Consider the following 51,881-nt stretch of genomic DNA (forward strand, 5'->3'; position numbering starts at 1 on the left):
ACTCCAATTTCAAACGCCACAATCGCTTTCTTCTGCAACACATTCGGCAATTCTTCCATAAAACGGCGATAGAAATCTAATCCGTCTTCACCACCAACAAGTGCTCTCTTCGGCTCATGCTCTTTCACAACAGGAGAAAGACCACGCCAATCCTCTTCCGGTATATATGGAGGATTTGAAACAACAACATCTAGCTTTTGACCCGTTTTATGAAATGGTGACAATAAATCACCGTGATAGAACGTTACTTCTGCACCTAAAGCTTTTGCATTTTCTTTTGCAACTTCAATCGACTCTTGTGCAATATCTACTGTATAAACATGAAGATTTTCATTTTCTAAAGCAAGCGTAATAGAAATCGCTCCACTACCTGTACCTATATCTGCTACATGTAGTTTCTCATCACCAAAATGGCGCTCGATTCTTTCTAATACTCCCACTATAAGCTCTTCTGTTTCCGGTCTTGGTATTAATACTTCTTCATTCACAAAGAAAGACCGTCCATAAAACATTTCATAACCAATCATATATTGAATAGGAATACCTTCTACATGCTTGTGGATAAACTCCGTAAAGCTTTTCTCTTGATCCTCAGTTATTTCTTCACGCATATTCATAAGTAATCCTGTTCTGTTCACCTTTAATACATGACAAAGGACAATTTCTCCCGCATTTTCATCTCGTCCATTTTCCTGTAAAAAAGAAGAAGCCCATTTCAGGGCTTCATAGACACGCATTACTCAGCTGCCTCCATCTTTTGAGCCTGATCTTCCATCACTAAGGCATTGATGAAATCATCTAACTTACCTTGTAAGATTTGATCTAGCTTTTGAATCGTTAAACCGATTCGATGGTCTGTAACACGGTTTTGCGGGAAGTTATACGTACGAATACGCTCTGAACGATCTCCCGTACCAACAGCTTGTTTACGGTTTTGATCATACTCAGCTTGCGCTTCTTGTCTAAACTTATCATAAACACGTGCGCGTAATACTTTCATCGCTTTTTCTTTATTCTTGATCTGTGATTTCTCATCCTGACAAGATACAACTACACCAGTCGGTAAATGCGTTAAACGCACCGCTGACATCGTTGTATTAACGCTCTGTCCACCAGGTCCACTAGAAGCGAATGTATCAACACGAACATCTTTCTCATGAATATCAATTTCTACTTCTTCTGCCTCTGGTAATACAGCTACAGTTGCTGTAGATGTATGAATACGTCCACCAGATTCCGTTTCAGGAACACGTTGTACACGGTGAGCACCATTCTCGAATTTCAGCTTCGCGAAAGCACCTTTACCATTAATCATAAAGATAATCTCTTTATATCCACCTAACTCTGTATAGCTAGCCTCAATAATCTCCGTTTTCCAGCCCTGTACCTCAGCGTAACGGCTATACATACGGTATAAGTCACCAGCAAATAAAGCTGCCTCATCTCCACCAGCAGCTCCACGAACCTCAACGATAACGTTCTTATCATCATTAGGGTCTTTTGGAACAAGTAAAATTTTCAGACGCTCTGATAATGTTTTATCTTGTGATTCTAACTCAGAAACTTCTTCTTTTACCATTTCACGCATTTCTGCGTCTAACTTATCTTCTAACATTGCTTTCGCATCTTTTAATTGCTCACGAACATCCTTATACTCACGATACACCTCTACCGTTTCCTGTATATCAGACTGTTCCTTTGAATATTCACGAAGCTTATTTGAATCACTAATAATCGCTGGATCACTTAACAATTCATTTAACTTCTCATAACGATTTTCTACAGCTTGCAAACGATCTAACACATCATTCACCTCTACATCCTAGTATCTAATACAAATAGTATATGGTACTTACTCAAAAAAACGCAAATTATATTTAAAAGTGGCGGTGGCTCTTTCAGCTCTGACCAGCTAAGGTTCTTTCGACCTAAAGGTGCTTTTTACCTTTCGGGCGGAAGGTTCTTAGATGCAAAGAGCTAGCCACCAGAACTAGATATATTTAAAAGCGTAAGCGGATCACACCGCTCATTCTCTCTATTTTGAAAAAAACCCGCCTTGCGCAGCGAGTTTTACTTATCTTTGTTTGCAGGTACTGCATGACAATGACGACAACGCGGTTCATACGATTCTGAAGCTCCAACTAAAATAATTGGATCATCAAATGCCGCTGGTTCTCCATCAATTAATCGTTGTGTACGACTTGCTGGAGATCCACATACAGAACATACTGCTTGTAGTTTTGTCACATGTTCAGCAATCGCCATCAGCTGAGGAACTTGTCCAAATGGTAGACCACGGAAATCTTGGTCTAAACCAGCTACAATGACACGATAGCCACGATTTGCCAATACTTGCACCACTTCCACAATGTCCCCATCAAAAAATTGCACCTCATCGATTGCAATAACATCCAGCTCTTCTGTAATATGTTCAAATATATCCTTTGAAGCTGAAACAGGAACTGCTTTTACCTTTAATCCGTTATGTGATACTACATCTTCTTCACTATATCGATTATCAATACATGGTTTAAATACAATTGCATGTTGTTTTGCAAATTGCGTACGGCGCACACGGCGGATTAGCTCTTCTGACTTGCCAGAAAACATACTACCGCAAATCACTTCAATCCAGCCATTTTGATTTATTAAGTACATGAAGCTCTCCTTTCATCTACTTTTCAGTTAAAAGTAGGGTAAAGGTATAATATTTTCGCAAAAAAAACAGACAAGCGAATACATACACTTGCCTGTTTTATGTTTTTATTACTTAAGACCGTATTTCTTATTGAAGCGGTCAACGCGTCCGTCTGCAGTAGCAAACTTCTGACGTCCAGTGTAGAATGGGTGAGAATCAGAACTGATCTCAACTTTTAGTAATGGATAAGTGTTACCATCTTCCCACTCAACAGTTTCGTTAGATCCTTTAGTAGATCCGCTTAAGAATTTGAAGCCTGTGTTTGTGTCCATGAATACAACTTTCTTGTAATCTGGGTGAATTCCTGCTTTCATTCTTTTCATCTCCTTCCGCCCTGAATCATTTTCGAAACAGAGTTTTTCATCTTCAGCTGCATACACAACTATATTGATGAAACACATATGATGAAATTATAACAAGGCTAACTTCATTTTGCAACTACCTGTTTTTGTCTTTTTAATTTTAAAAGCGCACGCGGCTCTTTCAGAATGGGAGGGGGATGGAGCTTCTGACGTAGAGGCGCTTTTTGCCTCGTAGGAAGACGCGAAGCCACCGACCATTCTAGCCGCTGGAGCTGGATATTAAATTTAAAGTGGAGGTGGCTCGCTCAGCTCTGACCAGTTAAGGTTCTTTCGCCCTAAAGGTGCTTTTTACCTTTCGGGCGGAAGGTTCTTAGATGCGAAGAGCTAGCCACCGGAACTGGATATTATCTTAAAGTGGAGACGGCTCGTTCAAAATCGCAGGGCATTGGAGCTCTCTCGCATGAAGCGCTTTTTGCTTCATGCGAGAGAGCAAAATGACCGGAGATTTTAGCCGCTGGAGCTCGATATCACCTTAAAGCGCACGCGGCTCGTTCAGAATGGGAGGGGGATGGAGCTTCTGACGTAGAGGTGCTTTTTACCTCGTAGGAAGACGCGAAGCCACCGGAGCTGGATATTATCTTAAAGTGGAGACGGCTCGTTTAGCTCTGACTGGCTAAGGTTCTCTCACTTATCTCTCTCTTTAATATCACCTAAACAGCATAAAAAACTCGCTTACTATAAAATAAGCGAGTCCTGATTTTTCCCTTTACTTAGTTGTTACATACCTTTTTGAGTCTGCAACAATGTTTTGTAAAAACTCTTCATTTGTCTTAGTTTGACGAAGCTTACGTAAGAAACTTTCAACGAAGTCTGGTGTATCACGCATTGTTTTACGAATGCCCCATAACTTGTCTAAATGTTCTTTTGGAATTAATAGATCTTCTTTACGTGTACCAGAACGGCGAATATCGATCGCCGGGAAGATACGACGTTCAGCTAATGAACGATCTAAGTGAAGTTCCATATTTCCAGTTCCTTTAAATTCCTCGTAAATAACATCGTCCATACGGGATCCTGTATCAACAAGGGCTGTTGCTAAAATTGTTAAGCTACCGCCTTCTTCAATATTACGCGCAGCTCCAAAGAAACGCTTCGGTCTATGGAAGGCAGCTGGATCGATACCACCTGATAATGTTCTACCACTTGGTGGAATAACGAGGTTGTAAGCTCGAGCTAAACGGGTAATACTATCCATTAAAATGATAACATCTTTCTTGTGCTCTACAAGACGCATCGCACGTTCTAACACAAGCTCAGCTACTTTAATATGATTTTCTGGTACTTCATCAAAAGTAGAACTTACAACATCTCCTTTAACAGAACGTTCAATGTCTGTTACTTCCTCTGGACGCTCATCAATTAAAAGTACAATTAATTCTGCTTCCGGATGATTTGTTGTAACACTATGCGCGATTTCTTTTAATAGACTTGTTTTACCAGCCTTTGGAGGCGCAACAATTAAACCACGTTGTCCAAATCCAACTGGTGCGATTAAATCCATGATGCGTGTCGGTAACTTTTTCGGTTCCGTTTCCAATTTCATTTGGCGATCTGGGTATAATGGTGTTAATGCAGGGAAATGCACACGCTCTTTTGCTGAATCTGGATCATCTCCGTTTACAGCTTCAACTTGTAATAACCCAAAATAGCGTTCATTTTCTTTCGGAGGTCGTACTTTACCAGAAACCTTGTCTCCATTACGTAAATCGAAACGACGAATTTGCGAAGCTGAGATATAAATATCTTCTGAGCTTGGAGAATAGTTGATAGGACGTAGGAATCCAAATCCTTCTGATTGAATAATTTCTAATACGCCTTCCATGAAAAAGAAACCTTCTTTTTCTGCTCGAGCTTTCAAAATAGAAAAAATTAACTCTTTTTTCGTTAACTTGCTATAATACGAAATCTTAAATTCTTTCGCAAGCTCGTATAACTCTTTTAATTTCATGTTTTCTAATGCTGCAATTGACAAATTCATTCAGACACCACACTTTAACGTTATTCTCTTTTTTCATGGGTAAAGGGAAAAAATACGGAAGGCAAATAATTAATAATGAAAGGCAATAAGTTCAAGTAGGGTAATATTCACTATTGTAACCCTTTTATCTAGTTTTAATCAATACGTTGGAACACAAATACAAGAAGCGAAGACAAGAAAATTTGTCTTCGCTTCTTATTTAATTTAGTTCCAGCTCCGATAGTTAGAAAAGTCGACCATTTTAACCTTTCTGAGCGAGCCGCTTGCACTTTTTATTTAATCCAGCTTCAGCAGCTAGAATGGTCGGTGGCTTCACTTCTTCCTGCGAGGCAAAAAGCGCCTCTTCGTCAGAAGCTCCATCCCCCTCCCATTCTGAACAAGCTGCTTACGCTTTTTACTTAATCCAGTTCCAGCGGCTAGAATCTCCGGTCATTTCACTCTCTCACTCGAAGCAAAGAGCGCTTCAAGGTCGAGAGCTCCAATGCCCTGCGATTCTGAACGAGCCGCTTGCACTTTTTATTTAATAACTAAGTTCGGTTTTTTATTTAAGCTATGACGACCATCTACGAAGCGAACTGTGCCTGATTTTGCGCGCATAACAAGGGATTGCGTTGTTCCTACGCTACCTTTAAATTGAACACCGCGTAATAGTTCTCCATCTGTTACGCCTGTTGCTGCAAAGATTGCATCGTCACCTTTTACTAAGTCCTCCATACGAAGGATACGATTAATGTCTTCTATGCCCATTTTTTTACAACGTGCTAATTCAGCTTCGTTTTGTGGCAATAGTTTTCCGTGAATTTCTCCACCTAAACATTTTAAAGCAACTGCTGCTAATACACCTTCAGGTGCTCCACCAGATCCAAATAAAATATCTACACCTGTACGATCAAACGCTGTATTAATCGCTCCAGCTACATCTCCATCATTAATCAATTTAATGCGAGCACCAGCTTTACGAATTTCTTCGATAATTTCTTGATGACGTGGACGATTTAAAACTGTCGCTACAACATCTTCAATATCTTTATTTTTCGCTTTCGCAACTGCACGTAAGTTATCAATAATAGGCGCATCAATATCGACCGCCCCAACTGCTTCCGGGCCAACCGCGATTTTATCCATGTACATGTCAGGGGCATGTAACAAATTACCGTGGTCTGCAATTGCAATAACAGCAAGAGCATTCCAGCCACCAGCTGCTACGATGTTTGTCCCTTCTAAAGGATCAACCGCAACGTCTACACGTGGTCCATATCCTGTACCCAATTTCTCTCCGATATATAGCATTGGTGCTTCATCCATCTCACCTTCACCAATTACAACTGTACCCTTCATCGGAATTGTATCAAATACATCACGCATAGCTGATGTTGCTGCACCGTCTGCCTCATCCTTTTTCCCGCGCCCCATCCAACGCGCTGATGATAAAGCTGCAGCCTCTGTTACACGTACTAACTCCATAGATAAACTTCTTTCCACGATAATCCCTCTCCTTTAAGTCTTTATATTTCTGCCGTATTTTGTGAACCGTGTTTTTCTATAAAGTGTACTTCCGCAAGTAGTGATGCTTCGCTTCCCCCTTGCGGAAGTATCACTTATGCGTTCTTCATTTCTTCAATTTCTTGCTTTGTCATTTGTTCTCGCCAAATGTTTGCTCCAAGCCCTTTAAGCTTGTCCACTATATTCTCATAACCTCGATCAATATGCTCAAGTCCTGTTACTTCTGTAATTCCATCTGCCATTAAACCTGCAATAACAAGTGCCGCTCCTGCTCGTAAATCACTCGCCTTCACTTTTGCACCTTGCAGTAACACAGGACCAGTTACAATTGCCGAACGACCCTCTACTTTAATTTGAGCATTCATACGACGTAATTCATCAATGTGTTTGAAACGGGCACCGTAAATTGTATCTGTTACAACTCCCGTCCCGTGCGCCTTTGTTAAAAGCGTCGTAAACGGCTGTTGTAAATCCGTTGGAAAGCCTGGATATACAAGCGTTTTGATATCAACTACTTTTAACTTTCTATTACCGTTCACCGTAATTTGATCATCGTTCGTTTCAACTTGAACACCAGCTTCTCTTAGCTTTGCAGTAACTGATTCTAAATGCTGAGGAATAACATTATCAACCGTTACTTCTCCTCCTGATGCAGCTCCTAGAATCATATACGTACCAGCTTCAATACGATCTGGGATGATAGTATGGTGACAACCATGTAAAGAGTCCACACCATCTATTCGGATTACATCTGTACCAGCACCTTTAATACGTGCCCCCATGCTTGTTAACAATGTAGCTACATCAATAATCTCGGGCTCTTTCGCTGCATTTTCAATAACAGTTCTACCTTTTGCTCGTACAGCTGCTAGCATAATATTAATCGTAGCTCCTACACTAACAACATCTAAATAAATACGTGCCCCGCGTAGCTCATCTGCTCTTAAATAGATGGCACCTTGTTCATTCGTAACATGTGCACCTAGCGCTTCAAACCCTTTAATATGCTGATCAATCGGCCTCGGTCCTAAATGACATCCACCCGGAAGCCCAATAACAGCTTTTTTAAAACGGCCAAGCATTGCACCCATTAAATAATAAGAAGCGCGCAATTTTTTCACTTTTCCATTTGGCAAAGGCATTGCAACCATGTTAGAAGGATCGACTACCATCTCCTCCTCCTGTCCATAAGTTACTTTCCCTCCAATTTCCTCTAGTAAGTCTCCTAACATTTTCACGTCCGAAATATTAGGGACACCACCAATAGTTACTGGAGTATCTGCTAAAATTGTCGCTGGAATTAATGCAACGGCACTGTTCTTTGCACCACTTACTCGAATTGTTCCATTTAAAGCTCTTCCGCCTTCAATTAGCAATTTTTCCATATTGAGCTCCCTTCTTGTGAATGTATTTACTTTCTATCTTTTTATAGAAAGCTCCCCTTAAGAATCTCAATTACTCTTTCCATCCCAAAACTCAATAAATAGGAAACCATTATCTTCATTTCTCCTGTAGCACGAATAGATAAAGATCAACTATTCATCGAATTCACTTTATCAATTTAGATACGTTATCACATTTATTAATAGGACTATGCACATTATTTTCTATTTAAAAACAAAAATGATAAAATCTTTAGACTTGTTCACGCTTTCATTATACAACGAAAGGAAACCGTCTAAAAGACTAGACGGTTTCCAAAACGGAATTTTATTCTTACGCTTTACCGTTAGAACCGAATTCGCGAATTTTACCAATAACAGTTGCTTTGATAGCGTCGCGGCCAGGTCCGATAAATTTACGAGGATCGTAAACTTCTTGGTCTTTGTTTAATACTTCACGAACAGCTTTTGTAAACTCGATTTGGTTCTCAGTGTTTACGTTGATTTTTGAAGTACCTAAAGAGATAGCTTTTTCGATATCAGCAGTTGGGATACCAGTACCACCATGTAATACTAAAGGTACGCCAGTGAAGTCACGAACTTGTTCCATTTCAGCGAATCCTAAGTTAGGCTCACCTTTGTAAGGACCGTGTACAGAACCTAAAGCTGGAGCTAGGCAATCGATACCTGTTGCTTCAACAAGGTGCTTACACTCTGCTGGGTCAGCGTAAATTACGCCTTCAGCGATTACGTCGTCTTCTTGTCCGCCAACTGTTCCAAGCTCAGCTTCAACAGATACGTTACGAGCGTGTGCGTATTCTACTACTTGTTTAGTAGTTTCAACGTTTTCTTCGAATGGGTGGTGAGAAGCGTCGATCATTACAGATGTGAAACCTGCATCGATTGCTTCTTTACATTTTTCGAAGCTTGAACCATGATCAAGGTGAATCGCTACAGGAACAGTGATGTTCATTTCTTCGATTAAAGCTTTAACCATAGCTACAACTGTTTTGAAACCAGTCATATGACGAGCTGCACCCTCAGATACACCTAGGATTACAGGAGATTTTTCTTCTTCCGCAGCAGCTAAGATAGCTTGAGTCCACTCTAAGTTGTTCATGTTGAATTGACCAACTGCGTATTTTCCTTCTAGTGCTTTGTTTAGCATTTCTTTCATAGAAACTAAAGGCATGGTGAATCCTCCTAAAAAACGTTTTTTGTATCCGATAAGTTCTTATCGCTGGTAGTATGACCAGAATAAGGTAAAATATGTATATATACATACCGGACTTTTTTCTACACTCAATAGGATAACAACTTGTACTCAAAAACTCAACCGTATTCACCTGCACAATAGTCCATGTAAACGCTTTTTTCCATATTTTTTATAAAAAATTCATTTTTACGCCTCTACAGCGAGCTCATTTCTCACAGCTTGACGAATTTCATCAATATCAAATGGTTTAGCAAAATGCATTAAAGCACCTAAATCTTTTGCTTCTTGGATCATATCAAGCTCTCCATAAGCAGTCATTAAAATTACTTTAATACTCTCATCAATTTCTTTTACATGCTTTAAAATCTCTATACCATCCATGCCTGGAATTTTCATATCTAACACTACTAAATCTGGATTATCTTTTTTCACGATATCTAAAGCTTGAAATCCATTTGCTGCTTGGAATGTCTGATAACCTTCTTTTTGGAACACTTCATGTAATAACACACGAATCCCATATTGATCATCAACGATTAAAATTTTACCTTCCATAATTCCCAACCTTTCTGTGTAAGTACAAGATTTAAAGCTTCTTATATCTTAACGATTTATTTTCGCTATTCTTTGGCAAATTCCTTCCTATTCTTTCTTATTTTACCGTTTCCTATTTTGTTATGCTACCCTACGATTTCACCTTTCTAAAAAAATAAACTATAATGAAAGCCGGCAAACACGTACGAAGGGAGTAACATTATGTTAAAAATTTTTTCAACTCAATTAAGTGGTTATTTCTCCAGAGTTTCTCAAAAAGAAGAAATGAATATAGAAGATAGCGCTCGTTTACTTGCTCAAGCACTAGTTGGCGATGGTTTCATTTATTTACATGGTACAAATGAAATGGAGGGCGTTGTTGCCGAGGCACTATTCGGTGCTGAACCAATGAAGCAAGCAAAACGCTTATTTGAAAATGGTAAAGAAGCAGAAGTAACCTCTGCCGATCGTGTACTTCTTATTAGCCGTTTTTCAACAGATGAAGCGGTTGTAGAAATTGCAAAAAAACTACAAGAAGAGGGACACTCTATTGTCGGCATTTCTGCTCTTCAAGAAGGTACGGAATCACTCGAACGATATACAGACGTACATATTGATACAAAACTGTTAAAAGGTCTTATTCCAGATGATGAAGGTAATCGCTACGGATTCCCAAGTTTAATAGTAGCTTTATTTGCTTATCACGGAATCAAATTCACAATCGATGAAATGTTAAATGAATATTAAAAAAAGCGCCTTATTTCAGGCGCTTTTTTTATTACTTGCTCTCTTTATTCGTAATAGAAGCTCTTACGAAGTCATGGAACAATGGTTGTGGACGGTTTGGACGAGAAACAAGTTCTGGGTGGAACTGTGCTGCCACGAACCAAGGATGGTCTTTTAATTCAATGATTTCAACTAGACGGCCGTCTGGGCTTGTACCAGAGAATACAAATCCTTCTTTTTCCATATCCGGACGGAACTGGTTGTTGAACTCATAACGATGACGATGACGCTCATATACAACCGGCTCATTATAAGCATTGTAAGCATTGGTTTCTTCAGCAAGCTTACATGGGTATAGACCAAGACGAAGTGTACCACCTAGGTCCTCTACATCTTTTTGTTCTGGTAATAAGTCGATGATTGCATATGGTGTGTCAGGGTTGATTTCAGAAGAGTTAGCACCTTCTAAACCTAATACATTACGTGCGAATTCGATTGATGCAAGTTGCATACCTAAGCAAATTCCTAAGAATGGAACTTTGTTTTCACGAGCATATTGAATCGCAACGATTTTACCTTCTACACCACGATCGCCGAAGCCACCTGGTACAAGGATACCATCTGTATCGCCAACTAATTCTTTTACGTTTTCTGCTGTTACGTGCTCAGCATTTACCCATTTTACTTCTACATCTGTGTCGAATGAGTAACCAGCATGACGAAGTGCTTCTACAACAGAAATATAAGCATCTTGAAGTTCTACATATTTACCAACAAGAGCGATTTTTGTTTTCTTAGAAAGATTACGCACTTTGTTAACTAGCGCAGTCCACTCTGTCATATCTGCAGCTTGATTGTCTAATTTTAAGTGGTCACAAACGATTTGGTCCATGTTTTGTTCTTGAAGAGATAATGGAACCGCATATAAAGTATCTGCATCGCGAGCTTCGATAACTGCTTTTGTATCAATGTCACAGAATAATGCAAGCTTGTCTTTCATATCTTGAGAAACAGGCATTTCTGTACGAACAACGATAATGTTTGGCTGAATACCTAAGCTACGAAGTTCTTTAACACTATGTTGTGTTGGTTTTGTCTTCATTTCACCCGCTGCTTTTAAGTACGGGATTAACGTACAGTGAATGTACATTACATTGTCACGACCGATGTCGCTCTTAATTTGACGGATTGCTTCTAAGAATGGTAGAGACTCGATATCACCAACTGTTCCACCGATTTCTGTAATAACAACATCCGCATTTGTTTCACGGCCAGAACGATATACGCGCTCTTTAATTTCGTTAGTAATGTGAGGAATAACTTGAACTGTTCCTCCTAAATATTCACCGCGACGCTCTTTTTGAAGAACTGAAGAGTAAATTTTACCTGTTGTTACGTTGCTGTATTTGTTTAAGTTAATGTCGATGAAACGCTCATAGTGACCAAGGTCTAAGTCAGTTTCTGCGCCATCATCTGTTACGAATACCTCACCGTGTTGATATGGGCTCATAGTCCCTGGGTCTACGTTAATGTATGGATCAAACTTTTGAATCGTTACGTTTAAACCACGATTTTTTAAAAGTCTTCCAAGAGATGCTGCTGTAATACCTTTTCCTAAAGACGATACTACACCGCCTGTTACAAAAATATACTTAGTCATGAAAAAGCTCCCTTCTATTTTGCTGTTATATAATCACCGTTGCAAAGCGCAACGTATGTAGATAACACTGTATCCATCTTATTGTTAGACTCTTTTTATTTTCTAAACAAAAAACAAAAAAGAAAATTGCTCCCCTCATCACAAAAAGTAATAAGTAGGGAGCAATTTTCTTTTATATTTACACTTTAAAAGTATTATCGTCCTTTTTTAAAGAGCCCAAAAATGATTCTACATGGACGATAATGAAAAGTCAAGAACTACAGTTCTTCCTCTTCTTCTTCTTCAGTTTCATCATACTCAAGTTCTTCTTCAGCGAAGTCGTCGTCATCTTCGTCTAAATCATCAAGATCGTCGTCATCTCCGTCTTCTTCTTCAAGAACTTTGTCCAAATCTTCTACATCGTCTTCTTCTTCAATTACGTCTGCATCGTCGAAGTCATCTTCGTCTTCTTCAATGTAGTCGTCAAAACCGTCTTCTTCAACTTTACGTTTCTTCTTCGGTTTTGGTTGAGGCAAGATTTCTTCATCAATTTGCTCATATGGGTACCAGCTGCGTAGTCCCCAACGATTTTCTCCTAAATTAATGAAACGTCCATCGATGTTTAAGTCTGTATAAAATTGTGCGATTTTCGCATTAACTTGCTCTTGAGATAGTCCCAGCACTTGAGCGATTTCTTGAACCAACTCGTTGAATGTCGTTGCTTGTTTTTTATCCCCTAAAACGCTATGTACAACTTCAATCATTGAACATTCTTTTAGCTCTTCTGGTGAATATTGCTTAAAATCCACTTATGCGGCACTTCCTTTCATCAAATATAACCTTATATATAACGGCCTGCTTAAAAAAATCCATACTATTCATTATAAACAAAAGTCGCACAAATATGCTACAAAAAAAACGGGAAACTTTTATAGGGTAGTAAAATTATAATTTGTCTGTTCCTTATTTCGGAAGCATATGGGCCCCTTGCAATACATACCTAATTTGCATTTCTGTATATTCTTCGAGCGTATACAGTTTTTGCAGCGCCCAGCGTCTAAATCCCCACATCTGTCCTTGTATAAAAATATTATGCGCAAGAAGCTGTATTTCTTTTTTATTTAATGTAAATGTTCCATTTTCCGTACACTGTTCTAAAATATTCTCGAACATTCCTACCATTTGAAACTCCTTTTCTAATACATACGGAAGTGATTCTTTCGGTAAAAAGCGTACCTCTTGATACATTATCAATACTTCTTCCTGTAATTCGTCCATCACTTTAAAGTAATTCGTTATTGCTATCTTTAAACTTTCTATACTCCCTTTTTCTGTACACACTACTTCCTCTAATCTTTCTTTTACATGTTCATATATACTATCACAAACTAAATATAAAACATCATCTTTGGTACGAATGTACTCATAAAGTGTCCCTATACTAAACCCAGCCGCTTTTGCAATCTCTCTCGTTGTTGTACGCGGAAATCCTTTTTGTTTAAACAGTTGCACCGCACCTTTAATCATTTGTTCACGTCTTAACGCAACTAATTTTTCATCTTTCACCGATGCATGCACATTATGTTTAACCATTCCCTTCACCTCTCTATTATTTTTTGGAAGGAAAAAGCGTAGGAAAATACCTACGCTTTCGTTCCTACTTCGTTAACATACGAGAAATTACAAGCCTCTGAATCTCTTGTGTTCCTTCATATATTTGTGTAATCTTTGCATCTCGCATATAACGCTCTACTGGATAATCTTTCGTATAACCGTAACCACCAAATACTTGCACCGCTTCAGTCGTCACCTTCATCGCTGTATCTCCTGCAAATACTTTTGACATCGCTGATTCTTTTCCATACGGAAGCCCTTCTGATTCAAGCCAAGCCGCTTGATATGTTAAGAGGCGTGCCGCTTCTACATCTGTTGCCATATCCGCAAGTTTAAAGCCAATCCCTTGCTGCGCCGCAATTGGTTTTCCAAATTGATGGCGCTCCCTTGCATATTCTACAGAAGCATCTAAAGCCCCTTGTGCAATACCAACAGCTTGCGCCGCAATACCGTTACGACCTCCATCTAATGTTTGCATCGCAACTTTAAACCCTTGCCCCTCTTCTCCAAGTAGATTCTCTACAGGAATACGGCAATCTTCAAACATAATTTCAGTCGTTGGTGAAGAGCGAATCCCTAGCTTGCTCTCCTTCTTCCCAACTGAAAATCCCGGTGTATCACTTTCTACAATAAATGCACTCGTACCGCGCTGCTTCGATTCAGGATCAGTTAGCGCAAAAACAACATAAATATCAGCAATACCGCCATTTGTAATGAAAATTTTTGATCCATTTAAAATATAATGATCGCCATCTCTCTTTGCGATTGTCTTCATTCCACCAGCATCCGATCCAGATCCTGGCTCCGTTAAGCCATATGCACCAATTTTCTTCCCTTCAGCCATCGGTCGTAAAAACTTTTGCTTTTGCTCTTCCGTCCCAAATTTAAAAATTGGCCATCCCGCAAGTGAAGTATGCGCGGACAGTGTTACACCTGTTGAAGCACAAACGCGAGATAATTCTTCAATAGCGATTACGTACGCTAAGTAATCGCTTCCAATTCCGCCGTACTCTTCAGGCCATGGAATACCAGTTAAACCAAGCTCTGCCATTTGATCAAATAACTCTCGATCAAATCTCTCTTCTTCATCACGCTCAGCTGCTGTTGGTGCCACTTCATTTTTAGCAAAATCTCGAACCATTTTTCTTATCATTTCATGTTCTTCTGACAATTTAAAATGCATCTCCGTCTCCCCCTCGCCCTTTTATAAAGCACGGCTAATAACAAGTTTCTGTATTTCACTTGTTCCTTCATATATTTGCGTGATTTTCGCATCACGGAAAAATCGTTCTACTGGATAGTCTTTCGTATAACCGTAACCACCAAATACTTGCACCGCCTCAATCGCGACTTCAACCGCTGTCTTAGAAGCAAATAATTTCGCAATAGATGCTTCTTTACCGCATGGTAATCCTTGTGCCCTAAGAGATGCCGCTCTATATACGAGTAACCTTGCTGCCTCGACACTTGTTGCCATATCTGCAAGCTTGAAGCCAATTCCTTGCTGCGCCGCAATGGGCTTCCCGAATTGCTCCCTTTCTTTTGCATAATCAATTGCACAGCCAAGCGCCGCTTCAGCAATTCCTAACGCCTGCGCACCGATTCCAATTCGCCCAACATCTAAATTCGCCATCGCCACCTTGAATCCTTGTCCTTCTTCCCCAAGTAAATTCTCAGCTGGCACTTTCATATCTTCAAAAGTAAGTTGTACTGTACGAGAACCGAGAAGTCCCATCTTATGTTCATCTTTTCCAATGATTAAACCAGATGTATCTTTCTCTACTATAAATGCAGAAATACCACTTTTTCCTGCCTCTGGATTTGTAGAAGCGAATACAATGTATGTACTTGCTTCACCACCATTTGTAATAAACACTTTCGATCCATTAATAATATAATGATCACCTTTTTTCACAGCTCTTGATTTTAAACTCCCTGCATCTGATCCTGCATTTGGCTCTGTTAAAGCAAATGCACCTAAATATTCCCCGGTTGCAAGTTTAGAAACATATTTTTTCTTCTGTTCTTCTGTTCCGAAATATAAAATCGGATTCATTCCAACTGACGTATGTACAGCTAAAATTACACCAACTGTTGCACTTACCTTTGAGATTTCCTCAATTGCTAGAATGTAAGAAATAAAGTCCATTTCTGCCCCGCCGTATTTTGCAGGCGCTGGAATACCCATTAATCCAAGCTCACCCATCTTTTGCAAAATCTCTTTCGGGAACACCCCTTGTTCCATACTAGGAACAAAGGGGGCTATTTCCTTCTGTGCAAAATCCCGAACCATTTTCCTCATCATTTGCTGCTCTTCATTAAAACGAAAGTTCATATATTCCGCCTCCATTTGCTATATATCCTTTAAATAATTTGGTAAGACCACTATGTTGTAACAAAGGGGGCATTTATTCGTAAACGTAGAATCCACGACCTGTTTTACGCCCTAACCATCCTGCATTCACATACTTACGTAATAATGGACATGGGCGATATTTACTATCTCCTAATCCTTCATGCAGCACTTCCATAATGTATAAACACGTATCTAAACCGATAAAATCAGCGAGTGTCAAAGGCCCCATCGGATGGTTCATACCAAGCTTCATGACTTCATCAATTGCTTCTTTCGTCGCTACACCTTCATATAACGTATAAATTGCTTCGTTAATCATCGGTAGTAAAATGCGGTTTGATACAAAACCTGGGAAATCATTCACTTCAACTGGTACTTTCCCAATTTTTTTCGTAATATCTTCAATTGCTTCATATACCGCATCATCGGTAGCCAAACCACGAATAATCTCAACAAGCTTCATAACTGGAACTGGATTCATAAAGTGCATACCGATTACTTTTTCCGGACGCTTCGTTACCGCTGCAATTTCTGTAATTGGCAGAGATGACGTATTCGTCGCTAAAATTGCGTGTTCTGGAGCAATTTCATCTAGATTCGCAAAGATTTTCTTTTTAATATCCATTTTCTCAACAGCTGCTTCAATAATAAGATCCGCTTCTTTCACACAATCTAAATCAAGCGTTACTGTAAGACGATTTAATGTCGCTTCCTTCTCTTCTTCCTTCATGCGTCCTTTTTCTACTTGGCGGGCTAAGTTTTTCGTAATGATAGCCAATCCTCTATCTAATTGCTCTTGCTTTAAATCTTGTACCTTCACGTCATATCCTGCCATTGCACATACTTGTGCAATTCCTGACCCCATTTGCCCTGCACCAATTACAACAATGTTTTGTACACCCATTTTTTCTTCCCCCTTAATTGTTAATAAATTTTATACCCTCGAACTTTAATTAGTGAACTTCAATCATCACTGCGTCCCCTTGACCGCCACCGCTACAAATCGAAGCAATTCCAATTCCGCCGCCGCGCTGCTTAAGTGCATGGATTAGTGTAACGATAATGCGCGCTCCGCTTGCTCCAATTGGATGCCCCATCGCTACCGCGCCGCCATTTACATTCAATTTTTCCGGATCAATTCCTGCGATTTCTGTACTTGCAATTGCTACCGCTGCAAATGCTTCATTAATCTCGAATAAATCGATGTCTTCAATTTTCTTGCCTGTTTTTTCAAGCAATGCGTTAATTGCATAACCTGGCGTTCTTGGGAAATCTTTAGATTCCACTGCAATTGCTGTATGCGCCAAAATTGTCGCTAATGGCTTTCTTCCTTCTTGCTTCGCTCTGTCTTCGCTCATTAATACAAGTGCGGCACCACCATCATTTAGTCCCGGCGCATTACCAGCTGTCACCGTCGCTGTCTTATCAAATACAGGTTTTAACTTTGCTAACTTTTCAATCGTTGTATCTTCACGTGGCGCCTCATCCTTTGCAACGACAATAGGATCGCCTTTTCTTTGCGGAATCGTTACTGGCACGATTTCCTCTTCAAAACGCCCTTCTTTATGCGCTGAAACCGCACGCTGATGGCTACGATATGCCCATTCATCTTGCGCTTCGCGAGAAATTCCATCTTCCTTCGCAACTTCTCCACCATAAACGCCCATGTGTGTACCTGAAAATGCGCATGTTAAACCGTCAGCAACGTTTAAATCAACAACTTCGTTATTGCCCATTCTGTATCCCCATCTTGCTCCGCGTAAAATGTAAGGACTGTTACTCATCGACTCCATACCGCCAGCTACAACCAGTGATTGATCGCCAGTACGAATAATCTGATCCGCTAACGTAACCGCACGAAGCCCTGATGCACAAACTTTATTCACTGTTTCCGTCTGCACTTCCCAAGGGATTCCAGCAGCCCTCGCAGCTTGGCGCGATGGAATTTGTCCCTGCCCACCTTGAATAACCGTTCCAAATATAACTTCTTCAACATCACTAGCCGCAACATTTGCTCTTTCAAGCGCTGCTTTAATTGCAATTCCTCCAAGTTCCGTCGCTTTTACATCTTTTAAAGATCCTCCAAATTTTCCAACTGGTGTTCTTGCAGCACTTAAAATAACTGTTTTACTCATGTTTCTTTCCCCCATTTCATTTTTTAACACTGAGCGCTCGCTCGGTATCCCTACGTTGAGAAGAGGTGCAATCATTGCACCTCTTTCTAAAGTTGTATACATTCTTACAAACTACATCGCTTCTTTTTTCTGTCCGATAACAGATCGTTCTAAAATCTCTGTCACATCAAGAGTTTGAACCTTCTCTTCTACCTCTTTCGCTTTCGTTCCATCACTGATCATCGTTAAGCAATATGGACAACCTGTACCGATAATGGATGGCTGTACAGCTAATGCTTGTTCTGTACGAGCAACGTTAATACGTGAACCTGTTGTTTCTTCCATCCACATTAAGCCACCACCTGCGCCACAGCACATTCCCGTTTCACGGTTACGTGCCATTTCTACAAGATTCACTCCAGGAATCGCTTTCAAAATGTCACGTGGCGCTTCATACACTTCGTTGTATCTTCCTAAATAACAGGAATCATGGTACGTAACTGTTTCTTCAATAGCGTGAACAGGCTTTAAGCGCCCTTCTTTCACCCACTGAGCTAACAATTCTGTATGATGATAGACTTCTGCTTGCAAGCCAAAGTCCGGATACTCATTTTTAAATGTGTTATAAGCATGAGGATCAATCGTAACGATTTTCTTCACTCCTGCCTTTTCAAATTCTTCGATATTCTTTGTCGCCATCTCTTGGAATACAAATTCATTTCCAAGGCGGCGTGGTGTATCTCCAGAATTCTTTTCTTTATTACCGAGAATTGCGAATGAAATGCCTGCTTCGTTCATTAACTTCGCAAACGATATCGCAATCTTCTGACTACGATTGTCGTATGATCCCATTGAACCAACCCAGAATAAATACTCGAATTCCTCCCCAGCTTTTGATTTTTCTTTTACAGTTGGAACTGTTACTTCGTCATCACCTTGGCGCCATGTTTCACGCTCTTTACGGTTCAGCCCCCACGGATTTCCTTGACGCTCGATATTTGTCATCGCGCGTTGTGCTTCCGCGTCCATTTTCCCTTCAGTTAAGACGAGATATCGACGTAAATCAATAATTTTATCAACATGCTCATTCATAACTGGGCATTGATCTTCACAGTTACGACACGTTGTACATGCCCAAATCTCTTCTTCTGTAATAACATCTCCGATTAAACTCGGATCGTAAGCGAGCGTTGTAGACGCTGATTCTTGTTGTCCTTTTCCAGCTGCCATCATCGCTAACTGATTTCCTTGTGTATTATTGAAGGCAACTACTGGAACCCACGGTGCTTTTGATGTTACCGCAGCTCCTTTATCAGTTAAATGATCGCGAAGTTTTAAAATTAAGTCCATCGGCGATAACATTTTTCCTGTTCCTGTTGCCGGACACATATTTGTACAACGGCCACACTCTACACAAGCGTATAAGTCAATAAGTTGATTTTGTCTAAAGTCTTCAATTTTACCAACACCAAATGTTTCTTGCGTTTCATCTTCAAAATCAATCTTTTCAAGCTTCCCTGGGTTTGAAAGACGACCGAAGAATACATTAGCTGGTCCTGCAATTAAATGCGCATGTTTTGATTGTGGAACATACACTAAAAACGTTAACAAAATTAGTAAATGCACCCACCAAGAAAAATAGAACACTGAAATGGCTACGGTTTCATTTACCCCGCTAAAAACGTAAGCGATTGCAGAAGCAATTGGTTCACTCCATGAAAGCTCCTCGCCATGCCATATAAGTCCCATACCGTTACCAAGTAGCACAGAAATCATTAAACCACCGATAAAGATAAGAACAAGACCTGATTTGAAGTTACGTTTTAAACGAACAAGCTTTTCTACATAACGTCTATGAAAAGCCCAAAATACTGCAATTAAAATAACAAGTGTGACAATTTCCTGGAAGAATGTAAATGCAGGGTATAGTGGTCCAAGTGGAAGATGTGATCCTGGTGCGAGTCCTTTCCAAACGAAGTCAATTGCTCCAAATTGGACAAGAATAAATCCGTAAAAGAACATAACGTGAATGATGCCGCTTTTCTTATCTTTCAGCAGCTTTTTCTGACCGAAAACATTGACCTTAAGGAGATCCCAACGCTCTTTAAAACGACGGTCAAACTCAATTTTTTTTCCTAATTGTATGTAGGCCATTCTCGTCCGTATAAGATATACAAACAAATATCCTGCATAAGCAATAACAGCAATGGCAGCCAGCCAATTAATAATCAGTAAGCTATTCATTTTTATGCTACCCCTCTCTTTGTAAGCCCTCTTTCTTTTTGAATCTTCAAAAATATATAATTTTCTGAATTATATCCCCTATCCCCATTATATAATGAGTGAGCATTCAGTCAACAGTTTTTTGTTATAGAACAACACATTTTTTCATAAAGCTGTTTATTTCGGTGAAACTATAAAGTGAAACTTTAATCAGTAGGGGCGGTTCTTCCCCCGCTGATTATTAGTTGAACCAATCGGGCTTTTACGGGCAGTTGATTTCCAAACTAACTTCTACTTATTCAACAGTTTTTGAGGTGTGAGGCTTACTGCCCTTTAAAGCGGGATAAAGTGCAACTTTCATCAATGCAACATACTATCCTCTGATGAACTTTATAATAACAACCGTGCTACCCGTATCATTTGTAACACACTGAAGGTGAAAAGAATGCGAAGGAGGGAATTCACTGATGCTCTACTTATCTCTTTTGTTAATATCCGTTGCTCTTTGGATTACAATTGACCTTTCATACGGGAGACTTCTTCATTTAAAACGGGTAAGCTCTCGCACTTTCCCTTTACGTCAAAGTGATTTTCGCCTTTATACATACGGGAAAGATTTATATGACGCTTTATTTACTGACATAAAACAAGCACAGCACCACATTCATATTTTATTCTTCATTGTAAAAAACGATAAAATCAGTCGTGAATTTTTAAAATTGTTGATTGATAAGGCTCAGGAAGGAATTGAAGTACGACTTTTACTTGATCGATTTGGCAGCCATTCTTTATCAAACGAAGCTATTCGCTCCCTGCAAAAACATGGTGTATCTTTTTCATTTTGTCATAAGGTAAAATTTCCTCTTCCTTTCTTTTCTGCCAATCAAAGAAATCATAGAAAAATTACAGTGATTGATGGGAAAACCGGCTATATCGGGGGATTTAATATTGGCGAAGAGTATCTAGGGCATAATGAACACTTAGGATTATGGCGAGACTATCATTTACGTCTTACAGGAGAAGGGGTTCAAGATTTACAAAAGCAATTTTTGCATGATTGGTTTGATGATACGAAACAGAATTTATTGGATGCTTCTCTTTATTTTCCAAAACAACAACCAGGTACCATCCTGCATCAATTTATTCCGACTGATGGTGCTTATTTACAGCATACTTTTTTACATTTAATTAACGGAGCAAAAAAAGAAATCTGTATCGGTACGCCATATTTCATTCCTGGAAAAAAAATTATGAATGCCTTATTAAAAGCAAGAGAAAGAGGGGTTCAAATCACAATTCTTGTTCCAGAAAAAGCTGATCACCCTCTCGTTCGAGAAGCAAAATTCCCGTACTGCCGAAAATTAATACAGGCTGGTTGCAATATTTATGCATTTCAACAAGGGTTTTTTCACGCCAAAATTATTATAGTGGATGATGATATTTGTGATATCGGAACGGCAAACTTTGATATGAGAAGTTTATATATTAATCATGAAATAAACTGCCTGTTATATAATAAACATTTCATTCAAACAGTAAAAAATAAATTTCATGAAGATCTAGAGAATGCATCCGTACTTTCCTATAGCGATGTAAACCCGCCTTCTCTTATCGATAGAGGAAAGGAATGGATTGGAACAATGCTTGCTTTCTTTTTATAGGAAAGACAATGAATAAAAGAGGTGTATCTCATATGATTATACGGTTTGGATATGTCTCACATGCAATGGCACTCTGGGACTGTTCTCCTGCCAAAACAATGACGTTTACAAGCTTTAAGAAACTTAGCAAGCAAGAACGAGAAGACAAACTGTACCATGTTATAAGGCAAAATTTAGAGCACACAATACGTATCCTTCATTACAATATAGCACATGAAATCCCACTATATCGCCTATCGTCTTCCATCGTCCCACTTGCAACACATCCCGAAGTCGAGTTTGACTATATTGGGTTATTCACACCACTTTGGCATAAAATAGGGGCTTTAATTAAAGAACACAATTTACGAATAAGTTTTCATCCAAATCAATTTACGCTATTTACAAGCGACAAGCCACATATTACTACTAACGCTATTACGGATATGACTTACCATTATAAAATATTGGATGCTATAGGCATTGCAGATTCTTCTTACATTAATATTCATGTAGGTGGAGCCTATGGAAATAAAGAAAAGGCAATTGAGCGCTTCCATGAAAACATAAAAAAACTTCCTACACATATAAAAAAACAAATGACTCTTGAAAATGATGATAAAACCTATACAACCGCTGAAACTTTATCAATTTGCCAAAAAGAAAATATTCCATTTGTATTTGATTATCATCATCATATGGCCAACCTTTGCGAGGAACCACTAGAAGAGTTGCTTCCTGCAATTTTTGAAACTTGGTCACATACAAATATCTCTCCTAAAGTTCACATTTCCTCCCCGAGATCGGAAAAAGAATTTAGGGCTCATGCTGAATATATCGATTTAGAGTTTATTAAGCCTTTCTTACACATTGCAAAAAAAAATAATCATAATTTCGATATTATGATTGAAAGTAAACAAAAAGACTTAGCACTATTCCAATTAATAGATGAACTTTCTGCTATAAGAGGAATTAAAAGAATAAGTGGTGCAATGTTACAGTGGTAAATTGTAACTTTGCACCATTTTTTCAAAAAAGTAATTTTTATAGTAAAAAATATTCTATTTTATATGCTATTATTTAAATTAGCATTTTCTCCCCGAGATTCAACTTTATTGAAACGGAGTCATAATATGATTAATCAAAAAAAGTATATACAATCTGTCATAATATACATATTTATATTTGCTCTTTGGATATTCCTTATACCAAGTGAGTCGAATATAAAAGAAATCGGGATTCTTTTCTTATTCTGTTTCGCTGCACTTTTTTCTTGCTATTGCTTATGTAAAGCGATTAGAAAAATGACGCCTGGTGATAAATTATTTTGGATTTTATTATTATGTACTTGTCTATGCGGGTTAGCTATGGAGATAACTTTATTTCTTTCTTCACTTTCTATTCATAAGCAAGTTATATTCTCATATAAAGCATTACCTTTTTTTATCATACAATATGTTTTACTCTTTGTTGGATTTGCTATAAAGTTTATAAAAATTTACTCTATTAAGGGTCTTGCTCAATTTTCATTCGATAGCATATTTATTGTTATTATGAACATTTATTTCACTTTAACTTTTATCTTGGACCTTTCAAGCTTCCGTATGCTAACAAAGGAAACTTGGATTTTAATTGGCTATTTTATTGCACAATCATTAGTAATTTACGCCGTTATTAGTCTATATAGAAGAGAACAATATTCTTCTAGTAGAATCGCATTAATTATCGGTTTCACTATTATACTCGTATACGGTTACATTCATCTGTTTCAATTAAATTTTGGGATGAAAACTTCTCCTGAATTTAATTATTTAATACACACTGCTTCTATTTTATTAATTGGACTTTCTTCCATACTATATATCTTGGATAAACCAATGCAACATGAAACGAAAGCAAAATATTATCGATTCGATTATGTACGTTTTATACTACCTTATTTTAGTATAATTATTACTTTTTCCTTTATTATCATTCAACCTTGGGATGATAAATTTATGTTAATTGGTCTCGTATTATCACTTATTTTGTTATTCTTGCGGCAACTTTACATGTGGAAAGATAATCAAGCACTAATCCTTACATACGAACAGTTGACTACACAACTAGAGGACGAAGTTGAAGAAGGTGCATTTGCATTATCAAAAAGTGAACAACGCTATAAATCTTTATTCGAAGATCATCCCGATGCCGTTTTCTCTTTAAATATGAATGGCATTTTTCAACAATCTAATAAGGCTTGCGAAAGCTTATTTACTGCCTATTATTGCGAAGTGGCAAGCTATTCTCTGGTACACTTCATTGATTCAAAAGACCACGAACTACTAAAGAAGGCTTTACAAATTACAAAGGAAGGTAGGCCACAAACGTTAGAAGTTCGTACAAAAGAACAAGAAGGCTATTATTATTATCTTCATATTACACTTATCCCTACTTTTATAAACAAAGAAGTGGTCGGAATGTTTGGGATAGCGCGTGATATTACCACTTTATACGAAAAACAAAAACAAGTAGAGCATTTAGCCTTTCACGATGCACTTACTGGATTACCAAATCGCCGAAAGTTCGAAAAAGATTTAAAAGCCATTTTAAATACAGCTCAAACTAACGCAAATGATGTCGCCGTCATATTCCTTGATTTAGATCGATTTAAAAAAATTAACGATAGACTTGGTCATGACGTCGGAGATTTATTATTAATTGAAGTAGCAAAAAGATTACGCGGTTGCTTGCGTTCAAAAGATATCGTCGCTCGCCAAGGTGGAGATGAGTTTACAATTCTATTACCAGAAATGTACTCAGAAAAAAGTGCAATTTTTATAGCTGAACAGATTTTAACTATTTTAAACAAACCATTCTTCATTCAAGGCGAAGAACTCTCTATTACACCAAGTATCGGAATTGCGATGTACCCTGATTATGGAACTGATGTAAATGAATTAATGAAAAATGCTGATATGGCTATGTACCGTGCGAAAGCAAATGGAAAAAACAGATTTGTTTTCTTCTCAAAAGAAATGAGTATCGCTCAAAATGAAATTCAATTCTTAGAAGGTGAACTTTCAAAAGCATTACAACAAAATGAATTTTTCCTTGAATACCAACCACAAGTAAGCACAAAAACAAAACAAATTATCGGTTTTGAAGCATTAATACGTTGGAAGCATCCAAAACTCGGTATCGTATCTCCTGCCCAATTTATCCCTCTAGCAGAGGAAACTGGTTTTATTATTGAACTTGGCAATTGGATTTTACGTACTGCCTGTTTAGAGGCAAAAAGATGGCATAATCAAGGTTTTTCTCACTTAAAAGTTGGTGTAAATTTATCTGTTGTTCAATTTAACCATGCAGATTTAATCCCAACTATTTCAAAGGTGTTGGAAGAAACAGAACTAAAACCAGAAGCACTAGATATTGAAATTACGGAAAGCATCGCGATTAATCAAAATCAATCTGTAGTTGCAAAACTAGAACAACTTCAAAATCTCGGTATTCAAATTTCAATCGACGACTTTGGAACTGGTTATAGTTCTTTAGCTTATTTAACAAAATATCCAATCAACACATTAAAAATCGCTCGAGAGTTTATTTGTGGAATTACAACTAGCCCTTTAGAAGAAGCAATTGTCTCTTCCATTATTACACTATCAAAAGAACTAAATTTAAAAGTGATTGCAGAAGGTGTAGAAACGGAAGAAGAATGGGAATTTTTACATAAACAAAATTGTGATCACATTCAAGGATTCTTTATTAGCAAACCTGTTTCTAGTAAAGATGTTTGGATGTTACTCCATAAAAAAACAACCGTCTAAGTAAGACGGTTGTTTTTTTAAAACTCAAAAGGCATATCTGAAGCTAATTGTACCTCTTGATTATCATGAGAAATTACTTTGCTTTTCTCTAAAGCTGTATCCGCTAATGAAATACCCCATGTCATTGCTAACGTTAATAGACTACCGATAAGTAGTTTCTTCATATTCCATCACCCACATTTTTTCTTTTAATATATCATGAAAATTTATCCATATATTATGCAATTATGCATATTTAGTTTTTGCGTTATTTTATTTCTTCATTTTTTTCATAAATTTTTCTTTATACGTATGCATTTCTAATATATCAAAAAAGAAATAAGCTTTTTCATAAGCCTCTTCACTCTCTGTCTCATCATAGCCTAGCTTTTCTAAGCATTCACCTTTTTGATAGTATAGTTGCCCAATCAATGCCATACTATTAATTCGACAAGATATTTCAATAGCTTTATTTATTTGATAAAGAGCCTCTTCATATTGATTATCTAAGTATAATGTTTTCGCATAATTATGTCTTACCTTCACATCAAACTCTTTATTTTCAGGTAATGCCTCTAATTGCTTTAATATACCTTCAAATAACTCCATACCTTTCTTAAAATAACCATTTTCAGCATAAATATTTGCAATTGCATTCTCTATATAAAGATTTTGGTACACATCAATCCCAGTTAATTGTTGATTTAACAATTTTTTTAATTCTAAAATACAATATTCATAATCAATTTTCTTCAATACATACGCTGCTACATGATATTGCCATTGAAGAAATTGCTGAAACTCAGGATGATATTCTTCCTTTTTCAACTCATTCCATACTTTATTATAAATTTCTTTATATTTCTTTTGCTTACAAAGCATAATGATTTGATCTTTTAACTGCTTTTTCCTCTCAATATCGGAATAAATGAGTACCTCATAAAAATGAATAATGGGAACTTGTAACTTTGCTGCAATACCTTGCAATATATCCATACTTGGGTATACCGCACCCGATTCAATTCTGCTCACTTCCGATTGATGACATATGTTCTCGGATAACTGTTTTTGTGTTAATCCTCTCAACACTCTAATTTTCTTAATTTCACTTCCTAATTTCTCTGCGTGCATACTTACTCACCATCCCATTATAACAATCTAATTTGTTAAGTTGTCATACCACTACAATAATGTGAATTCGACAATTTTTGATATGAAATAATGCATAATATATATAAAATTCGGCAAATTTTTCATACAATTCATCTCACATACAATAATAGATTAGGAGTGTTATAGATGAATTATAGAAAACTTGCTAGTGCTTTCGTTACATTCGGTCTTCTTTGCCCTTTATCAACAGAAGCTATTCATGCTCAAGAATTAGACAAAAGTGTAGTCAAAGTTGAAATTGCTCAGCCTGGTTTAACAATCGGGAAATTAACACAACCTCAAAATGATACGAAAGAAAATATTGCTAAAAAGTATTTAAAAGGTGAGGTAAATGGGGCGAAAGCTCAACAAGAACAAGTCACTACTGAAAAAAATGTAGATTTCCAACCTACAAATAAAGAAACCAAAGAAAATCAAACCGAAGTTCGCCTTGCACAAACATATAAAAACTATAAAGTATATGGCCAAGATCTCATTGTAAAAGTAGATAAAAATGGAGTAATCACAACTGTTAGTGGTAAAGTTGTTCAAAATTTAAATCAACAACCTAATCTTACTATAACAAATTTTTTGTCGAAAAATGAAGTAAAATCTAAATTACGCGATATAGTTCAAATTCCAAGTGATGCAGTTGAGACAGAATTCTCTAACGAAACCGTTGTTTATAAGAAAAAAGATGGCTATTATACATTCGCAACTGTTATTACATTTACTTATGAAAACAATGAACAAATTATAAACGGCAATGCTATCGTTGATTTAAAAACTGGCGAAGTACTTTTTCAAGAAAAATTCATTAAAAACAAAGAGAATAAGACTATAAATCAAGTAACATCACCTAGATTATCCCCTGCAAGTGAGCAAGGAACTGGGAAAAATGCACTTCAAGAAAACATCTCTTTCAATATTGCCAAAGGAACTGATGGAAAATTTTATTTAGCGGATTTATCACGCGGAAATGGTATTTATATTTATAATGCAAACTACGCTGATTCCCTCGGGGGATATAGTCAAGCTGGTTATCCAGGGACACTAATTTCAAGTAGTACTCCTAGTTTTGCAGATAAAGAAGCCGCGGGCGCTATGAAGAACATGAGTGATATTTACGATTACTTTAAGAAAGAACATAATCTAAAAAGTTACGACAATAAAGATTCAAAAGTTGTTGCTAGTGTACACGGTTTTGATTCTACTGAAGTTAGTGATGGTGTAAAAGAAGACTATGTAAATGCATTTTGGCATCCCGCTTGGAACCAAATGGTATTTGGTGATGGTTTAGACGGAAAACTAACATCCGCTCTTGATGTAACAGCTCATGAATTTGGACATGCTGTATTTAGTGGCACGACGAAAAATAAAGTCGTGAGATATCCAAGTGCTGAAACATCTGCACTAAACGAGGGATTAGCGGATTTCTGGGGTACACAAATCGAATATTACGTAAAGAAAGATAAAGGAAACTGGATTATGGGCGATACATTAGGTGGCCTAACAATTCGTGATATCCCAAGGGAAATTGGTGACGGCGGTCATAAACTATATACAAATTTACAAGATTTCTATAACGATGGTAATAATCAAGAATCACACGTGAATTCTGGTATTATCAGTCACGTATTATATCAATTAGCTGAAGGTAAAACATATAACGGTATTGCTGTCCAAAAACAAGGCAATGAAAAAGTCAGTAAAGTTGTTATGCGTGCATTGCAAAATTATGCAACTTCCGCTGAAGACTTTGAATCACTTCAATCTCACATCGTACAAGCTGCAAAAGATTTATATGGCACTGCCGTATCAAATGAATTTGCAAAGGCATTTGAAGCACACGGTTACAAACCGTTACAAAAAATAAATAAAGTAATAGCGGTACAATAATAAAAAAAGAAGTTTACCAATCATAGGTAAACTTCTTTTCATATCCATCCCTTTTCTTCCGCAATTGTAATTGCTTCAATTCTATTTTTCGCATCAAGCTTCGCTAATACTTCAGAAATATAATTACGTACTGTACCCGGTGAAAGATAAAGTGCCTTCGCAATTTCGTTTGCTGTCTTTCCTTCTTTCGCAAGCAACAATACTTCCTTTTCGCGATCTGACAACGGATTTTGCTCCTGCCATAAGCCAAACATTAAATCTTGGGAGACCTCTCGTTTCCCCTTCATTACATTACGAATTGCTGCAGCTAAATCTTCACTTGGGCTATCCTTTAATAAATAGCCGTGCACACCAGCTTTCATTGCTCTTTCAAAATATCCCGGCCGTGCAAATGTTGTTAAAATCATTACTTTGCATGATGATTTTTCTTTCTTTAACGCTTCAGCAACATCTAATCCACTTTGAATCGGCATTTCAATATCCATGATACTTATATCCGGTTTTAACGATTCAATTAATTTTAGCGCCTCTTCCCCGTTTGCCGCTTGTCCAATTACCTCGATATCATCTTCTAGATCAAGCAGAGCCCCTAACGCACCACGAAGCATCCGCTGATCTTCTGCAATAATAATTCGGATCATGCCCTCACCTCATCTTTTCCTGTTCTAATAACAACTGGAACTTTTACTGTTAACAACGTCCCTGGATTGATTGTACCTAGTTCAACAAATCCATCAATAAGAGCAATTCGTTCTTTCATGCCGCGAATACCATTTCCATCATGATTTTGATCTGTTAAACCGATTCCGTTATCTTCTACTTTCAAAATCAGCTCACCTTGCGATTCTAATACAGAAACTGCGCACCGCGTCGCCTTACTATGTTTTACAACATTTGTAACGGCCTCACGTAAACACATCCCGACAATATTTTGTTCAATTGGTGATAACGAGCTCGATCTTGCTTCTTGCCTCACTTCTAATTTAATATTAGCTGCTTGTAAGATCGCTTTTATTTGCTCTAGCTCTTCTTCTACCGTAATCATACGCATATCAGAAATTAATTCTCTCAGCTGTTTTAAGGCTGTACGAGACGTTTGTGTAATTTCCTTCGCTTCCGCACTTGCACGCTCTGGATTTTTTACGATTAACTTCTCTACAAGCTGGCTTTTCAAAGTAATAAGAGATAACGTATGCCCTAATGTGTCATGAAGATCTCTTGCAATCCGCTGCCGTTCTTCACGTTTTACTAAGTCTTTAATTTGCTCGTTCGCCTCATCTAATTGATTTCTTAACATCTTTTTCTGATTAAAATTACGCATACCAAATGGCGTAAGAAGCATTAAAATAAACATCGGGACGATATTTACTAAACTTGTTGGTGTTAGTTGATTCATATTTACAAATAAAAATGCTCCAAGCATTATAACTAACGAGCATAACAGCACTCGAAATACTTTCTTATTTGGCGCAAATCCCATCGCACTTGCTGTGAAAAAGCCAAAAAATATCATAAAAGGATTATAAAATAAAGCAAATAAAAAGATGAGTATCATTTGAATGCATGCCCATAAAATAAACGTCTTCTGAACAAAATAAAGCTGACGGTATGTGATAATAAAGAGTATCAACATACCACTCCCTAGCACAAGCTTCCATCCTGATGCTTGTGCTAAGTGATAAATTGGAAATAATAGATAAACAAACCACATGTACGGAAAGAATCCCATATGTTTCGGAAAAATCTCAATCCTCTTCTTCTCTATCATTTATACCGCTTCCTGTCTTTTTCTTATATATATTGATACTACAACAAATATAAGGAAATAACCTCCTAATACCGCGATATTTTCCCATCCAATTGATTTTCCAGCTACAATATCCCACGCACCACTTCCGAAATGGTATGTTGGTGTCCATTCACCAATCGTTCTTAATATTTTGGGGAATACTTCAATCGGCATCCATAACCCGCCAACTATGGCTAAACTCATATTTAAAATATTTGCTAAGCCAGCAGCTGCGTCCGCCTTTTTAATGGAACCTATTACTGTTCCTAACGCTAAAAATGGTGTTACCCCTAACAATAACCATAACCCCGCACCAATCCATTGCCCTACCGTTAACTCAACATGATTAATTAGTATCCCTGCAATAAAGATAACCAATATTGAAAAAGCATTTACTACTGTTTGAGCGATAATTTTTGCTGTTAAATATGCTCCCTCTGGAAGCGGTGTAATTTTTAGAAGATGTGTCCATCCTTGCCCTTTTTCCTGAGAAAGTCTTACACCGAAACTAAAGAGTGCAGTCCCTACAATACTGAAAGTTGCCATCGAAATTAAATAATGTGCTTTCCACGCATCTCCGTTTTGTGGTACTTGAACAACATTTGTGAAAATGTAGTAAAACATAACAGGCATTAATAATGAGAAAAAGATAAATAATTTATTGCGGAATGTACGTAAAATTTCTATTTTGCACTGCATCCATAACGCTCTCATGCGATTTCCTCCTTCTGATTTGCAACGAATTGTTCAAATGCCTCATCAAGACTTCCACGTTCAACTGAAACATCTGTTACAGGTAAACTCCTTTGATAAATGGCTTTTAAAGTTGCATCCGTATCCTCCGTTGTTAAAATGAAGCGTCCTTCGTTTGACTTTACTTCTATTACTTTTGGTAATTCCTTTAGTAATTTTGTAGGAATGCTTTCCTTTGAGTAAAATGTGATTGTTTTTCTCGAAATCGTTGCTTTCATTTCGTCTGGTGTACCATCTGCGATAATCTTTCCGTTCGCAAATAATAAGATACGATTTGCTAAAGCATCTGCTTCTTCTAAATAATGCGTCGTTAAAATAATCGTTTTCCCTTCACTTGCTAACTTTCGAATCGTTTCCCAAAACGTTCTTCGAGACGTAATATCCATTCCGACTGTCGGCTCATCTAAAAATAACAAATCCGGATTTCCCGCAAGTGCAAGCGCAAAGTTTAACCTTCTTTTTTGCCCACCTGATAATTTCTCACATCTTTGCTTTCGCTCTGATTCTAAATTTGATAACTGCAGTAACGTTTCTTTCTCTATAGGATTCGTATAATAACTACGGAATAACTCAATTGCCTCTTCCACCGTAATACTATCAATGACACTTACTTCTTGCAGCATTGCACCGAGGCTATTACGAACATCTCTATGCTTTGGACTCTTTCCAAATATAGAGACCTTACCTTCCGTTGGTTCCTTTAATCCAAGCATCATTGACATCGTCGTTGTTTTCCCCGCACCATTCGGACCAAGCAACGCTACTATTTCCCCTTTATTTACATGAAATGAAACATTATTTACTGCGTTTTTATGTTTAAATGTTTTAGAAACATCATTTACTTCAATAATCTTTTCCATCTCTCCACCCCCGCTGTTTCTTATATTTACATTGTATTCCTTGGAAAACTTAGGAAACAGTATGATGCGTCATGACATCGATATGACAATTGTCATGTATTCTTTATGAGAGGAATCAACCTGCATACCGCAAGCGAGTAGCAGGACGAAAATAAACATGATACAATCGGATAAGATATATATTCGAGGAAGGACAGTGGTTTTCATGATTATTCGTAATGAACAAGATTTAGAAGGCTTACGAAAAATCGGCCGCATCGTTGCGCTTGCACGTGAAGAAATGAAAAAACAAGCGAAGCCAGGTATGACAACGAAAGAGCTTGATTTGATCGGTAAAAAAGTATTAGATGAGCATGGTGCTATTTCTGCACCTGAAAAAGAATATGATTTTCCAGGTGTAACTTGCATTAGTGTAAATGAAGAAGTTGCTCATGGTATTCCAGGAGATCGTGTATTAAAAGAAGGCGACTTAGTAAACGTCGATGTATCTGCTGCACTTGATGGCTATTATGCAGATACAGGCATTTCATTTGTACTTGGAGAAGACGAGGCAAAAGAAAAGCTTTGCCAAGCAGCGGTTGATGCATTTTGGGCAGCAATGAAAAAGGTTAGAGCTGGCTCAAAACAAAATCAAATTGGTCGTGCTGTTTCAAACTTCGCACATAAAAGTGGATACAATGTTATTCAAAACTTAACTGGTCACGGCATTGGTCTTAGCTTACATGAAGCACCAAATCACATTTTAAGTTACTATGACCCAATGGATAATGCGCTTCTAAAAGATGGTCTTGTTATCGCTGTAGAACCGTTCATCTCTATGAAAGCTGATCATATTATTGAACGTGGTGACGATGGTTGGACATTCGTTACACCAGATAAAAGTCTTGTTGCACAATGTGAACATACCGTTGTCGTAACACGCGGTGAACCAATAATCTTAACAGAAATCTAATATAAAAAAAACGGTTGTTTTATTCCACATAAAACAGCCGTTTTTTTATTTTTGGGAAAATATGTGAACCATTGTTGAACTCTTTATCATTTAAGTATATAATCTTTAGCGGAGGTTACTTAAGCTTATCTTTACTAAAAAGATATTGTAACTAAGGAGTAAAACACCTTCTTTCTTATTGTTTAAACAGTCTCAAAAATGACCGTAGTAACGTGTTAGTCGAATATTCTGTAATCCTTATATTTATCTAACAATGTAAGAAACTATCATCTTTCAACTTCGGTCCACTAATCGCACAACTCTCTTTAGACAAAATAGATGACTATTTTCAAAGTACATATTGTCTTCATTCTGACCAAAACCAACCCTATCTAGATTTTTATTTCCACATAACTTTAAGGCAAAAATAAGCCTTCACAAAGGGATACACTACATTGGTTAGTATGTATCGTAAAACTTACCTTTATAACCATTCTTTTTTACTAGATATACATGAAAACTATCTCACATATAAAGGTCTGATATCATTCTTTATATCAGTATTTTTTTCGACATTTTTTGTCGAATTGTGTATATTTCCACAGAACTGTGTAAATATACATTTTGTTTTACGTTAAACAATTTTACTTTGAACATAATCTTGTTTGTCTGAGAACGCGTATAGAAACGGAGGGATAACAAAAATAAATAGCTTATAACAAATACTTTTAATATTCCATTTGTTCATGTGGAATAAGTCCCCAATGGACAAATGAATGTTCAGAGGAGGAAAAATGAAAAAACTTTTTAATGTATGTTTAATTGTATTCGTACTATTTTCGCAACTTGCTAGTTTTCCATACAATCAAGTAAGAGCGGAAACCTTAACAGGAGATTCCTTATTTGACACTGTTGAAATGAAAGATGCGACGAATCATATTATTGACGAAGCAAAAAATCCTAACAATTTAATAAAGATAGGATCAACCATTCAAGTAGAATACGCTTGGTCAATAAAGGATCAACAAGTTGCACACGCAAATGATACAGCAGTAGTTCAAATACCACTTGCATTAAAAGTATCTAAAGATTTGCAAGGGGATTTAGTAACAGATCAAAAAAATATTGGTCAATATTTTATAACAGCTAAAGATAATAAATTAAAATTAATATTTAATGATCAAGTAGAAAATTTGAAAGACGCTAAAGGAAAAATTAAAGTTGATACCGTGTTTAACTCAACTTTAAAAACTGGGGAAAAATCAGTTCAAATCGCTTTTCCTTTAGGAACAATGGTTCAGCCTATATCAGTTCCTGTTCAAGTAGAAAACTCTAAAGAAGATGGCACCAAACAGGATACTAATAAACAAGCGCAAGATCCAGTAGCTAAACCTGTTACTGACAATCCGGAGCAAGATCCAGCAACTAAAACTGTTACTGATAATCCGGAACAAAACCCAGCAACTAAAACTGTTACCGATAATCCGAAACAAAACCCAGCAGCTAAAACTGCCACTGATAATCCGGAACAAAACCCAGCAGCTAAAACTGCCACTGATAATCTGGAACAAAACCCAGCAGCTAAAATTGCTACTGACAATCCAGAACAAAAGCTATCAAGCGGCCCTGCTGAGAATACAAATTCAGGTCCAAAGCAAATAACAACAAACATTTTAACCGGTGTAAAGTTGACGGATAAAGACGGAAAACCATTTACAGAGGATAACCGTCCAAGTACAGATTCCCCTGCCAATATTGAGTTTACATGGGAACTTTTAAAATCAATGAATGTGAAAAATGGAGATTACTATATTTTTGATCTTCCTAAACATTTTAAGATTTACAATACAATTAACAGTCCTTTATATGATAGTGAAAACCATCAAATTGGTAATTTTACTGTTACAAAAGATGGAAAAGTCACGATGACATTCAACGATTATGTTGAAGAGCATCCAGATGTTGCTGGTAACCTACAATTAAAGACAGAATTTAATAAAGCTGAAATTAAAGGTACAACAACACAAGAAATTCCTTTCCCGATTAAAGATAAGGATGTTTCTATTACAGTTGACTTTAAGCCTAATGTACAAACAGCTACGAATAAAAAAGGATTACCTGATAGACCAATTAATACAAATGAAATTAATTGGAAAGTAGAGATGAACAAAACGCAAGACACCCTTAAAAACGCTATTTTTAAAGATAACATTCCACAAGGTACAAACTTAAATAAAGATTCTATTAAAGTTTATTATTTAGAAGTTGATGTTAATGGGAATGTAACGCGTGGTGCAGAAGCTGAGCCAACAGATTACAATATTATTTCATCAGATGGTTCAAAATTGGAGATTGCTTTCAAAGATTCTATCAATAAAGCATATCAAATCGAATATGCCACAAAAGTTACTGATGAAAATATTAAAAGTTTCCGAAATAACGTTACGATAACGAGTGATAATCAAAAGCAACAAAACGCAAGCTCTACTGTAACGGTTTCTCGTGGTACACACTTAAATAAAACAAGTAAATATGATCCAAAGACGCAAACAATTGAGTGGACAATTACTTACAATGGTGATCAAAGAGAGATCAAAAAAGCAGATGCGATTTTAAAAGATATTTTTGACGATACACACGAACTAGATGCAAATTCTATTGTTGTAAAAAACGCTTCATATAATGAAAAAGGAACGCTTGTAACAGGAGACGCTGTTAATAATTACACTGTAAGTAACAAGAAGAATGGATTCGATTTACAGTTTAATGATGATATTAATAGTGCTTATGTGATTACCTATAAAACCAAGCCAACTAATAAAGTTATAGAAGATGGAAAAGTAAAAAATAAAGTTACAGCTGATAATGATTCAAGTAAAGAAAATGAAGCTAGCTTCAAGCAGCAAAATATTATTAAATCTAATAATAAAGCTGAAACAAATTATAAAGACAAAACAACAACTTGGACAATTATAGTAAATAATAACAACTATCCATTAAACAACGCGATTATTACGGACACCTTTGATCATGGTGGATTACAATTAAAAGATAAGAAACTAGAAATTAAAGACGGAAATTATACCCTTCAAGCTGGGACTGACTATGTTTTAGATGTAACAGATAAAGGCTTCAAAATCACTCTTATAGGTACGTATCAGTCTAATATGACAAAGACATTAGTCGTAAAATATACGACAGACTTTGATTATACAAAGCTAGAAAGTGGTAAAACTTCATTTAAAAATACAGGTAACCTTTCTTGGATAGATACGGATTCTAATCCACAATCAAATAAAGTTGAAGCTAATTTCGATCCTGATACTTTCACAAAGGCAAATGGTTATAAATACGGTTCTTATAACGCCCAAACGAAGGAAATTACTTGGATAATAGGCTTTAACTATAATAATGTCGAGATTAAAGATCCTTATGTTATAGACGTCATACAAGATAAACAAAAGTTAGTGCCTGGATCCATTGAAGTGCGCGATATGATTTTAAATGGAAATCCTGATAATGCACAACCTGGTAATGCTGTACCAACTGAGAAATATGAACTTGAAGAACCTACAGAGGAAAATAAAAACACCCTAAAGGTTCATTTCAAACAATCAATTAATTCACCTTACTATATTATCTTTAAAACAAGCCTTGATGGTGAACTTATCCAAGGCACCTACAAAAACGAGGCAGATTTAAAAGATGGCTCTAAAATTGTAAACACCCTTACAGGTGACACTCAAGTAAATAAAGGTGGCAGCTTCGTTACTAAAAAAGCTGTGCAAGACGACAACTATATTAATTGGAGTATCGCAATTAACGAAAGCCAATCAACCATTGCAGATGCCGTTGTAACAGATGATCCAACCGAAAATCAGGTAATTGTGGAAGATTCATTCCACTTATATCCTACAACTGTTGATCCATATGGAAATTTAACAAAAGATACAGTAAACGAATTAAAAGAAGGAACAGACTATAAACTCAAAATAACAACAGACAATAATACCGGAAAGCAACATTTCGAAATTGCCTTCTTGAAAAAAATTGATCGAGCTTATATTTTAGAATATCGCTCACTTATTAATGCAGATGATAAAGAAAAAGTAAGTAATAAAGCGAAAATCACAGGCAATAAGTTGACAGTTAAAAACACAGAAACTACTGAAACGATTGAAGTGAGAATGTCTTCTGGTTCAGGCGGAGGATCTGCTACTAAAGGCCGTGGAAACCTTGAAATTATAAAGGTAGATAACGACAATAAGAACGCACTATTAGCTGGGGCAGAATTTACTTTATACGATCGTACAGGTAAAACTGTTATCCGTAAAATTACAACAGACAAAGACGGTATCGCTAAATTTAATAATTTGAAACGCGATAAATATTTATTAAAAGAAACAAAGGCTCCTGAAGGCTATGTAATTAGCTGGGATTTAAAACAAGGGAAAATTGTTGAACTTGGTACACAAGAGACTACAACATATAAACTTGCAAATAAGAAGTTTGTCGGTAAAGTAGTTTTAACAAAGTCTGATGACCTGAATAAAAACGTCACACTGCAAGGTGCCGTTTTCACACTACTTGATAAAGACAAAAAAATAATTTCAGAACACGAAAAATTAACAACAAATGATAAAGGACAAATTACTGTAGATAATTTAAAACCAGGAACTTACTATTTAAAAGAAATAAAGGCTCCTGAGCATTATCAATTAGATGATCGACTTATTGAATTTACAATCGAGGAAGATCAAACAACAGTAATTAATAAAACGGCCCAAAACAGCTTAATTAGAGGCTCAGCTATCCTAACAAAAGTTGATAAAGAGGGTAATACTTTAGAAGGTGCTGTATTTAGTGTACGGGACCAAAATAACAAAAGAATTCCTGGTTATACCAAATTAACGACAAATGGTAACGGACAAATCGAAGCGAAAAATTTACTTCCTGGAGAGTACCAATTTGTTGAAGAGAAAGCACCTGAACATTATGAAATAGATAAAAAACCGCTTAAATTTACAATTGATAAAAGCCAACAGAAAGCACTTACTGTTACCGCGACAAATCACCTCATTAAAGGTGGTGTCACTTTAACGAAAGTCGATGATGTCGATGGCACTGCCCTTGAAGGTGCTGTATTTAAAATTGTCGATGCGAATGACGAGAAACAAGTAATTCGTGAAAATATAAAAACAGGTTCAGATGGAAAAGTTACCGTTAAAGATCTAGAGCCTGGTGTTTATAAATTTATCGAAACAGAAGCTCCTAAGGATTATACGTTAAGTACAAACCCTATCGAGTTTACAATTGATAAAAGCCAACAAGCTCTTGCTACTGTTACGGCAAATAACAGCTTAAAAACGGGCGAAGTTGAATTATTAAAAGTTGATGAGTTTGGTGAGAAAAAACCACTTGAAGGTGCAGTATTCAAGCTTGTCGATACAAATAATAATGACGTTTCCCCTCACACTAACTTAACTACTGATAAACACGGTAAAGTTAAAGTTAGTAACCTACGTCCTGGTACGTATAAATTCATTGAAATAGCTGCTCCTGAACATTACGTTTTACGAGCAGAACCTATTGAATTTACAATCGATAGAAGTCAGAAAGAAACTCTACTTGTGAAAGCTGAAAATGCTTTAAAACCAGGAGATGTTGAATTAACAAAAGTTGATGATGTCGATGGTACAGCTCTTGAAGGTGCTGTATTTAAAATTGTTGATGCAAATGATGAAAAGAAAGTCATTCGCGAAAATATAAAAACTGGTGCGGATGGTAAAGCTATCGCTACTGGCTTACGCCCTGGCGATTATCAATTTATCGAAGTAACAGCACCGAAGTATTACGACAAAAATACAAAACCAATTAAATTTACGATTACAGAAAGTCAAACAACTCAGGCTACTGTTACCGCTAAAAACAGCTTAACAAAAGGCGGTATTGAGTTAACAAAAGTGAATGCTGCAGATGAAAAGGAAACACTTGAAGGTGCAGTATTTAAAATCGTTAATAGAGATACTAATGAAGATGTTCGTACGGACCTTGTTACGAATAGTAACGGAATGCTAGTTGTAGATGACTTACGTCCTGGTAACTATAAACTTATCGAAACAAAGGCTCCAACTTATTACGATGTAAATGTAGAACCAATTGAATTTACAATCGAAAAAGGACAACAAAAACTCCTTCCACTTACATTTAAAAATAGTTTAACGAAAGGAAAAGTTAAACTTATTAAAGAAGATGATGTGGAAAGTAGTAAAGCTCTTGCCGGCGCTGTATTCACATTGCAAGACGCAACTGGCAAAGAAATTATGAAAGATTTAACAACAGATGATCACGGAGTATTAGTTATTCCTGATTTAGCACCAGGGGATTATCAATTTATCGAAACAAAAGCCCCTGAACATTATAAATTAGACAAAACACCTATTAAGTTCACAATTAAAAAAGGTAGTAAGGAAGATCTTCCTATCCCTGTTACTGTAAAAAATAGTTTACTTACAGGTGGCGTCACTTTAACAAAAGTTGATGATGTTGATGGCACTACTCTTGAAGGTGCAGAATTTATAATCGTTGACGCTCATGATACTAAAAAGGTAATTAGAAAAGGTTTAACGACTGATAAAAACGGTAAAATTACTGCTTCTGATTTACGTCCTGGAGACTATCAATTTATTGAAGTAAAAGCTCCAAAAGACTATACCTTAAGCAAAGATCCTATTCCGTTCACTATCGAAAAAAGTCAAAAAGAGAATATTACTGTTACCGCTACTAACAGTTTAAAGAAAGGTGCAGTAACATTAACAAAAATTGATGACATCGATCGTACGATGCTCGAAGGTGCAATCTTTAAGATTGTTGATATGAATGGTAAGGAAGTTCATACGAATCTTGTTACTGATAAAAACGGAAAAATTTCTGTTTCTGATTTACACCCTGGAGACTATCAGTTCATTGAAACAAAAGCTCCTGAGCACTATGTATTAGATGAAACAACGATTCCATTTACAATTGAAAGAAGTCAAGCGAAAGAGATCAATGTTACAGGCAAAAATGCTTTGAAAAAAGGTAGCGTTGAACTAACAAAGATTGACGATATTGATATAAATACAAAACTTTCTAACGCCGTATTTAATTTATTAGATGCAGACGGTGAGCTAGTTGAAGAAGGCTTAAAAACAAATGCTGAAGGTAAAATTGTTGTTGAAAATCTACGTCCTGGTACGTATCAATTCGTTGAAACAATTGCTCCTGAACATTACGATTTAGATAAAAAACCTATCGTATTTACAATTAAAAAGAGCCAAACTGAAACTCTTCATATCACTGCTACAAATGCTTTAACAAAGGGTGCAGTTAAACTTTCTAAAGTAGACGATATTGATGGCACTGTTCTTAAAGATGCAGTATTTAAAATTGTTAATATGAACGGTGATGTAGTTCATAAAGACCTTGTTACAAATGAACAAGGAATAATCGAAATTAACGACCTACGTCCTGGTGATTACCAATTCATCGAAACGAAAGCTCCTAAGCATTACGTTTTAGATGAAACACCAATCAAATTCACTATTGAAAAAGGACAGAAGAAAGTTATTTCTTTAACTGCTACAAATAGCTTAAAACAAGGTAGTATCGAATTACTTAAAGTTGATGATTTAAACACTCAAACAAAACTTGCCGATGCAGTATTTAATTTACTAGATCAAGATGGCAAAGTACTTAAAACAGATTTAAAAACAAACAGTGAAGGTAAAATCGTTATCGAAAACTTACGTCCTGGTACGTATCAATTCGTTGAAATAACGGCTCCTGAACACTATGATTTAGACAAAAAACCAATTATATTTACAATTGAAAAAAGCCAAAAAGATATTGCTACCGTTACTATGAAAAATAGTTTAACAAAAGGCGGCGTAGAACTTTCTAAAGTGGATGACGTCGATGGCACTACTCTTGAAGGCGCAGTATTTAAAATTGTGGATATGAATGGCACTGTAATTCGCAAAGATCTTGTTACCAATCAACAAGGTAAAATTAGCGTTTCTGACCTACGTCCTGGTGATTATCAATTCATCGAGACAACGGCTCCGAAACACTATGATTTAAACAAAGAGCCAATTCCATTCACAATCACAAAGAGCCAAGCTGATCCTATCTCCGTTACAGCTACAAATAGCTTAACGAAAGGGACTGTGGAACTTTCTAAAGTAGATGATGTAGATGGTACTGCTCTTAAAGATGCGATATTTAAAATTACTGATATGAATGGTAACGACATTCGCACTGAACTTACAACAGATGTACATGGAAAAATTTCTGTTTCTGATTTACGTCCTGGGGACTATCAGTTTATTGAAACGAAAGCTCCTGAACACTATAAATTAGATAGTACACCTATTAAGTTTACAATTAAGAAAAGCCAAAAAGAAAAGCTCCAAGTTACTGCTACAAATAGCTTAACTGAGGGTGCTGTAGAATTAATAAAAGTGGATGATATAAATCCAGATACAAAACTTTCCGATGCAGTGTTTAACATCATCGATGCGAAAGGTAAAATTGTTCGCACTGATTTAACTACTGATAAAGATGGGAAGATTTCAGTTTCTGATTTACGTCCGGGAGATTATCAGTTCATTGAAACGAAAGCTCCAACTGGCTATGATTTAAACGTTAAACCAATTCCTTTCACAATTACGAAAGGACAATCTCAGGTTACCTCTGTTACAGCCTTAAATAGTTTAACAACAGGTTCAATTGAGTTAACTAAAGTTGATATTGATCACCACGGAACACTTGAAGGTGCCATTTTCAATATTTTAGACCAAGATGGAAAAGTCATCCGAGAAGGTTTAAAAACAGATCAACACGGAAAAGTAATCGTAAATGATTTGAAACCTGATAATTATCAATTAGTAGAAACAAAGGCTCCTAAAGGCTATCAATTAGATGCATCACCAATAAACTTTACAATTGATAAAGCCCAAGCTACGCCACTACAAATTACAGTTTCAAATAAAAAAATTGAATCTTCTTCAGGTGGAGATGACAAGCCAATTACTCCTCCAAATAAAGAAGAAAATAAAAGCAATGAAATATCTGAGAAACACGAAAACGGAACTTCCGAAGAAACATCGAATAAAACAGATAACAAACAGCAAGATGATCGAAATACGGATAAGTACCTTCCAAATACAGGTCATAAAGAAGACCCTACACAAACAGTAGGTATTGTTCTTCTACTAGCTGGATTATTAAGTATTTTAGCTACAAAACGCAAAAAAAATTATTAATAATTTTTTCACATCCAATCAATCTCTCAATTGATTGGATGTTTTTTTATACAAAAAGGACGATACATAAAGTATCGTCCTTTTAACGGGGTGAGGCTGCCCAAAAGTACGGAAAACCTTTGAACAGCCTCTTATTTTCATATGGATGCCTTACATATATCACTGATAATAATTATGAAATGCGGAAACATAATTACCATCAACTGATTCAAACATGAGAAATGAAACCCTACAGTGGTTCCATTCCTCTACATAATCTAAAGTTTGGGTACACTAGATTCATGCAATGTAGGAGCTTTCAGAGTAGAAAGCGAACCTTCGTTTAAAATGATAGCATACATATCTCCCTCAAAAATATGCAAATATGCATATATCGTTTTTTTATTTCTCAATGTCAGAATATTGAAAAACAAAAGGTGTGAAGGTAAAATAAAGTCATTATCCGTCTTCTTTTGTCAGTCAGAGAGAATAGAAGAATAGGAGAGGAAAAAATGAGAAAATCATTGAAACAAAAAATAGTAAGCTCTTTGCTTGCTGTATCACTTGCTGTTAGCTTAGCTCCAATTGGGCAAGCAAAAGCGGATTCCACGTCAGAGGTTACACAAACTCCATCTATTACAAAACAGATTGATCCAAACCGCGCGATTGAACATGTTCGTTTCTTATCTGAAACAATTGGTCCTCGCCCCGGTGGAACAAAATCCGAAGAATGGGCTTCTCGTTACATTGGTATGCAACTTAAATCAATGGGCTATGACGTAGAATATCAACCATTTCAGGTGCCCGATCAATACGTTGGATTCATTGAATCACCACTATCAACAAAACGTAATTGGCAAGCTGGTGCTGCTCCTAATGCACTAATTTCTACAGAAGCTGTTACAGCTCCCCTTATCTTTGTTGAAGGTGGGACAAAATTAGAAGATATTCCAAATGAAGTAAACGGTAAAATTGTTTTATTTGAAAGAGGAACGACAGTTACCGACTATAATAAACAAGTTGAAAATGCTGTTAGCAAAGGTGCAAAAGGTGTTCTTTTATACAGTTTAATTGGCGGGCGCGGAAATTATGGACAAACCTTCAATCCCCGCCTAACGAAAAAGCAATCTATCCCTGTCTTTGGTCTTGCTTATGCGCAAGGAAATGCATTTAAAGAAGAAATCGCTAAAAAAGGGACAACAATTCTTTCCCTAAAAGCGAGACATGAATCTAAATTAACATCTCTAAATGTTATCGCCAAAAAGAAACCAAAAAAGAGTACAGGTAATGAAAAAGCAGTCGTTGTAAGCTCGCACTATGATAGTGTTGTCGGAGCACCTGGCGCAAATGATAATGCTTCTGGAACTGGATTAGTATTAGAACTAGCTCGTGCTTTTCAAAATGTAGAAACTGATAAAGAAATTCGCTTTATTACCTTTGGTTCTGAAGAAACTGGATTACTTGGTTCGGATTATTACGTGAATAGTCTATCCCAAAAAGAACGCGACCGTATTTTAGGTGTCTTTAACGCCGACATGGTTGCAACAAATTATGATAAAGCAAAGAATTTATATGCTATGACACCTGATGGCTCTACAAACTTTGTAACAGACGCTGCCTTGCAAGCAGGTAAACAACTAAATAATAACCTCATCCTACAAGGTAAATTCGGTTCTAGTGATCATGTTCCATTTGCTGAAGCTGGTATTCCTGCTGCTCTATTCATTTGGATGGGTGTCGATAGTTGGAATCCATTAATCTATCATATTGAGAAGGTATACCATACACCTCAAGATAACGTATTAGAAAACATTTCACCTGAACGAATGAGAATGGCATTAGACGTTATCGGAACAGGAGTTTATAACTCGCTTCAAAAACCTGTTCCTCAAACTGAACAGAAAGCTGCTTAATCATTTAAAATACCACTGATTTTATCAGTGGTATTTTATTGAGAAAAAATATATATGCATAAAAGCATATTTTATCCTACCCATTATCGTATACAATATTAACTGTAACAAAACTGATTACAACTAATAAGGAGGCTTTTTCTATTATGAAAAAAATGATTTTAGCAGGTGCATTAACTTTAGCAGGAATTACTGGAGCTACTGCGTTTATTCCTGAAACAAAAGTCGCTGCTGCCGCTCAAGAACAAAGCTTTACAAAATTTTATTCTTTGCAAACTGGAGGTAGTTCTGAACAAGAACCTATTTTCCTTCAAAAAGGACAAGAACTAACAATTCATCCTAACAGCAAAACTCCTAGTTACAGTGTTTATGACTCAAATCATAACCTTATTGGACGTTATTCTGATGGTTACGGCCGAATTTTCACTGCAAAAACAGATGGCAATATGTATGTTCAATTTCATGCACCTTACGTTTACTATAGTCCTGTTAGTTTTTCTGTTACTTATACTATTCAATAGAAAAGAGGTCCTTTATAGGACCCTTTTATTTCTCTTCCCAATTCACTTTTACAAATCCATCTTTTACTTTTAATCCGCTTATATTCAATACATATTCTTCATTTGCTTTTAAAGTAACTGTAAAAGTACCTTTTTTCGATTCACAAATTTCCTTTAACTCTTTTATACCTTCTCCTTGTCTTTCATACACACTAAAACATAAGTTTCCTCGTTTTGCATCTGTCTCATAAGAAAATGTCACTTCTGTATCCTTTTCATACTGAAATTCAATATCCTTACCGGCAATATCCCATGATGAGAATTTTGCCTTGTAACTTGTTTTCCCTTGCCTCTCATTTGCTAAATATATATCTCCGGCTCTCCACGCATCATCTAACGTTTGTGCAAAAGTAAAACCACTAAGTAATACAAACATTGTGCTTGCCAATATCGCAACTAATGTTACTTTCTGTTTTTTAACAAAATTCACCTTACATTCTCCTTCAACCTTCTTTTTACTTCTTCTTACCATATATAATAAAAACCCAATAAAGAATGGCAATATAACTGCTAAAATACTCCATCCTTTGCTCATTTGATGTGCTTTAGCATCTGTATATACCCATGACGCAACACATATTAAAAGTGCTATAAAAGCCAAAAACATTGTAATCCCAGCTATCTCAAATACTACAAATGGATTAGCGAACTCTATCATCTAATTTATACTCCTTCTTTAAAAATGACTGTATTACAACATATATCGGAACGTATACGTGCATCATAATCACACTTGCTATCAGCATAGGAATTTTATGATCCAAATGAGTGATAAATTGTTCTATAACAATTGTTAACAAAACAATCCAAATGGCATGAATACTAATTAGCCACCTCTTCTCTAACTTCTGAGCCTTTCGCACACTCTGCTTCGTGTTATTGATTAGCTCTTCGCTTGGAATTATCTCTCCTGCTAAACTGCTCTTTATTTTCTGTTCAAATTTATCTTCCTTCATGAACGAACCCCTCCAAATGTTCTCGCATTTTCTTTTTCCCATAATTAAGCCGATACTTTACCGTACCAATCGGTATATTTAATATTTCACTCATTTCCTTGTAAGAATATTGTTCATAGTAATAGAGTACGAGTACCGTTTTATATTTTTCATTTAATAAATGTATAACTTCCCATATCATTTCCGCTTCTACCTTTTGAATGATTTCCTCTGATATATTCACATCATCTACAAACTCTACTTCTCCACCATCTTCTTTATGAAATAAATCTAATACGCGATCTTTCCATCTTTTCTTCTTGCGGTAAAAGTCATAAAATGTACGAACGCAAATTGTAGTAATCCACTTTTTATAATTATCCACATAAGAAAGTTGGTGCCTTGATGAAAAAACCTTTATCCACGTCTCTTGAAAAATATCTTCCGCATCTTCTTTCGTTTTCGCTAACTTATAGCATAAGGAATATATTTGCTTCTTATATATATCAATTAATTCTTCTATCTTTTCTTCCATCATACGCCTCCTGTCATTTATATAAGACGACGCAAATTCCTCTTTTGTTTGATAAAATTTTATTTTTTTATTATCTCCACATAAAAAGGCAATCACAACATCGTGTGATTGCCTTTTATTTAAAAACGAAAGTCCGCTTCCGTTTTTCTTTATGTCCAGCTCTGCCTCCTAGCCCCTTCTGTCTAAGAACCTTCCCCACTAGAAGATAAAATGCATCTTCTGTGGGAAAGACCCTTAGCCTTCAGGACTAAACAGTCGGCTCCGCTTTTCTTTATTGTCCAGTTCCAGCGGCTAGAATACTCGGTGGCTTCGCGCCTTCCTCCGAGGCAAAGTACGCCTCTCTGTCAGGAGCTCCATCCCCCTCCTATTCTAAACGAGCCGCTTCCGCTTTTCTTCATTACATTTTTTCTGGTGCAGATACTCCTACGATTGCTAATGCATTTTGAAGTGTAGTGCGTACTGCCTTCATTAACTCGTAACGAGCTTTACTTAATTCTAAGTTATCTTGGTTTAATACTTTTTCTGCATTGTAGAAGCTGTGTAATGTTGCTGCTAATTCAAATGCATAGTTTGTAATACGGTGTGGCAGACGTTTTTGTGCTGCATCTGCAACTACAGCTGGGAATTCACCAAGTTTTTTCAGTAACTCTACTTCTTTCTCAGAAGTAACAAGCTTGTAGTTCACATCTCCGCCTGTAGCTAATCCTAACTCTTCACCTTGACGAAGGATACTGCATACACGAGCATGAGCATATTGTGCATAGTATACTGGGTTTTCATTAGATTTTGATACAGCTAAGTCCATATCGAAGTCTAAATGAGAATCACCGCTACGCATTGCGAAGAAGTAACGCATTGCGTCCACGCCTACTTCTTCCATAAGCTCACGAAGTGTAACTGCTTTACCCGTACGCTTACTCATCTTCATTTTTTCACCGTTTTGATACAGTTGTACCATTTGGATGATTTCTACTTCAAGTGTTTCTTTATCGTAACCAAGTGCTTGAATAGCAGCCTTCATACGAGGAATGTAACCGTGGTGGTCAGCACCCCAAATATTGATTAACTTATCAAAACCACGCTCTAATTTATCACGGTGATACGCGATATCTGGCGTTAAGTATGTGTAAGAACCATCGTTTTTAATTAATACACGGTTTTTATCGTCACCGTAAGTCATTGAACGGAACCAAGTTGCTCCATCTTCTTCAAAGATCTCTTCGCGCTCTTTTAATACGGCAAGAGCTTGATCGATTTTTCCGTTTTTGTATAGTGATGTTTCTGAGAACCATACATCAAATTTAACACGGAAGCTTTCTAAGTCTTTTTGAAGTTTTGCTAATTCATATTTTAAACCGTACTCACGGTAGAATTCATAGCTTTCTTTTTCATCAGCTTTCGCATAACGATCGCCGAATTCTTCAGCTAAACGTTTACCGATTCCAATGATATCCGCACCATGGTAACCGTCTTCTGGCATTTCTTTATCTAAGCCTAAAGCTTGCATGTAACGAGCTTCAACAGAAAGAGCTAAGTTATGAATTTGGTTACCAGCATCATTAATGTAGTACTCACGAGATACATCGTAGCCTGCTTTTGCTAATAGGTTACATAAAGTATCACCTACTGCCGCACCACGTGCATGCCCTAAGTGAAGGTCACCTGTTGGATTCGCAGATACGAACTCAACTTGTACTTTTTCACCTTTACCAGTATTCGTTTCACCGTAAGCTTCACCAGCGTTTACGATTGTTGGAATTAAATCTGTTAAGTAGCTATTATCCATATAGAAGTTAATAAAACCAGGACCAGCGATTTCGATTTTTTCAATAGAAGCTTTTGCTTTATCGAAATTTGCAACTAGTTCTTCTGCAATCATACGAGGTGCTTTTTTCGCAACGCGTGCAAGTTGCATTGCCATATTTGTAGAGAAGTCACCATTTGTTTTATCTTTTGGAGATTCTAATACAACGTTTGGAATCTGTTCTTCTGTCGCTAATTCTGCCTTTAATACAGCAGCCTGAATTTCTTCTTTAATCAATCCTTTTACTTGTTCTAAGGAATTCATTATTTTGCCTCCTTCAAATTAATTGTAATAGTATATCTGCCAGCTTCTTGTTCACTTAGAAGCAATGCGTAAGTTAAGAAGAGTTGTCCTTTTTTCTTTTCATCCGACCATTTAAAAAGAACGTTATCAGTCTTTGTTTGCAATGCAAACGTACCAAGTTCACTCGTATACGTACCAGTTGTCCATTCACCTTTCACATGCGTCTGACGCATAGAAACAGCACCTGAACGCATAATGAGAACTTGTTCATCTTGAATTTTAATAATTGTTTTCACTTCGCCTTGTTCGTTCGGCTCCTGGAATGTTACATATGTACCTTGACCTTTTACATAGTATTGACCATTTGCTTCAAAAGCAACGGTTTCCTTCCTCGCCCCTTCACGGATTTCTGTTACGAAATGAACGTGTACCGGCAAGCCTGCAAGTTGTTTCTCCACGTCTTGCACACCTTTCAAATGTTATAGATATTAAATACTACTTATAATAAATCACTTTTCCTATCATATCAAAAAAAGACTCTGTCTGTCTGCTGAAAAATCAGGAAAACTCCATTTCAAAAAATAATTCACTTCTACTTTATTTCATATGATAAAATATTTTTTAAATCTAAATATTCTTTCAATTAAAGAGGTGAGTATAGTGATACCAACAAAGTTAAAAAAGGGTGATGAAATACGAGTGATTTCACCATCGTGTAGTTTAAGTATTGTTTCAAATGAAAATAAAAAACTTGCTATAAAAAGATTAACCGACATGGGCTTTCAAGTTACATTCTCAAAATATGCCGATGAGATAGATCGATTTGCTTCCTCTTCTATTTCTTCCCGCATTCAAGACCTCCATAAAGCATTTGGAGACCCTAATGTAAAAGCTATTTTGACGACACTTGGCGGATACAACTCCAATGGTTTATTGAAACATCTCGATTATGATCTAATTCGTAAAAACCCGAAATTTTTCTGTGGTTATTCAGATATTACTGCTTTAAATAATGCAATTTACGCAAAAACAGGGCTCGTTACATATTCAGGACCCCATTTCTCTTCCTTTGGAATGGAGAAAGGGCTCGAGTATACAACCGATTACTTTTTAAAGTGCTTAACTTCTAATGAGCCTATTGAAGTCCTGCCATCTGAAACATGGAGCGATGATTCTTGGTATATAGATCAGGAAAATCGAGAATTTATTAAAAATGAAGGATACGTTTCAATTCAGGAAGGAGAAGCTACGGGAGATATTATCGGTGGCAATATGAGCACATTTAACTTACTGCAAGGCACACCATATATGCCAAATTTAAAGGACAAAATTTTATTTATTGAAGAAGATAGTTTAACTGGAACATCTACTCTTAAAACTTTTGATCGTTATTTACATTCCCTTATGCAGCAGCAAGATTTTGAATACATAAAGGGAATCGTTATAGGAAAGATGCAAAAAGGTGCAGAATGTACGATAGAAGACATTCAAGAAATGATTGCTTCAAAACCTGAACTTGCACATATTCCTATCATTGCAAACGCAAGTTTCGGGCATACAACCCCGATTTTCACTTTCCCAATTGGTGGACGTGCAAAAATTATTTCTAACAAGGAAAAAACATCTATCACTATTTTAACGCACTAAAAAAGGAGCGAATGAGTCGCTCCTTTTATGGTTTTTCTATTTTTTCCAACGCTTTTTGTGGAATAGATTCTTTCGGGATTTCAGCCCATCCTTTTCCTTGCATACCTTTTGCATAAATTTTTATAAACGCCCCCGTATGCAATTCACGGTTCATCATTCTTTTAATGATCTGTAACTTTCCGTCTTCTGTATACCCTTTAAAAGTATACAAGTATTCTCCGTCTTTTTTCTCACCTTTATCTATAACCGCATAATAATCTTGTATTTCTTTATTTGAAAAGAAGTTGTCTACAAAAGCATGTACACCTTCTGTTTTTGTGTTCAAATAATACGCTGTTCCACCTAGAATAATGGCGAATACAGCTAAAACTTTAATTACCAATTTCATACATGAACCTCCTGTTTGCACTTCTTTCTCACTAGTATTATATCTATACTTGTATTATACGGAAAAGAGCATACTATACTCTATCTAAAAGTCTTACACTTTCCTTACATTATTGTAAGGGATTTTTTCTTACAGCAAGTTCCCAAGAAAAAATTTTTCCGTTTCATACACTTTTATATTATTATTGAATGATACGAATTTTTATTACAAAAATCAAAGGAGACAGTTTTCAAATGGCTATCTTGCAAGGTTTAGCACTATTACTTGTTGTACTTTGTCTATTTACACTTTTTAGTTACCGTGCGCCTTATGGAATGAAGGCGATGGGTGCTTTAGCTAATGCAGCAATCGCAAGTTTTCTTATTGAAGCATTTCACCGTTATATAGGTGGAGAAATGTTTCATAATGACTTTTTACAATCAGTAGGAGAAGCTTCCGGTAGTATGAGCGGTGTCGCAGCAGCGATTTTAGTCGCATTAGCAATCGGTGTTTCCCCCGTATACGCTGTTTTAATTGGTATCGCTACTAGTGGATTCGGTATTTTACCAGGATTTTTCGCTGGATACGTTTGTGCTTTCGTCGTGAAATTTCTCGAAAAGAAATTACCAGCTGGCGTGGAATTTTTAGCAATCCTATTTATCGCTGCACCAATCTCACGCGGAATGGCAATGCTTATGGATCCGCTCGTTAACGCAACACTCGGTAAAATCGGTTCTATGATTTCAGTTGCAACTACAGAAAGTCCTATCATTATGGGTATTATGCTTGGTGGATTAATAACAGTTATTTCTACCTCTCCACTGAGTTCTATGGCACTAACTGCAATGCTTGGATTAACAGGTTTACCAATGGCGATTGGTAGTCTTGCCGTTGCGGCCTCAGCCCCGATGAACTTTATTTTCTTTAAACGATTAAAAATTTGTTCAAAGAAAGATACAATTGCTGTAGCAATCGAGCCTTTAACACAAGCCGATGTTGTCTCAGCAAATCCAATTCCTATCTATATGACAAATTTCGTTGGCGGTGCACTTGCCGGTATTATTACATCACTATTCCAACTTGTTAATAATGCACCAGGAACAGCATCACCAATTCCAGGTCTTCTTGTCCTATTCGGATTTAATGACGTTATAAAAGTAACGATCGCTGCCGTACTATGTGGAATCGTTACCACTATTGTCGGATACATTGGATCTATTGTGTTCCGTAAATATCCAATCCGCTCTGCTGATGAAATTCGCGGAGTTACTTCGGAAGAGAAGGTTGCATAAAAAAAGAGCTATTCTGAACTGCACCCCAATTGTTAGACACAGTCTAACAATTGGGGGTGCAGTTTTTCTATGGCTAAATTTACAGCTGATGAAAAAATACAAATCGTTCTACGTTATTTGAACGGAAATGAAAGTTATCGA

40 protein-coding genes (1 of these 40 only partly in view) are annotated in these 51,881 nt (G+C 36.7%); 11 read left to right on the plus strand and 29 right to left on the minus strand.

All coding sequences use genetic code 11. From position 1 onward, the window contains the following. The 9 genes from prmC to spo0F form a co-directional block, all read right to left on the minus strand. A protein-coding gene (prmC, locus tag EBQ15_RS27210) for a peptide chain release factor N(5)-glutamine methyltransferase (protein WP_001267055.1) crosses the window boundary here: on the minus strand, nt 1-737 show its 5' portion. It extends 115 nt beyond the left edge of the window; the window shows 737 of its 852 coding nt (coding positions 1-737); the start codon lies at nt 735-737; its stop codon lies off the left edge, out of view. Further along, nucleotides 737-1,804: a peptide chain release factor 1 gene (prfA, locus tag EBQ15_RS27215; RefSeq protein ID WP_000887064.1), complete on the minus strand. Its 1,068-nt coding sequence runs from the start codon at nt 1,802-1,804 to the stop codon at nt 737-739. The genes prmC and prfA overlap by 1 nt, the downstream gene beginning before the upstream one ends. A 266-nt stretch (nt 1,805-2,070) precedes the next feature. After that, complete coding sequence (locus tag EBQ15_RS27220) at nt 2,071-2,658, minus strand: thymidine kinase (protein ID WP_000280859.1); 588 nt, start codon at nt 2,656-2,658, stop codon at nt 2,071-2,073. Nucleotides 2,659-2,766: 108 nt separating this feature from the next. After that, nucleotides 2,767-3,012, minus strand: a complete 246-nt coding sequence (locus EBQ15_RS27225) for a type B 50S ribosomal protein L31 (protein WP_000643433.1) — start codon at nt 3,010-3,012, stop codon at nt 2,767-2,769. A gap of 754 nt (nt 3,013-3,766) precedes the next feature. Beyond that, nucleotides 3,767-5,038, minus strand: coding sequence for a transcription termination factor Rho (gene rho / locus EBQ15_RS27230; RefSeq protein WP_001053903.1), 1,272 nt, complete (start codon nt 5,036-5,038; stop codon nt 3,767-3,769). Nucleotides 5,039-5,554: 516 nt separating this feature from the next. Further along, nucleotides 5,555-6,520 carry a class II fructose-bisphosphatase gene (glpX, locus tag EBQ15_RS27240; RefSeq protein WP_000442340.1) on the minus strand — a complete coding sequence of 322 codons (966 nt, stop codon included), beginning with the start codon at nt 6,518-6,520 and terminating at the stop codon, nt 5,555-5,557. Nucleotides 6,521-6,636: 116 nt separating this feature from the next. Next, nucleotides 6,637-7,926, minus strand: a complete 1,290-nt coding sequence (gene murA, locus EBQ15_RS27245; protein WP_000413254.1) for a UDP-N-acetylglucosamine 1-carboxyvinyltransferase — start codon at nt 7,924-7,926, stop codon at nt 6,637-6,639. Nucleotides 7,927-8,257: 331 nt separating this feature from the next. Continuing rightward, nucleotides 8,258-9,115 (minus strand): class II fructose-bisphosphate aldolase, encoded by an 858-nt coding sequence (locus EBQ15_RS27250; RefSeq protein WP_001131855.1) that lies wholly within the window; start codon nt 9,113-9,115, stop codon nt 8,258-8,260. A gap of 210 nt (nt 9,116-9,325) precedes the next feature. Beyond that, the gene (gene spo0F, locus EBQ15_RS27255; RefSeq protein WP_000398594.1) at nt 9,326-9,694 is read right to left on the minus strand and encodes a sporulation initiation phosphotransferase Spo0F; all 369 of its coding nucleotides are present in this window, start codon (nt 9,692-9,694) and stop codon (nt 9,326-9,328) included. A 201-nt stretch (nt 9,695-9,895) separates the two neighbouring features. On the opposite strand from spo0F, the gene EBQ15_RS27260 reads away from it, so the two are divergent. Further along, on the plus strand, nt 9,896-10,420 hold the full coding sequence (locus EBQ15_RS27260) for a DUF2529 domain-containing protein (RefSeq protein ID WP_000912402.1): 525 nt from the start codon (nt 9,896-9,898) through the stop codon (nt 10,418-10,420). Between the two features lie 31 nt (nt 10,421-10,451). Here the strand turns inward: EBQ15_RS27260 and pyrG are convergent, their stop codons facing one another. From pyrG to EBQ15_RS27300, 8 genes are all read right to left on the minus strand, one after another. Then, nucleotides 10,452-12,059 carry a CTP synthase gene (pyrG, locus tag EBQ15_RS27265; RefSeq protein ID WP_000170462.1) on the minus strand — a complete coding sequence of 536 codons (1,608 nt, stop codon included), beginning with the start codon at nt 12,057-12,059 and terminating at the stop codon, nt 10,452-10,454. 257 nt (nt 12,060-12,316) lie between these two features. Beyond that, nucleotides 12,317-12,847 (minus strand): DNA-directed RNA polymerase subunit delta, encoded by a 531-nt coding sequence (rpoE, locus tag EBQ15_RS27270; RefSeq protein WP_000346277.1) that lies wholly within the window; start codon nt 12,845-12,847, stop codon nt 12,317-12,319. A 154-nt stretch (nt 12,848-13,001) separates the two neighbouring features. Beyond that, on the minus strand, nt 13,002-13,631 hold the full coding sequence (locus EBQ15_RS27275; RefSeq protein ID WP_000238599.1) for a TetR/AcrR family transcriptional regulator: 630 nt from the start codon (nt 13,629-13,631) through the stop codon (nt 13,002-13,004). A gap of 64 nt (nt 13,632-13,695) precedes the next feature. Beyond that, nucleotides 13,696-14,835, minus strand: a complete 1,140-nt coding sequence (gene acdA / locus EBQ15_RS27280) for an acyl-CoA dehydrogenase AcdA (protein WP_000545543.1) — start codon at nt 14,833-14,835, stop codon at nt 13,696-13,698. A 21-nt stretch (nt 14,836-14,856) separates the two neighbouring features. After that, entirely contained in the window at nt 14,857-15,987 is a 1,131-nt protein-coding gene (locus EBQ15_RS27285) for an acyl-CoA dehydrogenase (RefSeq protein ID WP_001011181.1), read from the minus strand. Nucleotides 15,988-16,060: 73 nt separating this feature from the next. Further along, nucleotides 16,061-16,912, minus strand: a complete 852-nt coding sequence (locus tag EBQ15_RS27290) for a 3-hydroxybutyryl-CoA dehydrogenase (RefSeq protein ID WP_000538874.1) — start codon at nt 16,910-16,912, stop codon at nt 16,061-16,063. Between the two features lie 49 nt (nt 16,913-16,961). Next, a complete protein-coding gene (locus EBQ15_RS27295) occupies nt 16,962-18,245 on the minus strand; it encodes an acetyl-CoA C-acetyltransferase (protein WP_002001542.1) in 1,284 nt (427 codons plus the stop codon). 9 nt (nt 18,246-18,254) lie between these two features. Then, the gene (locus EBQ15_RS27300) at nt 18,255-20,366 is read right to left on the minus strand and encodes a (Fe-S)-binding protein (RefSeq protein ID WP_001086779.1); all 2,112 of its coding nucleotides are present in this window, start codon (nt 20,364-20,366) and stop codon (nt 18,255-18,257) included. A gap of 446 nt (nt 20,367-20,812) precedes the next feature. Here EBQ15_RS27300 and cls point away from each other — a divergent pair, with 446 nt between their 5' ends. From cls to EBQ15_RS27315, 3 genes are all read left to right on the plus strand, one after another. Then, nucleotides 20,813-22,006 (plus strand): cardiolipin synthase, encoded by a 1,194-nt coding sequence (gene cls, locus EBQ15_RS27305; protein WP_000966428.1) that lies wholly within the window; start codon nt 20,813-20,815, stop codon nt 22,004-22,006. Nucleotides 22,007-22,038: 32 nt separating this feature from the next. Further along, nucleotides 22,039-22,992: a UV DNA damage repair endonuclease UvsE gene (uvsE, locus tag EBQ15_RS27310; protein ID WP_016118948.1), complete on the plus strand. Its 954-nt coding sequence runs from the start codon at nt 22,039-22,041 to the stop codon at nt 22,990-22,992. 126 nt (nt 22,993-23,118) lie between these two features. After that, nucleotides 23,119-25,797: a DUF4084 domain-containing protein gene (locus EBQ15_RS27315; RefSeq protein ID WP_000609935.1), complete on the plus strand. Its 2,679-nt coding sequence runs from the start codon at nt 23,119-23,121 to the stop codon at nt 25,795-25,797. Nucleotides 25,798-25,814: 17 nt separating this feature from the next. Here EBQ15_RS27315 and EBQ15_RS27320 read toward each other — a convergent pair whose 3' ends face one another. Next, nucleotides 25,815-25,961: a quorum-sensing peptide PapR gene (locus EBQ15_RS27320; protein WP_000734743.1), complete on the minus strand. Its 147-nt coding sequence runs from the start codon at nt 25,959-25,961 to the stop codon at nt 25,815-25,817. Nucleotides 25,962-26,049: 88 nt separating this feature from the next. Then, nucleotides 26,050-26,907, minus strand: a complete 858-nt coding sequence (locus tag EBQ15_RS27325; protein ID WP_000542906.1) for a helix-turn-helix domain-containing protein — start codon at nt 26,905-26,907, stop codon at nt 26,050-26,052. 168 nt (nt 26,908-27,075) lie between these two features. On the opposite strand from EBQ15_RS27325, the gene EBQ15_RS27330 reads away from it, so the two are divergent. After that, complete coding sequence (locus tag EBQ15_RS27330) at nt 27,076-28,827, plus strand: M4 family metallopeptidase (protein WP_001109514.1); 1,752 nt, start codon at nt 27,076-27,078, stop codon at nt 28,825-28,827. A gap of 38 nt (nt 28,828-28,865) precedes the next feature. Here the strand turns inward: EBQ15_RS27330 and EBQ15_RS27335 are convergent, their stop codons facing one another. From EBQ15_RS27335 to EBQ15_RS27350, 4 genes are read right to left on the minus strand one after another with little or no spacing between them, the layout of a single operon-like run. Continuing rightward, nucleotides 28,866-29,468 carry a response regulator transcription factor gene (locus EBQ15_RS27335; protein ID WP_000619244.1) on the minus strand — a complete coding sequence of 201 codons (603 nt, stop codon included), beginning with the start codon at nt 29,466-29,468 and terminating at the stop codon, nt 28,866-28,868. Next, a complete protein-coding gene (locus EBQ15_RS27340; RefSeq protein WP_000570612.1) occupies nt 29,465-30,595 on the minus strand; it encodes a sensor histidine kinase in 1,131 nt (376 codons plus the stop codon). The genes EBQ15_RS27335 and EBQ15_RS27340 overlap by 4 nt, the downstream gene beginning before the upstream one ends. Continuing rightward, nucleotides 30,596-31,330, minus strand: a complete 735-nt coding sequence (locus EBQ15_RS27345) for an ABC transporter permease (RefSeq protein WP_001202427.1) — start codon at nt 31,328-31,330, stop codon at nt 30,596-30,598. After that, entirely contained in the window at nt 31,327-32,229 is a 903-nt protein-coding gene (locus EBQ15_RS27350; RefSeq protein WP_000411113.1) for an ABC transporter ATP-binding protein, read from the minus strand. Before EBQ15_RS27350 ends, EBQ15_RS27345 begins: the two co-directional genes overlap by 4 nt. 157 nt (nt 32,230-32,386) lie before the next feature. On the opposite strand from EBQ15_RS27350, the gene map reads away from it, so the two are divergent. The 4 genes from map to EBQ15_RS27370 all read left to right on the plus strand — a co-directional run bounded on the left by map (nt 32,387) and on the right by EBQ15_RS27370 (nt 44,878). Beyond that, nucleotides 32,387-33,181, plus strand: a complete 795-nt coding sequence (gene map, locus EBQ15_RS27355; RefSeq protein ID WP_003313889.1) for a type I methionyl aminopeptidase — start codon at nt 32,387-32,389, stop codon at nt 33,179-33,181. Between the two features lie 773 nt (nt 33,182-33,954). Beyond that, nucleotides 33,955-42,465, plus strand: coding sequence for a SpaA isopeptide-forming pilin-related protein (locus tag EBQ15_RS27360; RefSeq protein ID WP_000732759.1), 8,511 nt, complete (start codon nt 33,955-33,957; stop codon nt 42,463-42,465). A 491-nt stretch (nt 42,466-42,956) separates the two neighbouring features. Then, entirely contained in the window at nt 42,957-44,357 is a 1,401-nt protein-coding gene (locus EBQ15_RS27365; RefSeq protein WP_001232213.1) for a M28 family metallopeptidase, read from the plus strand. Between the two features lie 146 nt (nt 44,358-44,503). After that, a complete protein-coding gene (locus tag EBQ15_RS27370; protein ID WP_000738221.1) occupies nt 44,504-44,878 on the plus strand; it encodes a hypothetical protein in 375 nt (124 codons plus the stop codon). A 25-nt stretch (nt 44,879-44,903) separates the two neighbouring features. Here the strand turns inward: EBQ15_RS27370 and EBQ15_RS27375 are convergent, their stop codons facing one another. The 5 genes from EBQ15_RS27375 to EBQ15_RS27395 all read right to left on the minus strand — a co-directional run bounded on the left by EBQ15_RS27375 (nt 44,904) and on the right by EBQ15_RS27395 (nt 48,892). Continuing rightward, nucleotides 44,904-45,575 carry a hypothetical protein gene (locus EBQ15_RS27375; RefSeq protein WP_000568890.1) on the minus strand — a complete coding sequence of 224 codons (672 nt, stop codon included), beginning with the start codon at nt 45,573-45,575 and terminating at the stop codon, nt 44,904-44,906. After that, complete coding sequence (locus EBQ15_RS27380) at nt 45,559-45,873, minus strand: hypothetical protein (RefSeq protein WP_000656689.1); 315 nt, start codon at nt 45,871-45,873, stop codon at nt 45,559-45,561. Before EBQ15_RS27380 ends, EBQ15_RS27375 begins: the two co-directional genes overlap by 17 nt. Then, the gene (locus EBQ15_RS27385) at nt 45,860-46,387 is read right to left on the minus strand and encodes an RNA polymerase sigma factor (protein WP_000391477.1); all 528 of its coding nucleotides are present in this window, start codon (nt 46,385-46,387) and stop codon (nt 45,860-45,862) included. Before EBQ15_RS27385 ends, EBQ15_RS27380 begins: the two co-directional genes overlap by 14 nt. Nucleotides 46,388-46,784: 397 nt before the next feature. Next, nucleotides 46,785-48,455: an arginine--tRNA ligase gene (argS, locus tag EBQ15_RS27390; protein WP_001086447.1), complete on the minus strand. Its 1,671-nt coding sequence runs from the start codon at nt 48,453-48,455 to the stop codon at nt 46,785-46,787. After that, the gene (locus EBQ15_RS27395; RefSeq protein ID WP_000414867.1) at nt 48,455-48,892 is read right to left on the minus strand and encodes a YwiB family protein; all 438 of its coding nucleotides are present in this window, start codon (nt 48,890-48,892) and stop codon (nt 48,455-48,457) included. Before EBQ15_RS27395 ends, argS begins: the two co-directional genes overlap by 1 nt. 202 nt (nt 48,893-49,094) lie before the next feature. On the opposite strand from EBQ15_RS27395, the gene EBQ15_RS27400 reads away from it, so the two are divergent. Then, on the plus strand, nt 49,095-50,081 hold the full coding sequence (locus EBQ15_RS27400) for a S66 family peptidase (protein WP_000613233.1): 987 nt from the start codon (nt 49,095-49,097) through the stop codon (nt 50,079-50,081). Between the two features lie 25 nt (nt 50,082-50,106). On the opposite strand, the gene EBQ15_RS27405 is transcribed toward EBQ15_RS27400, so the two are convergent. Then, nucleotides 50,107-50,469 (minus strand): YxeA family protein, encoded by a 363-nt coding sequence (locus EBQ15_RS27405; RefSeq protein WP_000779920.1) that lies wholly within the window; start codon nt 50,467-50,469, stop codon nt 50,107-50,109. Between the two features lie 233 nt (nt 50,470-50,702). Between EBQ15_RS27405 and EBQ15_RS27410 the strand changes: the two genes are divergently transcribed. Next, a complete protein-coding gene (locus EBQ15_RS27410; protein ID WP_000996328.1) occupies nt 50,703-51,740 on the plus strand; it encodes a PTS sugar transporter subunit IIC in 1,038 nt (345 codons plus the stop codon). The last annotated feature ends 141 nt before the right edge of the window (nt 51,741-51,881 follow it).

Origin of the sequence: Bacillus sp. 2D03, from assembly GCF_003946765.1 — a bacterium.
In the GTDB taxonomy this organism is placed as follows: domain Bacteria; phylum Bacillota; class Bacilli; order Bacillales; family Bacillaceae_G; genus Bacillus_A; species Bacillus_A cereus.

Coding starts and splice junctions, on each gene's coding strand:
- EBQ15_RS27345 (WP_001202427.1), bottom strand. CDS start 31,330: ATGAGAGCGTTATGGATGCAGTGCAAAATAGAAATTTTACGTACATTC.
- EBQ15_RS27295 (WP_002001542.1), bottom strand. CDS start 18,245: ATGTATACAACTTTAGAAAGAGGTGCAATGATTGCACCTCTTCTCAAC.
- EBQ15_RS27250 (WP_001131855.1), bottom strand. CDS start 9,115: ATGCCTTTAGTTTCTATGAAAGAAATGCTAAACAAAGCACTAGAAGGA.
- EBQ15_RS27285 (WP_001011181.1), bottom strand. CDS start 15,987: ATGAACTTTCGTTTTAATGAAGAGCAGCAAATGATGAGGAAAATGGTT.
- EBQ15_RS27410 (WP_000996328.1), top strand. CDS start 50,703: ATGGCTATCTTGCAAGGTTTAGCACTATTACTTGTTGTACTTTGTCTA.
- uvsE (WP_016118948.1), top strand. CDS start 22,039: ATGATTATACGGTTTGGATATGTCTCACATGCAATGGCACTCTGGGAC.
- EBQ15_RS27300 (WP_001086779.1), bottom strand. CDS start 20,366: ATGAATAGCTTACTGATTATTAATTGGCTGGCTGCCATTGCTGTTATT.
- EBQ15_RS27405 (WP_000779920.1), bottom strand. CDS start 50,469: ATGAAATTGGTAATTAAAGTTTTAGCTGTATTCGCCATTATTCTAGGT.
- EBQ15_RS27375 (WP_000568890.1), bottom strand. CDS start 45,575: ATGATAGAGTTCGCTAATCCATTTGTAGTATTTGAGATAGCTGGGATT.
- EBQ15_RS27260 (WP_000912402.1), top strand. CDS start 9,896: ATGTTAAAAATTTTTTCAACTCAATTAAGTGGTTATTTCTCCAGAGTT.
- EBQ15_RS27325 (WP_000542906.1), bottom strand. CDS start 26,907: ATGCACGCAGAGAAATTAGGAAGTGAAATTAAGAAAATTAGAGTGTTG.
- spo0F (WP_000398594.1), bottom strand. CDS start 9,694: ATGGAAGGTAAAATTTTAATCGTTGATGATCAATATGGGATTCGTGTG.
- EBQ15_RS27360 (WP_000732759.1), top strand. CDS start 33,955: ATGAAAAAACTTTTTAATGTATGTTTAATTGTATTCGTACTATTTTCG.
- EBQ15_RS27220 (WP_000280859.1), bottom strand. CDS start 2,658: ATGTACTTAATAAATCAAAATGGCTGGATTGAAGTGATTTGCGGTAGT.
- EBQ15_RS27385 (WP_000391477.1), bottom strand. CDS start 46,387: ATGGAAGAAAAGATAGAAGAATTAATTGATATATATAAGAAGCAAATA.
- EBQ15_RS27275 (WP_000238599.1), bottom strand. CDS start 13,631: ATGGTTAAACATAATGTGCATGCATCGGTGAAAGATGAAAAATTAGTT.
- murA (WP_000413254.1), bottom strand. CDS start 7,926: ATGGAAAAATTGCTAATTGAAGGCGGAAGAGCTTTAAATGGAACAATT.
- EBQ15_RS27225 (WP_000643433.1), bottom strand. CDS start 3,012: ATGAAAGCAGGAATTCACCCAGATTACAAGAAAGTTGTATTCATGGAC.
- cls (WP_000966428.1), top strand. CDS start 20,813: ATGCTCTACTTATCTCTTTTGTTAATATCCGTTGCTCTTTGGATTACA.
- EBQ15_RS27290 (WP_000538874.1), bottom strand. CDS start 16,912: ATGGGTGTACAAAACATTGTTGTAATTGGTGCAGGGCAAATGGGGTCA.
- argS (WP_001086447.1), bottom strand. CDS start 48,455: ATGAATTCCTTAGAACAAGTAAAAGGATTGATTAAAGAAGAAATTCAG.
- EBQ15_RS27365 (WP_001232213.1), top strand. CDS start 42,957: ATGAGAAAATCATTGAAACAAAAAATAGTAAGCTCTTTGCTTGCTGTA.
- EBQ15_RS27350 (WP_000411113.1), bottom strand. CDS start 32,229: ATGGAAAAGATTATTGAAGTAAATGATGTTTCTAAAACATTTAAACAT.
- EBQ15_RS27340 (WP_000570612.1), bottom strand. CDS start 30,595: ATGATAGAGAAGAAGAGGATTGAGATTTTTCCGAAACATATGGGATTC.
- EBQ15_RS27370 (WP_000738221.1), top strand. CDS start 44,504: ATGAAAAAAATGATTTTAGCAGGTGCATTAACTTTAGCAGGAATTACT.
- EBQ15_RS27335 (WP_000619244.1), bottom strand. CDS start 29,468: ATGATCCGAATTATTATTGCAGAAGATCAGCGGATGCTTCGTGGTGCG.
- rho (WP_001053903.1), bottom strand. CDS start 5,038: ATGAATTTGTCAATTGCAGCATTAGAAAACATGAAATTAAAAGAGTTA.
- map (WP_003313889.1), top strand. CDS start 32,387: ATGATACAATCGGATAAGATATATATTCGAGGAAGGACAGTGGTTTTC.
- EBQ15_RS27315 (WP_000609935.1), top strand. CDS start 23,119: ATGATTAATCAAAAAAAGTATATACAATCTGTCATAATATACATATTT.
- EBQ15_RS27320 (WP_000734743.1), bottom strand. CDS start 25,961: ATGAAGAAACTACTTATCGGTAGTCTATTAACGTTAGCAATGACATGG.
- acdA (WP_000545543.1), bottom strand. CDS start 14,835: ATGCATTTTAAATTGTCAGAAGAACATGAAATGATAAGAAAAATGGTT.
- pyrG (WP_000170462.1), bottom strand. CDS start 12,059: ATGACTAAGTATATTTTTGTAACAGGCGGTGTAGTATCGTCTTTAGGA.
- EBQ15_RS27330 (WP_001109514.1), top strand. CDS start 27,076: ATGAATTATAGAAAACTTGCTAGTGCTTTCGTTACATTCGGTCTTCTT.
- EBQ15_RS27380 (WP_000656689.1), bottom strand. CDS start 45,873: ATGAAGGAAGATAAATTTGAACAGAAAATAAAGAGCAGTTTAGCAGGA.